Source organism: Streptomyces sp. NBC_00631 (genome assembly GCF_045206895.1).
GTDB lineage: Bacteria > Actinomycetota > Actinomycetes > Streptomycetales > Streptomycetaceae > Streptomyces.
The window spans coordinates 9591458-9647709 of sequence record NZ_CP107734.1 but is presented as its reverse complement, the minus strand read 5'-3'; the positions used below and the strand labels follow the sequence as shown (position 1 = coordinate 9647709).

Genomic DNA, 56252 nt, shown 5'->3' with positions numbered 1-56252 from the left:
GCCGGTGGCCAGCCAGGCGTCCTTCGGCCCCGAGGCGACCAGGCACTGGCCGCTCGCCGCGAAGCCCGCCTCGCCGGCCAGGGCGGCCGGCATGCCGTCCTCCGGGAGCACGCGCCACGAACGGCCGCCGTCGCTCGTCGACAGGATGCGGAACCTGCCGTCGACCGGGTCGCTCATGGCGAGGCCGTGGCGGCGGTCGAAGAAGGCCATGCAGTCGTAGAAGGCGGCGGGGTCGGTGTTGCGGAAGGACTCCGTCCAGGTCCGGCCGCCGTCGTCGGTGCGGTAGACCCGGGACGCCTCGCCCTCGCCGATGGCCAGCACCACCGCGCGGCGCGCGTCGAACGCCTCCACGTCCCGGAACTGGAGGTCGGCCGCGCCCGGCGGAGAGACGTTCTGCCAGCTCGTCCCGCCGTCCGTGGTGCGCAGCACGGTGCCGCCGGTACCGGCCAGCCAGGCGGTGTTCCGGTCGACGGCGGCCAGCCCCCGGAACCGCACGTCCGGAGTGCCGGTGTCCTTGACCGCCCAGTGCGGTGCCCGTGTCGTGGCCTGCGCGGAACCGGCGGTCAGCGCGGCCAGCGCCGCCGTGCACGCCACCCCCACCGCGGCCGCTCGGCCGGTACGCCGGGCTCGTTCCTTGCGTCGCGTGCTTCCCAAGCGCCTCATGGCGCGCGAAGCTAGCCGACCGCCACCGTGTCGTCCAGAGGGCCCTCCAGCCTCCTGCGGCAGGTAAGCCGCAGGTGTGAATAAGCCCGGTGACAGAGGTCACTCGCTCTTTCTGTGCACGGATCGGCCGCTTCCTTCGTCTCTTCCAGTGCCAGGTCTCACACGCCCGGAAATTCGTACCACCGTCACGAGGGAGCAAGGCGTTGTCCACCGTCATCGAGCAGCCCGTAGAGGCCCGCTTGGTCGCCGCGTCACCGCGCATGCCGAGCATTCCCGCCACCCTGCGCTACGACCGTGAGGACCCCTTCGCCGTGCGCATGGCCTTCCCGGCCCCGGCCACCCTGGAGGGGGTCGACGTCTGCTGGACGTTCTCCCGCGAACTGCTGGCAGCCGGGCTGCACGCTCCCGAGGGCAACGGGGACGTCCGGGTACGGCCGTACGGCTACGACCGGACCGTGCTGGAGTTCCACGCCCCCGAGGGCACCGCCGTCATCCATGTGCGCACGGGCGAGATACGCCGGTTCCTGGAGGCGACCGGCGACCTGGTCCCCACCGGTCTCGAACACCTCCAGCTCGACCTGGACCACGACCTGGCCGAACTGATGCGGGACGCCTGCTGACCCGGCACGTCCGGCAGCTCCCGGGCGGAGGCCGCCGCTCAATTGCGTTGACACCCCATGTGCCCCCTCCTAACGTTGACGACGCTTCTGTTGCCGTCGATCGGAGAAGGACGTTGCTCGTCTGAGGTTGTGAGACACCGCGTCACACCCATGAGGTGTGTCTGTGGCGTTCGACCTCGGCGTGTGAGCCGTCCTCCCGGCACAGGATCCCTCCCTGGCCCTCCCGGCTTCTGCCTCGCGGTGTCTCGACACGCGTTTGCCCCCTGACACCGCAAGCAACCGCGAGGCGCTCATGTCTGCTTCCATCACCGTCACGTCCCTGTCCTTCGCCTGGCCCGACGGCTCCCCCGTCTTCGACGGCCTGGACATCTCCTTCGGCCCCGGCCGCACCGGCCTGGTCGGCGTCAACGGATCAGGGAAGTCAACGCTCTTGAAGCTCGTCGCCGCGGAGCTGGCGCCGGCCGAGGGCACCGTGAAAGTGGCCGGCGAGGTCGGCCATCTCCCGCAGAACGTCACGCTCGACACCACGCTGCGCGTCGACGATGCGCTCGGCATCGCCGCCCGGCGGGCCGCGCTGCACGCCATCGAGGCGGGCGACGCGTCCGAGCGGCACTTCGAGACGCTCGGCGACGACTGGGACGTCGAGGAGCGCGCCCTGGTCACCCTCGGCGAACTCGGGCTCGGCCACATCGGCCTGGACCGGACCGTCGGCGAGGTGTCCGGAGGTGAGTCGGTGCTGCTGCGGCTGGCCGCGCTGCTCCTTCGACGGCCGGACGTGCTGCTGCTCGACGAACCCACCAACAACCTCGACCTGTACGCCCGCAGGCGGCTGTACGCGGCCGTCGCGTCCTTCCCGGGCGTGTTGATCGTGGTCAGCCACGACCGTGAACTCCTCGACCTGGTCGACCAGATCGCCGACCTGCGGGCCGGGGAGGTCACCTGGTACGGCGGCAACTTCTCGGCGTACGAGGAGGCCCTTGCAGTCGAACAGGAGGCGGCCGAGCGCATGGTGCGGGTCGCCGAGGCCGATGTGCGCAAGCAGAAGCGCGAACTCTCCGACGCCCAGGTCAAACTGGCCCGCCGCAAGCGGTACGGGCAGAAGATGTTCGAGCAGAAGCGCGAGCCGAAGATCGTCATGGGGGCGCGCAGGCGCGCGGCCCAGGAGTCCGCGGGCAAGCACCGCATCATGCACGAGGAACGCCTCGCCGAGGCCAGGGAACGCCTGGACGAGGCGGCGGAGGCGATACGGGACGACGACGAGATCCGCGTCGAACTGCCGTACACGGCCGTACCGCCGGGCCGGAACGTGCTGACGCTGGAGAACCTGGAACTCGCGCACGGCTCGCGGGTGAAGGGGATCCTCGATCTGCGCGGGCCCGAGCGGATCGCGCTGATCGGGCGCAACGGCGCGGGCAAGACGACGCTGCTGCGGACGATCGCCGGGGAGCTGCCGGCGGTCGCGGGCGAGGCACACGCGCACGTGCCGATGCGCTTTTTGCCGCAGCGGCTGGACGTCCTCGACGAGGAGCTGACCGTCGCCGAGAACGTGGCCCGGTTCGCGCCGGACGCCGGCAACAACCGGATCCGCGCCCGGCTGGCCCGCTTCCTGTTCCGGGGTGCCCGGGCCGACCAGAAGGCGGGGACGCTCTCCGGCGGCGAGCGCTTCCGGGCGACGCTGGCCGCGCTGCTGCTGGCCGAACCGGCCCCGCAGCTGCTGATGCTGGACGAGCCGACGAACAACCTCGACATGGCGAGCGTCCGGCAGCTCACCACGGCCCTGGAGTCGTACGCGGGCGCCCTGGTCGTCGCCAGTCACGACCTGCCGTTCCTGGAGTCGATCGGGATCACGCGGTGGTTGCTGATGGCGGACGGGGAGCTGACGGGCACGACACCGGACGAGGTGGCCGGTCTCGGTGAGGGCGCGGCCTGACGGCAGGGGTTTTGTCGACACGCGCCCGCCCTGCATGATGGCGGTCCGGCGCCCCACCACGGGCGCCGGACCGAACCCCGACCCCGGAGACCCGCCGTGCCCAGCAAGAAGGCCCTCATCCGCCGCCCCAGCCCGCGCCTCGCCGAAGGCCTGGTGACGCACATCGAGCGGGAGAAGGTCGACGTCGAGCTCGCCCAGGAGCAGTGGGAGGCGTACGCGGAGACCCTGCGCGCGCACGGCTGGGAGACCGTCGAGGTGGACCCGGAGGACGACTGCCCGGACTCGGTGTTCGTCGAGGACACGGTCGTCATGTACCGGAACGTGGCGCTGATCACCCGGCCCGGCGCCGAGTCCCGGCGCGAGGAGACGGCCGGCGTCGAGGAGGCGGTGGCCCGCCTCGGCTGCTCGGTGAACTGGGTCTGGGAGCCCGGCACCCTGGACGGCGGTGACGTCCTCAAGGTGGGCGACACCGTCTACGTCGGCCGCGGCGGGCGGACCAACGCGGCCGGTGTGCAGCAGCTGCGGGCCGCGTTCGAGCCGCTGGGCGCGCGCGTGGTCGCCGTACCGGTGAGCAAGGTGCTGCATCTGAAGTCCGCGGTCACCGCACTGCCCGACGGAACGATTCTGGGGCACATCCCGAACGTGGACCGGCCCTCGCTGTTCCCGGGGTTCCTCGCGGTGCCGGAGGACGCGGGCGCCCACGTGGTGCTGCTCGGCGGCGGCAAGCTGCTGATGTCGGCGAGCGCCCCGAAGACCGCGGAGCTGCTGACCGACCTCGGCCACGAGGTGGTCACGGTGGACATCTCCGAGTTCGAGAAGCTTGAAGGATGTGTGACGTGCCTCTCGGTGCGGCTGCGGGAGCTGTACGCCTGACGGGTGATCGATTCGCCTCTTCGGCCCCGGGACCTGCGAGTCCCGGGGCGGTTTGGCATGTCCCGATTCGCCTGTGCACTGGTCCTGATCAGCGATCTTTACAGCGCGCTTAACCTACGGCTTCGTAACCTACGGGTTCGTAGCCTACGATCTCGTAGGTTCCCGGCCCCGCTCGCCGGTTCTCTCCCGTGCGTTCCCCCTTGTTCGGCGTCCCCCTGGAGTTCTCGTGACGATCACTTCTCCCCACCTCGGCAGCTCGTCCGCCTGGACCGACGCGCGGCTGCTGTACGCCCTGGAGGAAGTGGTCGAGAAGGAACTGGACCGCCATCTGAAGGTCGCCAAGGACTGGATGCCGCACGAGTACGTGCCCTGGACCGACGCCCGTAACTTCCCCGGTTTCTTCGAGGACGGCCAGGCCTGGGAGAAGGAGCAGTCCAAGGTCACCGAGATCGGCCGGATCGCGCTGGTGGTGAACCTGCTCACCGAGGACAACCTGCCCAGCTACCACCACGAGATCGCCTCGCTGTTCGGCCGGGACGGCGCCTGGGGCACCTGGGTGCACCGCTGGACCGCCGAGGAGGGCCGGCACGGCATCGTGATGCGCGACTACCTGCTCGCCTCCCGCGCGGTCGACCCGGACAAGCTGGAGCAGTTCCGCATGTCCCACATGAGCGAGGGCTTCGAGTCGGACAACCGGCACTCGATGCTGCACTCGGTCGCCTACGTCGCCTTCCAGGAGCTCGCGACCCGCATCTCGCACCGCAACACCGGCCACCAGTCCGGCGACCCGGTCTGCGACCGCATGCTGGCCCGCATCGCGACCGACGAGAACCTGCACATGGTCTTCTACCGCAACCTCCTGAAGGCCGCGTTCGAGCTGGCTCCCGACCTGACCATGCAGGCGGTGCGGGACGTCGTGGTCGACTTCCGCATGCCCGGCCACGGCATCCCCGGTTTCGAGCGTGCCGCCGCCCAGATGGCGATCGGCGAGGTCTACAACCTGCGCATCCACCACGACGACGTGCTGCAGCCGGTGCTGCGCCACCTGAAGGTCCTGGAGATCGACGGTCTCGGTCCGGAGGGCCTGCAGGCGCAGGAGGAACTCGGCCTGTACATGGGCGGTCTGAACGCGGAGGCCTCGAAGTTCGACGAGAAGCTGGCCGCGCGCAAGGCACGGATGGCGGCGCGCGCCGGCGCGTGACGCCAGGACGGACGGGCGCCCGGATTCTCCGGTGCGCCCTGTCGGTGGCCTGCGGCATCATGCGCGCATGCATGCTGACACCACCTCCGGCCGGGCGGTCGGTTTCCTGCTGGACCTGATCGACTCCGCGGACGCCGACCGGGTACGCGCGCGCGTCGGACTGCCCCGGCCGGCGCCGGAGGACCTGCGGGAGGCCGGGCGCCGGATCCCCTGGGGGCTGCCGGCGCTGCCGTCCTCCGTGGTGCTGTGGATGCTCCAGGAGGACGATCCGGATCTCAACACCGTCGTCTGGCGGCTGCTCACCGACCGGGACACGGCGTTGCGACGGGCCGTCCTGGACGGCGTGCCCTTCGCCCCGGGACGGTTGCTCGCGGTGGAGGTCGATCCGGCCCTGCGCGACGGCCACGAGGCACCGCCGGTCCCGGAGCGGGTCGCCCGCCTCGGGCTGGTGCCGGCCCTGCGCGAGTCGGACTCCATGGCCGCCGCGCGGGAGGCCGCCTCCATGGTCTACCGGCGTGAGCACTGGCAGACGGTCGCCGAGGCGGACCGCGAGAACTCCCTGCCCGGGTACGTGCGCTGGGCCCTGTCCGTCCGCCCGGACTGCCCGCCCTCGCTGCGCGCCCAGTTCGGCACCCACCGCAAGTTCGACTTCCGCGTCCGCCGGGCCGGGATCCTGGCCGGGCCCGCCGCGTACGCCCTGGACCACGGACCGGCCCGGGACGTACTGCAGGTGCTCTCCCTGGGACATGTGCTGTTCCCGCGCCGCGCCGCCGAGGCCGAGGACGCGCTGCGCCCGCTGGTCCGGGACCACCTGGGCGACCGCGAGGAGGCCTGGGCGGTGCTCGCCCAGCTCCTCGGCACCTTCCACGGCACGACCGGGGAACTGGTCAGGACGGCGGGGGCGATCGCCTAGGCGGCCACCCGCTGCTTGTACCTGTCCGGGTAGCGCTCGGTGAACTTCACGGCCCAGACCAGCAGGGCGATGGGGACCACCCAGTTGAACCAGTCGCTGCCGGCCGGGATCCGGATGGCCAGCCAGGTGGACAGGGCCATCAGCGCGAAGACCGCGCCCCAGGCCGCGGTGAGCACCGTGTTGACGTGGTTGAAGACGGACGAGTCCCAGTACTCGCGCGGCACCGAGTGGCGGGCGTACTGCGCCGTGAAGGGATCGGACAGCAGGGAGCCGAGCGCCACGACGGCCACGACCGCGTTGGAGATGACCTGGGCGTACGTCTCCAGCCAGATCAGCTCGTGGCGGTCCAGGGCGAGGGCGAGGACGCAGAGCACGGCGAAGAACACGATGGCGACCATGTCCAGGACGAAGAACCGGCCCCGGAGCATGTCCTTGCCGGAGAGCACGACGGCGGCGATCAGCGCGGCCAGTGCCGCGTACTCCCAGGTGCTGGGGCTGGCCACGACGCCGAAGACGACCCACGGGGCGAAGGAGAAGAACACGCTCCCGGCGCCGACGGGCTTCTCGGCCCGGGCCCGGGTGGCGGGCCGCCGTTCGGTGTGTCCCATGGGAGCTCCTCCCCTCGCCACGTCGCTCTCCTACCAGCGTGCCGCGCGAGCGGGCCGCCCGCATGCCTGGCCGGTTGCCGGGGCGCGGGGCCACTCGCCGGCCCGGCGGTGTGCGACCCGGCCACACGGCTCCTGGCCGGGACAGATGACCTACCTGATCAGTGAGGACGAGCAGTTCGACCGCGAGATCCCGCTCGCCCTCGGCTCGGCTCGGCCCGGCGGCGGGGCGCCGACGTGGGCGGGGTCCTGGCCGCCGTCCCCGCGGCGGCGGGCGAAGACGGGGGGACCTGGTTCTCGGCCTGGTCCGGGCCGGCGGACGCGGTGCGCGCGCGGGCCGGCCGGAGCGCCACCGACGGCCGTGCGGTCAGGGCCCGCGCCGGGAGTCTGCGGGCCGCCGGGTACTGCGGCACCGCACCGGCCGCCGTGGACGCGTGTGCGGCCCCCGAGGCACCAGCGCGCGAGGTGTTCCCCCGGCACCGGGACTGCTTCGACGTTTCCTGTGAGCGGATGGGCCGCGCGCTCTTCGAACAGCGGGTCTTCGAGGGGGCGGGGCGGCCGGATTCGAACCGGCGTGTTCTGGTTCTGGAGACCGGTGCGCCTGCCTCTGCGCTACGGCCCCGCCCTTGGGGCAGATCGTAATGCCTTGGCCCGTTGTCAGTGCCGGCTGGTACCAATGGAGCACGGGGGAACTGCGGCGCGGGGGACGGCACATGGCGTACGGAGAGCGGGGGCGGGCACGCCCTGTGGTGGTCGACCTGGCCGACCGCAGGGCACTTGAGGCCTACCGCCCCGCGGATCCGGAGGTCGTGGCGCAGGCGCGGCGGCTGAAGGAGGCCGCGCTGCTGGACTTCGGGCTGACGGAGTCGGCGGTGGCCTCGTGGCTGTACTCGAAGTGCCCGCATCAGATCCCGACGACAGCGGTGGACACGGCAGCCGTGGTCGCCTCGGGCGACGGCACCTGTCTGCTGCTCTACAACCCGGACTTTTTCGTCGGTCTGGGCCTGGACGGCGTGAAGTTCGTGCTGTTCCACGAGGCCCGGCATCTGGTGCACCGCCACCTCCTCGCCGATCCCGAGCTGCGCGAGGACCCGGTGTTCACGCTCGCCGCCGAGGTCGCCATCAACCACGTGGCCCTGGCCCGCCTCGGCCGCACCGAGCTCCCCCTGCTGGACGGCCGGCCGACGGGCGTCGACCCGCGCGGGGTGTACGACGCCTACCGGAGGGACCTGACGGCCCACGGCCTGGAGCCGCTCGCGTACGAGGCGTTCATCGAGACGGACATGCGGATCTACGGCGAGCTGAAGCGCATGTGCGATCCGCCGGTCCCACCGGCGCTGTGCCCGCATCTGGTGGCCGGCCTGGTCCCCGCCGACCAGGAGACGGTCGACGCGGTGACCTCGTCCGCGCTGCTCAACTCCCTGCTGGCGGCCCGGCGCGGGCACGCGGGCGCGGAGCGCGAGCTGCTCGATCTGATGAACCGTACGCAGGAGGGTTCGGCACGGGCCGCGAAGCTCTGGGGGAAGCTGGGCGGGGGCATGCTGCGCGGCGAGACCACCCGCACCGGGACGGTCGACTGGTGGCAGCGCTGGCTGGTCGACGTGCTGGGCTCGCGGCTGCGCGACGGCGAGCGGCTGGTGTACCCGAAGAAGCGCGGCGCCCTGCTCGCCGCCCTCGGCCAGGACCCGATGCTCGCCCGGCGCGGCCCCGTGCGCGACAAGGTGCTCGTCATCGCCTACGACACCTCGGGCTCGATGCCGGACCAGGTGGTCGACTGGCTCACCCGGCTCGTCGGCCGGATCGACGGGGTGACGGCGCACTGGCTGTCCTTCGACGCCGTGGTGATGCCGTTCCGGCCCGGGGAGAGGGTGTACGGCGGGGGCGGCACCAGTTTCCAGGCGGTCGCGGACTATGTGGAGGGCCGTACCGAGGTGGCGGGCCGGCGCTGCGAGGTGACCCCGGACGCGGTCGTCGTCCTCACCGACGGGTACGCCCCGCCGATCACCCCGGCCGAGCCGGAGAAATGGATCTGGCTGATCACGCAGGGCGGCGACGACTGGCCCGAGACGCACACACCCGCGATGGACTGCCATCGCGTCACCACGGGATCGCGATAGATGACCACGGAGAAACGGCAGTCGACGACATCCCGGCTGGAGTCGTTCATCGACGCGATGATCGACCTGCGGCAGACCGGGCAGGTCTTCGGCGAGCACGGCATCGGCAAGACGGCGACGTTCTTCTCGCACCTGGCCCGCGCCCACCCGGACACCACGCTGGTGTACGTGCCGGCAGCGAACCTGACCCCGGACGACCTGCTGGTCAACGCGCCGGTCCGGGACCCGCGCACGGGCGAACTGGTGCTGCGCCAGCTGGTGATGAGCGGGCTCCGGCCGGGGCGGCCGTTCGTGCTGCTCATCGACGACTCGCTGCAGGCCGGCGACACGATCCAGTCGCAGCTCATGCAGGTGGCCTGCAACTGGTCGCTGGGCGAGCACGATCTGCGCGCCCTGGGCTGCGTCGGCGTGTTCCTCACCGACAACGAGTCACTGTCGGAGACCTCCGCACGCCGTGGCGACCTGGCGCTCCTGGACCGCATGGTGACCATGCGGATCACGGCGAACGACACGTCGTGGCGCCGGCACCTCGCGGCCAGGTACCGCCCCTGGGACCTGCGTCCGGTCTTCTCGCTGTGGGCGTCCCTCTCCCCCGCCCTGCGCGAACGGCTCTCCCCGCGCACCCTCGACCATGTGCTGGCCAACGCGCGCGAGGGCTTTCCGCTGCGCTGGGGCCTGCCGCTGGTCGACGGCGAGCGGCTGCGGCTGGCCGAGCGGGGCCCCGACGGACGGCCGGGGCAGGACCGCACGGCCGAGATCCTCGACCGGATCGCCGCGAGCCTGGGCGTGGCCAACCCGGCGACGGTCGCGGACCCGGTGCGGCAGGTGGTGCGGGCGGCGCTGCGCAACCGCTGGGCGGTACTGCTCCAGGGGCCGCCGGGCTGCGGCAAGACGGAGCTGGTCCGGGAGACCCTGCGCGAGGGGCTGGGCCGGGACGCCCTGTACTTCTCGCTGCCGGTGACGAACGTCGAGGACCTGTGCGCGCCGATTCCGTCGCCGGACGGCACGCTCGACAACCTCCTCGCCGCGCCCTTCACGGGTCCGGAGCCCAAGGCGATCGTGTGGGACGAGTACAACCGGCCCAAGGACAGGGCCGCGTTCGCCAAGCTGATGGAGGTCACCCAGGAGTGGTCGCTGGCGGGCCGCCGGATCGAGAACCTGCGGGCCCAGATAGCCGTGCAGAATCCGCCGTACCACCTCGGCCGCAAGCTGCTGGTGTCTCGGAACAACATCGCCCAGGCGACCCGGTTCACGGCGTCGCTCATGGTGGAGCCCGAGGACATCCCGGCCAACGAGTGGCTGCTCGCGCGGTACGGCCGGGACGCCGAGACGGTGCTGGAGTGGTGGAAGCACGACATCGACGACGAGGGCCGGGCCTGGATCACCAAGCGGACCCTGGAGCGGCTCGTCAGACTGCACCGCAAGGGGCTGCCGCTGGAGATGGCCACGGTCTACCTCGGTGACGGCGAGTACGCGCCGGTGCCGCTGACGGCCCTCGTCGACCGTTTCAAGGGCCGCCCGGTCACCGGTCTGCGGGAGCTGGCCCGGGACGTCGACGCCTGGGAGGCCCGGCTGCGGCGGGCCGCCGCGCACTCCGACGAGGGCGGTGACGACAGCGACGTGGTGCACCAGATCCTCGCCAACGCGGAGCTGTCCCAGCTGAAGAGAGAGCGGGCGGTGGTGGTCCGCCTGGTGGCGCTGCTCCCGGCCAAGCTGCGCGCGACCTACCTGGTGGGAGCCTCGGAGCGGCACCAGCGGTACTGGATGGAGGTCTTCGCGGACCTGCCCAGGGGCTGACGGTCAGGTCTGCGGCGGCGCGGTCCGGTGGACACTGCGTACGGCGGCCACGTCGGCGGGGACCGTGGGCGCCGGGATGTGGGCGCCGAGGTCGGCGAGGCGGCGCTTGACGCTCGCGGCGATGCCGGCGCCGAGGCGGTAGCGGGTGGCCGTGGTGGCGTGGGCCGCGTGGTCGAGGAGGCGGTGGGCCTCGCGGCTGCGCATCCCGGTGTGGGTCAGCACGAGGTGGGCGAGGCGGTGACCGGAGCCGGACAGGGCCCGGCCGATCGTGTCGGCGGCGGCCAGGTCCACCTGGTTGTCCCCCGCCGCGAGGACGGCAGCCGCGCGTACCCGCCCCAGGTCGAGCAGGGTCACTCCGGCGGCTGCCGCCGCCGTCACCAGGCGGGCGGCGGCCGACGGCCCGATGCCGTTGCTGGCGACGGAGAGCCGGGTGAGCCGCCCGTACGGCGCCCGGTCCAGGGCGTGGGCCAGTTCCAGCGCACCCGCGTCCCCCAGCCGGGCGGCGGACACGTACAGTTCGCCGAGCCCGCCGCCGGCGACGACAGCGGCCAGGGCCCGCGCTCCGGCCGCGCCCAGCGGGTTGCCGCCGGCGAAGAGCCGCTCGATCCGGCGCCCGTTGCCGGCCGCCGCCAGCAGCGCGTCGGCGAGTGCCGCCGCTCCGGCCGGGTCGAGACCGGTCTGGACGAGGTCGAGGGTGCGCAGGGAGCGGGCGGCTGCGACGAGTTCGGCGGCGGCCCGGCCGCCCGCGCCGCCCAGCGGGTTCCGCTTGAGCCAGACGCCGGTGACGACCTGCGGCGAGGCCCGCAACTGGTCGGCGATCCGGCAGGCGCCGCCCGCCGTGATGCCGTTGCAGCCGAGGTACAGGGTCTCCACCCCGGCGCCGGAACCGGCCACGGCTTCGGCGCCGTCGTCGCCGAGCGCGTCCGTGCCGAGCAGCAGGTGCCGTACCGCGGTGGGTCCTTCGCCGAGTGCCTCGGCGATCAGCGCGGCGCCCGTCGCGCCGACGCCCTGCTTGCACAGGTCGAGGCGGCCGTCCGGCAGGGCGGTGCCGGCGGTGAAGTCCAGCCGTTCCCCGGCCGGGCGGCCGGCGCGCAGCCAGTCGAGCAGCGGGGCGAGTTCGGCGGCCGGGCGCGGCACGACGTGCGGAACACCGGCGAAGGCCGCCTGCCGGGGGCACTCGGGGTCCTCGTTCACCACGCCGCCTCCCGGTAGTCCTTCAGGAACACCCCTGACACCGGGTCCCCGGCCTCACCGCGCACGATCGGGTCGTAGACCCGGGCCGCGCCGTCGACGACGTCGAGAGGGGTGCGAAACCCGGCGCCCGCCATGCGGGCCTTCTTGGGTGCCGGGTTCTCGTCGGTTATCCAGCCGGTGTCGACGGCGCACATGTGGACGCCCTGTTCCGCGAGTTCGGCGGCGCTGGTGCGGGTGAGCATGTTGAGGGCGGCCTTGGCCATGTTGGTGTGCGGGTGGCCCGCCATCTTGTTGCGGACGGCGAAACGGCCCTCGACGGCGGTCACGTTGACCACGTAGCGGCGCGGGTGCGGCGAGGCCAGCAGCAGCGGCAGCAGCCGGTCGCAGAGCAGCGCCGGGGCGAGGGCGTTGACGAGCTGGGTCTCCAGGACCTCGGCGGGGTCGAGGGCGCCGAGCCGGGCCGACCAGGAGTTCTCGGGCGACGGGTCGGGCAGCAGTCCGGCCTCGTCGGCCTCGCGCAGCGCGGCGGGCAGGGCCGCGGCCGAGCCTTCCAGCCGGCGCATCGGGGTGAAGCCGGGGGCCTGCCGGGCGCCCGGGGGCAGCGCGCCGGATTCGCCGGCGGCCAGCGGGGCGTAGGACTCGGGCGGTCTGCGCACGGTCTGGGCCGCGTTGTTGACGAGGATGTCCAGCGGCTGGCCCTCCTGCCGCAACTCCTCGCACAGGCCGAGCACCTGGCGGGGGTCACGCAGGTCGACGGCGAGGACGGTGAGCCGGTCCAGCCACTCGGCGCTGCCCGGTGCCGCCTCGAAGCGCCGCCGGGTGTCGCAGGGGAAACGTGAGGTGACGAGGAGTTCGGCGCCGTCGCGGAGCATCATCAGCGCCAGCTGGAAGCCGATCTTCACCCTGCCGCCGGTGAGCAGCACCCGGCGGCCACCGAGGTCGGTGCTCAGGGCACGGTGTGCGGTGTTGTCGGCGGCGCAGGCGGGGCAGAGCCGGTGGTAGAAGGTGTCGACCTGTCGATAGGGCGACTTGCAGACGTAACAGGTGCGCGGTTTGCGGAAGACGCCCCCGGCACCGGGGACGGCGAGGGGCGCGTCCTCGCGGCGGTCCAGGGCGCCGGTCGCGGTCGCGGCCATCACGGCGGCGTCGGCCGTCGACGTCTCCGCGCCGCGCGTCCTGCGGCGGCGCAGCCGTCCGTCGCGGGCGAAGGAGGCGGCGACCTGCTCGGCGCGCAGCCGCACCGGGTCGTCGGCGGGCAGCGCCCGCAGCTTCCCCACGGCCTGGTGGAAGGCCGCCAGTTCGGCCTCGTTGATCGTCTCGCTCATCCGTCCCCGCCCGTGTCCGCCGTAGCGTGGTCCCGGCCGGATTCGAACCGGCGTATCCGTCATGCCATGACGGCGAGTCTGCCTCTGCTCTACAGGACCCCACGCGGCCCGGACGACCGGATTCGAACCGGCGTGTCCGCCTGGGCAAGGCGGTGCGTCTGCCTCTGCGCTACGTCCGGCCGCGTCCCCGGATGGTAACCGGGACGGAGCGTGCGGCCGTACCGCGTTCACCGGGCGGGTGAGGGTTCAGCGGGACGCTCGGCGCAGTTCCAGGCGTTCCTTCTCGGACAGGCCGCCCCAGACGCCGAAGCGTTCGTCGTTGTCCAGCGCGTACTCCAGGCAGGCCGAACGCATCTCGCACATGCCGCAGATGCGCTTGGCCTCGCGCACCGAGCTGCCGGGCTCGGGAAAGAAGAAGTCCGCCCCGGTCTGCGCACACAACGCCTGCGCCTGCCAGGCCGGGACGGGCGTGCGGGGCGGGGTGATGGTGTCGAAGTGCATGGCCAGGATCGTGCCGGGCGGCGAAAAACGTTCGCTCAACGCCCGCTCAACGTGACCGCGACGGACCACCGCAGCCTCGATCATGCGCTCGCCCGCCACACCCGCGCACGGCGGCGCGCGGAACGGATCCGAAACTCGGCGATCGTGTCGGGTGACCCACGGTAACCGGTGCGCGGTGGGCGTGGTCGGGCAGCGATTGTCAGTGGGCGGTGGAAGACTCGGCGCAGCAGAGAACAGGACCCTTCCGAGGAGGGCGATGATGCTCACCACCCGTTTCGTCGACGGTGCTCCCAACTGGATCGACCTCGGCACGCCCGAGATCGACGGCGCCGTCTCCTTCTACCACGGTCTCTTCGGCTGGCAGTTCCAGTCGGCGGGTCCCGACGCCGGCGGTTACGGATTCTTCCAACTGGACGGCAGGACCGTCGCCGGCGGTATGCAGACCACCCCTGAGCAGGGTCCGCCGTCCTGGACGGTGTACTTCCGGAGTGAGGACGCGCAGGCCACCGCGAAGGCGGCCGAGCAGGCGCACGGCGGCGTCCTCGCCCAGCCGATGGACGTGCTGGGCCAGGGCCACCTGGCGATCCTCACCGACCAGGCGGGCGTGCCCTTCGGCATCTGGCAGCCGGCGCGCACCAAGGGCGTCGAGGTGGCGGGGGATCCGGGTTCGCTGTGCTGGGTGGAGCTGTACACCCCGGACATCGCGGCGGCGGCCGCCTTCTACCACCGGACGCTCGGTCTGGAGACCTCCGGCGTGCCTTTCCCCGGCGGCACCTACACCTGTCTCAACCCGGCCGGCGGCGACGAGGCGTCGATGTTCGGGGGCATGGTCCCGCTGGCCGAGGACCCGGCGGAGGCGCAGGCCGGCGCGTACTGGCTGCCGTACTTCGAGGTCGAGGACCCGGACGCGGTGGTCGAGAAGGCCCAGCAGACGGGCGGCAGGGTGCGGATGCCGGCGACCACGCTGGAGGGTGTGGGCCGGATGGCCAAGCTGGCAGACCCGTACGGCGCCCGCTTCGCGGTGATCAAGGGCGAACCGCAGCAGACCTGAGGAGCCCGGGGCGGGGGCAACCGCGGTCCGGTGAGGGCTGTTCGCGCCCGTGCGGCGCGTCAGCCGCACATCCCGGTCCGCTCAGGCGGTCGCGCGCCGTATCAGTGTCGTGGGCAGGACGACGCTGGCCGGCGCGCCCGTCACCGACTCGCCTCGGGTCAGCGTGGACAGCAGCAGCCGGGCCATCAACCGTCCCATCTCCTCGATGTCCTGACGGACCGTCGTCAGCGCCGGCTCGCTCTGTCCGGCGACGGGCAGCACGTCGTCGAAGCCGATCACGGCGACGTCCTCGGGCACCCGGCGGCCGCGCTCGCGCAGGACGCGCAGGGCGCCGACCGCGGTGAGGTCGTTGGCGGCGAACACGGCGTCCACGTCCGGGCAGCGGTCGAGGAGTTCGCCCATGGCGCGCTCGCCGCCGCCCGGGGTGAAGTCGCTGCCGACGACCAGCCGGGGGTCGCTCTCCCCCATGACGTCCCGGTATCCCTGGAGGCGGTCGGCCGCCGACGTCTGGTCCAGCGGCCCGGTGATGTGCGCGATCCGGGTCCGGCCGAGGCCGACGAGATGGCGTACCGCCTCCTCGGCACCGCCCCGGTTGTCGCAGTCGACGTACACGGCGCTGGACGAGCCGCCGCCCCAGCCTGGCCGGCCGCCGAACACGGTGGGGACTTTGGCGCCCTCGATCAGACCGGGCAGCGGGTCGTCGAGGTGGAGCGAGAAGACCAGCGCGCCGTCGACGTGGCCGCCGGCGAGATAGCGGGCCACCCGGGCATGGTCGTCCCGTCCCTCGGTGAGCAGCAGCACCAGCTGGTTGTCGTGGGCGGTCAGCTCCTTGCTGATGCCGCGCAGTTGGAGGGCGAAGAAGGGGTCGGTGAAGATCCTGGTCTCGGGTTCGGCGATGACGACGGCGACGGCGTCGTGCCGTTTGGTGACGAGGCTGCGGGCCGCCTGGTTGGGGACGTAGCCGAGTTCCTCGACCGCCCGCCGGACCCGCTCGACGAGGGGCTCGCGCACACCGTCCCCGCCGTTGACGACCCGCGACGCGGTGGCCCTGGAGACCCCGGCCCGCGCGGCCACGGCCTCCAGTGTGGGGCGCGACACTGCCTCGGACACCTCGGCCCTCCTCCCCGGCGGCTGGCGATCAGCATAGCCCCGGGCGCGGCAGGCGGTGAGAGCGCTCTCGCGGCCCTGCCGGCCGCCGACGGCCGCCGGGGCGCCTCCGAGTCCGGCCGTCAGGAGGACTGTTCGGGCCGGGCCCGGCTCGGCTGGACACGTTTGGGCTCGCCCGGCATCTTCGGGTACTCCGGCGGATAGGGCAGGTCACCGAGGCCGTGCTCGTGTTCGTCACGGCGGGCGAGTTCCAGGAGGGCGTCGAGGGAGTAGGCGTGGTCGTCCATGTCGGCGTGTACGTCGCCGACTTCGGCGAACCGGGCCGGCATGGTGACGAGGTCGAAGTCCTCCGGGCGGACGTCGTCTACCTCCTCCCAGCGCAGCGGCGCGGAGACGGGCGCGTGCGGACGGGGCCGCAGGGAGTAGGCGGAGGCGATGGTGCGGTCGCGGGCGGTCTGGTTGTAGTCGACGAAGATGCGCTCGCCGCGTTCCTCCTTCCACCACTTGATGGTGACCCGGTCCGGCATCCGGCGTTCCAGTTCGCGGCCCACGGCGATCGCCGCGCGCCGGACCTGGGTGAAGGTCCAACGGGGCGCGATGGGCACGAAGACGTGCAGGCCGCGGCCGCCGGAGGTCTTGGGCCAGCCCCGCAGTCCGCCGAACTCGTCCAGGACGGCCCGCAGTTCGTGGGCGGCGCGGACCGCGTCGTCGAAGTCGGTGCCGGGCTGCGGATCGAGGTCGAGGCGCAGTTCGTCGGGGCGGTCGACGTCGCCTCGGCGCACCGGCCACGGGTGGAAGGTGAGCGTGCCGTACTGCGCGGCCCACACGACCGCGGCCTCCTCGGTGGGGCACATCTCGTCGGCGGTACGGCCGCTGGGGAAGGTGATGTGGGCGGTGGGGATCCAGTCGGGCATGCCCTTGGGGGCGCGTTTCTGGTAGAACCACTCGCCCTCGATGCCGTCCGGGTAGCGCTGGAGGGTGGTGGGGCGGTCCCGCAGGGCGCGCAGGATGCCGGGGGCGACGGCCGCGTAGTAGCGGGCGACGTCCAGCTTGGTGAAACCACGCTCCGGGAAGAACACCTTGTCCGGGCTGGACAGCCGTACGCTCCGGCCGGCCACCTCCACCTCCACCGCATCACCCATGCGGCCACGGTAGGCGCCCCGCCCCCACCGCGCATATCGGCCCTACGGCCCTTGAGTCCGGGGCACGGACCAGGTGACGGCGGGCCTGCGCTGGACGTCGTAGACGATCCGGTCGGGGCGGCTGCCCCTGGGCACAGCGAACGTGATCTTTCCGCGGAGGCAGGTGCCGGGGCGTACTGCTTCGCCGGAGACGGGGTACACCGGGGCCGGTATGCCGTGCCCGGCGAGTCCCAGCGGCTTGACCGGGGTGCCGTTCCGGAGGCGGAGGGTCCAGGGGGACTGGGCGACGATGACGTTGGTGCTGTCGGCGTCGGCGCAGGTCCTGACCTCCAGGACGGCCCATTCGGCGTCGGGGGCGTCGGCGAGGTTCGTGGGGAGGTTCACGCCCTTGGCGGGCTGGGTGTAGCCGACGGCGGTGGTCGTGGCGCTGATGCGGCTGCCGTCGCCGTCGATGTCCTTCCAGTGCCGGCCGGAGCCGAGCGCGAGCGCCTTGGCGGCGGTCGGGGCCGTGGACGCCGTGCCGGGCGCCTTGCTCACGGCGGGGCCGCCGGTACAGGCCGTCGCGGTCCCGGCGAGCAGGATCAGGGCGGCGGTGACGGCGGTGCGGGTCCGCATGGATGTTCCCCCGTGGAGCTTGTCTACTGAAAGAGCATCATGCGGCCTGTGCGGACGCTGTGCGGACACCGTGTCCAGGTTGTGATCGACAAGCCGGCGCCGGCGGTGTGCCGTGCGGCGAGCGGACGCCGGGACCGCTCGTAGAGTCGGAGCCCGGTTCTACGCCTTCACAGATACCTGCAGGTCAGATGCGGTTTCAGCGGAACCACAAGAGATCATTTCTCACAATCATCTCTCAAGGTGAAGCGCCTCCCGGACGGCAAGGTGACGGCCGCCGCGGGCGGCTCGCATGCGATCCCCCTGTGACCAGGCAAAACGCCGCGTCGCCACCTGTTCACTGGCGCCGCGCCAGTGGCGGAACGCGCCGCTGCGGCTTGAGGGGCGTGAGATGGGTTTCTTCGCAAGGCTGGCGCCTCATGCGAGGACATTTCAATGCAGGAGGGCTGCGACGGACGCGGGGAGAAGATCCCGCAGACCGGTGATCCGAACGTGGGCGGCATGGGTCGCGGTGAACCGGTCGACGGACATGCTCGGTAAGCGGGTGGTGGCGAGCAATGGGAACGTCAGACCGCCGTGTCGGGCAGCTCGGGCAAGTCCCGTGCCGTTGCCAGACCGTCCTCAGGGCTGGGGTGGGGCCAGGACCGCGATCTCCCAGCCGAAGCCCACCACCAGTCGGCCGTCCGGGGAGACCTCCACCGCACGGACCGGCCCGGGGAACACCAACTGCCCGGCGGGCCGCCCGGAGGGCAGGTCCCATACGTGCACCATTCCGTCCTGGCTGCCGCTGACGGCGACCGGACGGCCGTCCACCACTCCCGTCGCCACCGCTCGCACCTCGTCGGTGTGGCCGGTGAGGGGTTCGCCGACCGGGCGGCCGGTGGTCAGGTCCCAGATCCGCACCGTGGTGTCCCAACTGCCGGTGACCGCGACCGGGCGGCCTTCCACCACCGCGGTCGCCACCATCACGCCCATCGCCTTCACCAGGCCGATGTGGCCGGTGAGGGGTTCGCCGACCGGGCGGCCGGTGGCCAGGTCCCACACCCGCACCGTGGTGTCCCAACTACCGGTGACCGCGACCGGGCGGCCTTCCACCACCGCGGTGGCCACCGAGCTCACCAGGCCGTAGTGGCCGGTGAGGGGTTCGCCGACCGGGCGGCCGGTGGACAGGTCCCACACCCACACCGTCCCGTCCATGCCGCCGGCGGCGATCACCGGAGTTCCCTCGACCGCCCCGGTCGCCAGCGACCACACCGGGCCGGTGTGGCCGACGAGGGGCTCCCCGACGGGTCGGCCCGTGGACAGGTCCCACACCCGCACCGCCCCCTCCCAGCTGCTGGTGAGGACGACCGGACGGCCGTCCAGCACGGCGGTGGCCACCGACACCGACGGGTGCGAGTGGGCGATGACGGGTTCGGCGGCGGGTCGGCCGGTGGCCAGGTCCCACACCCGCACCGTCCCGTCCCGGCTGCCGCTGATCGCGACCGGGCGACCCTCCACCACTGCGGTCGCCACGGCTCGCACCTCACCGGTGTGTCCGGTGCGGGGCTCACCGACCGGGCGGCCGGGTGACAGGTCCCACACCCGCACTTCTCCGTCCTCGTTGCCGCCGGTGACGGCGACCGGACGGCCGTCCACCACCCCGGTCGCCACCGCCCACACCCCGTCGACATGGCCGGCGAGGGGTTCGCCGACCAGTCGGCCGGTGGACAGGTCCCACACCCGCACCATCCCGTCCCGGCTGCCGCCGACCGCGACCGGGCGGTCCTGCACCGACCCCGTCGCCAGCGCGTAGACCCCTTCGGCGGCGCCGGTGAGGGGTGCTCCGACGGGCCGGCCGGTCATCAGGTCCCACCTCCGCACCGTCTCGTCCCGGCTGCCGCTGACGGCGAGCGGGCGGCCGTCCACCGCCGTGGTCGCCAGGGCCCACACCCCTTCGGTGTGTCCGGCGAGCGGTTCGCCGACCGGACGGCCTGCGGCCAGGTCCCACACCTGCACCGTCCCGTCCCAGTTGCCGGCGACGGCGACCGGGCGACTGTCCACGACCTCCGTCGCCAGCGCCTCCACCGGGCCGTTGTGGCCGGTGAGCGGCTTGCCGACGGGCTGACCGGTCGTCAGGTCCCACACCCGTACTGTCCCGTCCCGGCTGCCGCTCACGCCGAGCGGGCGGCCGTCCAGCACCGCCGTCGCCACCGCTGTGACGACTTCGGTGTGGCCGGTGAGGGGGTGGCCGACGGGTCGGCCGGTGGGCAGGTCCCAGACCCGCACGGCGCCGTCCCGGCAGCCGCCGACGACAACCGGGCGGCCGTCCACCACCCCCGTCGCCACGGCACAGACCTCGCCGTCGTAGCCGGTGAGAGGTTCGCCGACCGGGCGGCCGGAGGCCAGGTCCCACACCCGCACCGTGCGGTCCTCGCTGCTGAAGGTGACGGCGACCGAGCGGCCGTCCACCATCCCCGTCGCCACCCCGCGCACCCGCTCTGCGTGGCCGATCAGGGCCTGCCGGAACCGGCGGTCGACCGTGCTGCCGGTGGCCCAGTCCACCCCCCATCGCCGGTCGGCACCGCCGTCGACGGGCACGGCGGTGATCCGCGCCGACAGGCCCAGGTCCCCGTAGCGGGCGGCGTCCAGCGCCAGCATCTGCCGACGCACCCCCGCACTCGCATGCCGGTGCAGATGAGCCGATGCCCGGTACACCGCCCCCTCCAACCGCCCTGCGGACCAGGGGGCCGTCGCCAGCAGTTCCAGCACCGCCTCCGGGTCGGCGTTCACCAGGACCACCGGATCGGGCAACTCCCCCTCCACACCAGCAGGTCCAGCGTCGGCACTGTCGACGCCCAGCTCATCGGACAGGCCCGGCCCGGCCACGCGCTTGCGGCGCAGGAGGAGATGCGCGGGTCGCCACAGGGCGCAGGCCAGGCCGAGCCCGAGTGGGATCTGCAGGAACCGTTGGACCACCGGAGGGCCGGGAGGGCCACCCCGCTCGGCCGGGGCCAGCCCCTGCGGGTCGACAGCCACTGTGTAGATGCCGCCGACCGCCCAGTGCCACTCGACGAAGGTGCCGCCCGGTATCGGAGCCTGCGGGGGACCGTCGAGGACGGACACGGTGTAGAAGTCGTAGCTCCCACTACTCATGCCGTCCTCGGACTCCTGGATCTGCAGGACCCTGACGTGTTCGGTGCGCCCGTGCCGGTGCAGCGCCTGCTGGCCCAGCTCGGACCGCTGCAGGACCAGCATGCCCGGGAGGCACAGCACACCCAGGACCCACCGGAAGCCCACACGCGGAAGGCAGCAGAAGAGCAGGAGCACCAGCACGCACAGAAAGTCCACCCATGGGGCGCCCCCGAAGAAGGAGGTACGCGCGATCAGGCGCATGACCGCCCACAGCCCGCACGCTCCCCCGACGCTTGCCGCAACCGGACCCAATCGCCGGACCAACGTCCTCGCAGTGGAGGGCTGTTGACCCGAGCCGCACCGCACGCCGCCCTCTTCGCCCGCCCCCATGGCCGTCTCCGTCCTCGACGTGCCCCTCCGTGGTCCGCGGCAGCCGCCGCACGAGGCATCTCCCGCACACGGTATGGATTGTTCAACGATCCTACAAGAGGGCATTCTTCTGGCTGGCACCACAGTGCCGCTGCCGGTATCCCTTGAGCAGGCCCAGTAGTCCTAGCTCGGACACCAGCCGCAAAGGAGCGTTCAGGGTTTCGTGACCGCGGTCTTCTTGGGCCGGCGGGGCAGGGTCTTCGCGCGGTCGAGGTGCCCGTACACCGTCGAGCGGGGCACGCTGAACATGTCAGTGATCTGCTGGACGGTCTTTCCCCGCTCGTCGTAGAGCCGTTGGGCAAGCGCGGCCTGGTCCTCGGTGAGCTTCAGCCAGCGCCTTCCGACACGGCCGCGGGCCCGCGCGGAGGCGAGCCCGTCGTTCGTATTCGCCACGATCAGCTCCCGCTGGAGCTCGGCCAGTACGGACAGCATGCCGAACATCGCGCGGCCCTCCATGGTGGCGGTGTCGATGCCCTGCTCGATGACGTGCAGGCCGATCCCGCGTTCGCGCAGCTCGGCGCCGAGGGTGACCAGGTGCAGGACGGAGCGGGAAAGCCGGTCGAGCCGGGTCACCTGCAACATGGGGTGCCGGTAAGAACTCTGTCACCGATCTCGCTGGCTATTTCGTGCCCAGCGGTGCTGACGGCTCGTTCATTGGGGCAGCAGCGGCCGTCTTGGCGTTCCCGGTCGCGGGTGGGGTGTGGCATGTCGATGCGGCCGAGGCCGTGGCCGAAGGTGCCTGAGCTGACCGTGCAGGTGGCGCGGGCGGTGGCAGCACGGGGCCCGTATCCGTTGGCGATGCGGGTCCGTGACGAGCTGGGCGAGTTATTCACGGACGCCGAGTTCGCCGAGGCGTTCGGATCCAGAGGTCGGCCGGGCTGGTCACCGGGCCAACTGGCGCTGGTGACGACGCACAGTGACCGAGGCCGGGGCGGAGGTGAAGCGGCGGGAGAGCAAAGACCTCCCGCCCGGCAGACTGCGGCTGGCCTCTCCGTACGACGCTGACGCGCGCTACGGCCTCAAACAGGGCTCCTGGTGGACCGGCTACAACCTGTGTTCATCTTGAACGCGCAGGTCACGGGGTGGCATGGGTGAGTGAGGTCATGCTCGTGCTGGTCGGCGGCTGTCTGCGGTGAAGATCGTCGGCCAGCGGGGATCTCGTGCCAGTCGAGGACCATCAGCGCGCGGACGAGCCAGGTTGCCCACTTCTCGCGTTCTCGACGACCGCCTGCACGTCGTCACTTCCGTCCAGGCCGATCAGGCAGGTCTCCACGCCCACGCCGTGTTCGGCGAACTTGGCCAGTCCCGCCTCGATCGCCGTGGCGACCGGTTCGGGATCGCACGGCCCCGGCACCCGGTAGGGATCGAGCCCGATGACGAGGACGCGGGGTTCAGCCGTGGTGTCCATGTGCGGACGATGCTCGCTCAGCCAGGGTAGCCGCGGCGACCTGAGTCTGGCCTTGTTCGACTCGGGCCTCCTGCCCCGCCCTGCGCTTTCCAGGGCGGGGCCCCCGAACTGTTCTCCTCCGTGTCAGGCCGGCTGCCAGGAGAGGATCGCCCGGTACGGCGACTCGATGCCGCCCGCCGCGATGACGCTCGACGGAACCTGGGCCGTCCCGGTGATGGCGTGATTGTCCTTGATCAGAACCCTCTTGTTGTCGTAGTCGGACGGACCGTTCGGCCAGTAGTTGCCCTCGATGTCCGTGGGGTCGTACGTTCCGTCGCCCGCCGTGTAGTTCACGTGCTTGCTGCCCCACGGCGAGACGTTGATGTTCCACACCGCGTTACCGAGGATCGAGACGTACGTGGCGCCGTTGTCCGTGTACAGGACGTGGCCGCCCGAGGTGTTGAGCTGGTCGTGGACGACGTTGCCGACGACCTTCTCACCGTTCGTCATCGAGGTGCCGGTGATCCCGTTCGTGTAGACGGCACCCCCGTCACCGAGCAGCGACATGTGGTCGTGGATCAGGTTGTACGAGATCGTGTTGCTGTTCGAGTAGTTGGGCTGTGCGGGCAGGCTCACCTTGTCGGGCCAGCCGCCCCAGCCGATGGAGATGGCCGTGTAGGGCACGTGATCGATCTGGTTGTGGGTGATGGTCGATGTCTCGATGTATCCGGCGTCTATGGCGACCCCGCCGTGGTATTCGGCGGCTGTGTCGTAGAAGTGGCTGTCTTTGACGGTGATCCCGCTGGTGTGCTGTGCCGAACTGCTGGGCTGGGGGATGTCCACGCCGCCCAGGTCGAGACCGTTGCCGGAGATGTCGGTGAACACGCAGGCGGTGACGGTGTCGTTCTGCGAGCCGTTGCCGAGGTCCAGTCCGGCCGCGCCGAGATGGACGAAGTAGTCGTGGTCGAAGTGGATGCTCTTGTCGTAGGTGAACCGCACCGCGCCGGGCATCTTCGTCCAGTTGCCGTACGGGCAGGTGCCGCCTGACACGAACGTGCACAGTCCCTGGGTGGCATAGCCCGTGGTACCGGTGACCTGGTACGTCGCCTGGATTTCGGAGAAGCCCGTGCCGGTGTTGGAGGTCGTGTAGTTCGCGTAGCTGAACTGGATGCCCTGGAAGCCGATGTGGCTGGGTTCGTCCGAGGCCTTTCCGGAGGTCGCCACCAGAGTGTCCAGCGAGGGCGCCTCGACGTCCGCGGTGGTCAGGTTCTCCCCCGAGCGCGGGATGTAGTAGAACCGGTGCTCGGTCTTGTCGAGGTAGAACTCACCCGGCTTGTCGAGGAGTTCGTAGGCGTTCTCCACCGCCGTCGGCGCCTCGGTGATCGACTTGCGGCCGACCAGGTTGTAGGTGCGGCCCGAGTCGTCGGTCCGCATGACCCGCTGGGTGGAGTTGTTCCAGCAGGGCTGGGCCATGGTGATGGCGGTGCTGGTGACCGAGGCGACCGGACAACGCGGCTCGGTCCACAGTCCGAGCCCGCCCCGGTAGACGAACTCGATGGCCGACCGGTTGCGCCAGCCGGCCATCGGGTCGCCGGACGCCGTGGTGTATCCGGTTGCCGTCTGGGTCACGGACACGGGCAGCGAACCCGTGGCGCGCTGGGCGCGTAGGCCGTTCACGTACAGCTGGCGGGTGTCCAGGCTGCTGGGGGCCGGGGCGGACCAGATGCTGCTGTCGGTGCTGGTCCGCGTCCAGCCGGTGACCTGGACGCCGCCGCTGATGACCGGGGCCTGTCCGGATGCCGCCTTCCACCAGACGGTACCGGCCGTGCCGCCACCCGAGTCCGCGGAGCTGAAAGTGAGCGTCTTGGCCAGCCGGTAGACACCTCCGGCCAAGGTCACGGTGATCGGACCGGACGTCGACTTGTCGATCGAACGGACCGCGGTCTGCGCCTTGGTGAGTGTACGGAAGGGGGCGTCGGCGCTGGTGCCCGGGTTGCTGTCGTTGCCGCTGGGCGAGACGAAGTAGGTGACCGCCGTCGCGGCGTGCGCGGGTGAAGCGAGCGCTCCGAAGGGCAGGAGTGCGCAGAAGAAGGCCGCAAGGACTCGATAAGACCCGATGAATAAGAAGAGTGGTCTGGCGGGTCTCGCGGCATGCATCTGTTCTCTTGTCAAAAACATGCAGGAAAGGTAGAGGCAGGGCGGTGAGAGGTCAATGACCGCGGCGTAGATACATCGGATCAATGCCGGGTTCCGTCGCCGGCCTACTGACATCTGCGCCGCCGACGGAACCGCCGGGCCCAATCCCCGTACGCGGGAGGGACGTTCAGGCGGTGAACTCGTGGGTGCCGGAGCCCACCCGGTAGACCGCGCAGCCGTCCTCCCGGCGCAGGAACGTGCCATGGGTGTGGGTGACCGCCCCCGGATCGGACGCCGGGATCCAGACCTCGGCGGTCGTGTTCGGCGGCACCTCGCAGGTCAGAATGAAGCGGCCGGACCGCAACCGCCACCGGGTGGAGACAGGCCCGTAGACCGAGGTCGGACTGCATCCGACCTGCGCTCTCCGGACTGTACGGACGATTCGGCGGCCCTCTGGACGCCGGGTAAATTAGGAGCATGGATCTGCCGGTGATGCCGCCCGTGAAGCCGATGCTCGCCAAGCCGGTGGCGACGATCCCGCCGGGCATGCAGTACGAGGCGAAGTGGGACGGCTTCCGCGCGATCGTGTTCCGGGACGGCGCCGAGGTGGAGCTGGGCAGCCGGACCGGGAAGCCGTTGACCCGGTACTTCCCCGAGCTGGTGGCGGCGCTGAGGGAACGGGTGCCCGAGCGGTGCGTGCTGGACGGGGAGATCGTCATCGCACGGGAGGGCCGGCTCGACTTCGACGCGCTGACCGAGCGGATCCATCCGGCGGACTCCAGGGTGCGCACACTGGCGGAGCGGACACCCGCCTCCTTCGTCGCCTTCGACCTGCTGGCGCTGGCCGACGAGGCACTGCTCGACGTCCCGCTGACCGACCGCCGCGCGCTGCTCACGAGGGCACTGGACGGCGTCACCCCGCCCGTGCATCTGGCGCCGGCCACGACCGATGTCGAGGTGGCCCGGCAGTGGTTCGAACAGTACGAGGGGGCCGGCCTCGACGGGGTCATCGCCAAGCCGCTCGCCCTGCGCTACCGGCAGGACGAGCGCGCCATGTTCAAGGTCAAGCACGAGCGGACGGCCGACGTCGTGGTCGCCGGCTACCGCCTCCACAAGAGCGGCCCGGTGGTGGGCTCGCTGCTGCTGGGCCTGTACGACGACCGGGGCGCCCTCCAGCACGTGGGTGTGTCGGCCGCGTTCCCGATGAGGCGGCGGGCCGAGCTGATCGAGGAACTGGAGCCGCTGCGCATGGCGGACGTCTCCGGCCACCCGTGGGCGGCCTGGGCGGAGGAGGCCGCCCATGAGTCGGCCCGGCTGCCCGGCGCGCCGAGCCGCTGGTCGGGCAAGAAGGACCTGTCCTGGGTGCCGCTGCGGCCGGAGCGGGTGGCCGAGGTGGCGTACGACCACATGGAGAACGGGGCCCGCTTCCGGCACACGGCGCGCTTCCGCCGCTGGCGCCCGGACCGCGCACCGGAGAGCTGCACCTACGCCCAGCTGGAGGAGCCGGTGCGCTACGACCTCACCGAGATCCTGGGGTCCTGACGCCGCGGCTACGGCTTCAGGAGGACCTTCACCGCGCCGTCCTGCTTGTGCTGGAACATGTCGTACGCGTGCGGGGCCTCGGACAGCGGCAGCCGGTGGGTGGCGAAGTCATCGACGCCGAGCGGGTCCTCGTCCGTCAGATACGGCATGACCTTGTCGGTCCAGCTGCGGACGTTGGCCTGGCCCATGCGCAGCTGGATCTGCTTGTCGAACAGGGTGAGCATCGGCAGGGGGTCGGCCATGCCGCCGTACACGCCGCTCAGGGAGATCGTGCCGCCCCGGCGGACCAGGTCGATCGCCATGTGGAGGGCGGCGAGCCGGTCGACGGCGAAGCGTTCCGCCAGGGGGGCGGCGATCTTGCGGGGCAGCATTCCGGTCGCGGCCTGCGCCATCTTCGCGGCGGCGCTCCCGTGCGCCTCGGTGCCGACGGCGTCGATCACGGCGTCCGGGCCCCGGCCGCCGGTCTCGTCGTGGATCGCGTGGACCAGTGCCTTCTCGTCGTCGAAGGCCCGCAGGTCGTACGTCTCGGCACCCCGGCCGGCAGCCCGCTCCAGCCGCTCGGGCACCAGGTCGATGCCGAACACCCGCTCCGCCCCGCGTGCCCTGGCGATCCGGCAGGCCATGTCGCCGATCGGCCCGAGGCCGAGGACGGCCACGGTGCCGCCGGGCGGGACCGCGGCGTACTCGACGGCCTGCCAGGCGGTGGGGAGCACGTCGGAGAGGTAGACGAAACGGTCGTCGGACGGACCCTCGGGCACCTTGATGGGGCCGAAGTGCGCCTGCGGGACGCGCAGGTACTCGGCCTGGGCACCGGGGACCGCACCGTAGAGCCGGGTGTAGCCGAACAGGGCGGCGCCCATGCCCTCGCCGGTGACCTGGGTGGTCTCGCACTGGGTCATCAGCCCCGTGGAGCACATGAAGCAGTGCCCGCACGCGATCTGGAAGGGCACCACAACGCGGTCGCCCGGCCGCAGGTCGGGCACCTCGGAACCGGTCTCCTCGACGATGCCCATGGGTTCGTGGCCGAGGATGTCACCCGGGGTCATGAACGGCGTGAGCACCTCGTACAGGTGCAGGTCCGAGCCGCACAGGCCGGTCGAGGTGATGCGGATGACGGCGTCCGTGGGCTGTTCGATGCGGGGATCGGGCACGTCGTCCACCCGTACGTCCCGTCGGCCCTGCCAGGTGACTGCCTTCATGACTCGCGCTCCCTGTGTCGCGTGCGCGCCGGTCCTGGCCGCGCGTTCGAAATGGCGGCCCGGGCCGGGTACCCGAGTGGTCCCCGCCCGAACCGCACACGCCAGCACGCCCCGGCCGGGTATGGCCACCGATGAACCGATGAGCACACAATCAAGGGGCAGGCGGGGTGGACGAACGGGGTGACAGCGGTGGGTGTGCGACACGGGGCGCCGACGCGCCGGACCGTGCTGGCGGCAGCGCTGGCGGCCACGACGACGTCCGCCCTGGCGGCGGGCTGCACGCGGCACGGCACGACGGACGACGGCCGCGCACCGCAGGGCACCCCCACACCGAGCGGGACGCATGCCACCGGCTCCGTACTGGCCGTGAAGATCGACAACGTGGCCGCGGCCCGCCCCCAGACCGGGCTGGACTCGGCGGACGTGGTGTACGCGGAGCAGGTGGAGGGCGGCCTCAGCCGGCTGATGGCGGTGTACGCCACCCAGCTCCCCGAGGTCATCGGCCCCGTCCGCAGCGCCCGCGAGTCCGACCTGGAACTGCTGCGCCAGTTCGACCGGCCGACGCTGGCCTTCTCCGGCGCCCAGAAGAAGCTGCTTCCCCTGATCGGCCGGGCACCGCTGCGGGCGGAGTCCCCCGAGCAGGCGTCCGGGGCCTACTACCGGGGCAGCGGCAGACCGGCCCCGCACAACCTCTACCTCCGCCCGGCCAAGGTGATGGACGGGGTGCCCGGCAAGGCCGCGCTCACCACCGGGTTCCGCTACGGCCCGGCCCCGGCCGGCGGCACGGTCACCGCCGCACGCACCGTGCGCTACCCGGCGGCCCGCTTCACCTTCACCTGGTCCGCCGGCCGCAATCGCTGGCTGGTGTCGATGGACGGCACCCCGGACCGGACGACGGCCGGGAAACGGCTGGCGGCCGCGACGGTCGTGGTGCAGTACGTCGAGGTGACCACGTCCCGGTATCACGACGTGCTCGGCAACCCCACTCCGTACACCGAGACGGTCGGGTCGGGAAAGGCCGACGTGCTGCGGGACGGGCAGTCGTTCGAGACCACCTGGTCGCGGCCCGCCGCCACGGACGGTACGACCTTCACGGGAGCCGACGGCAGACCGGTGAACCTCGCCGACGGACCGGTGTGGGTGGTCTTCGCGAAGGCCTAGGCCGTGGGAGGACCTAGACCCTGGCGACGACGGCCTCAGGGGGATTGCGCAGGCCCTCCGCCGCGTCCGAGACCCGGCGGATCAGATCGAAGAACTGGGTCTGCTCCTCGGCCGACAGCGGGGCCAGGAAGACCTGGTTCATCCGGGCGGTGCGCACGGCGAGCTTGCGGTGGGTGCGCAGACCGTCGTCGGTGAGGCGCAGCAGGTAGCGGCGCCCGTCCTGCGGGTCGCGCACCTTGTCGAGGAGCCCGCGCCGGCTCAGCCGGCTGATGACCTCGGCGATGGTCGACCGGTCCAGGCCCACCCGCTCCCCCACGGTCCGCTGGTCCAGTCCCGGCTCGGCGACGAGCGCGTTCAGCACGGCGAACTGCGGCGAGGTGATCTCCTCCGAGACCATCGTGTTCCACAGCAGGTAGTGGGCCTGCTGAAGCCGCCGGGCCAGGTGCCCGGGGTGGGTGGTGAGGTCCACCGCGGCCATGTGCGCTCCCGTGGTCCGAATTCGTTGGTGCACTGAACGATACCCGCGGCCATCGGTCCTGTCTGTACACCCGTCTGCCATCGTTCCAGGTCTTGACTGGTGCCTACGCCAGTGGCAGCGTGGCAGACGTCTCGCTGAAATACTCAGTGCCCTGATTAATTCGCGGAGAGATGAGGCTTCACGGATGGACAAGGTGGTCGCCACGGCCGCGGAGGCGGTGGCCGATGTGCCGCAGGGCGCGTCGCTGGCGGTGGGCGGGTTCGGGCTCAGCGGTGTGCCGAACGTGCTGATCGGGGCGTTGTACGAGCGGGGTGTGGGTGGCCTGAGCGTCGTCTCGAACAACTGCGGTGCGATGGAGACGGGTCTTGCGGTGCTGCTGGCCGCCGGGCGGATCGGCCGGGTGACGGGGTCCTACATCGGGGGGAACAAGGAGTTCGCGCGGCAGTACCTGGCGGGTGAGCTGGAGGTGGAGCTGATCCCGCAGGGCACGCTCGCGGAGCGGCTGCGGGCCGGCGGTGCCGGGATCCCCGCGTTCTACACCCCCGCGGGGGTGGGCACGCAGGTGGCGGACGGCGGGCTGCCCTGGCGCTACGACGGCTCGGGCGGCGTGACCTTGGCCTCACCGGCCAAGGAGGTGCGGGAGTTCGACGGCACCGAGTACGTCCTGGAGCGCGGGATCCGTACCGACTTCGCGCTGGTGCGGGCGGCGAAGGGCGACCGGCACGGGAACCTGGTCTTCAACAAGTCCACCCGCAACTTCAACCCGCTCGCGGCGATGGCCGGGAAGGTCACGATCGCCGAGGTGGAGGAGCTGGTGGAGCCCGGCGAGATCGATCCGGACGCGGTGCATCTGCCGGGGATCTTCGTGCAGCGAGTGGTGGCCCTCACCCCGGAGCAGGCGGCGGACAAGAAGATCGAGCAGCGGACGGTGAGCAGCTGATGGCCTGGACGCGCCAGGAGATGGCCGCGCGGGCCGCCCGCGAGCTGCGGGACGGCCAGTACGTGAACCTCGGGATCGGGCTGCCGACGCTGATCCCGAACTACCTGCCCGAGGGGGTGGAGGTGGTCCTGGAGTCGGAGAACGGCATTCTGGGCACCGGCCCCTACCCGGGCGAGGACGCCGTCGACCCGGACCTGATCAATGCCGGGAAGGAGACCGTCACGGTCCTGCCCGGCGCCTCCTTCTTCGACTCGGCGCTGTCGTTCTCGATGATCCGCGGCGGCCACATCGACGTCGCCGTGCTCGGTGCGATGCAGGTGTCCGAGAAGGGCGATCTCGCCAACTGGGCGATCCCGGGCAAGCTGGTGACCGGGATCGGCGGGGCGATGGACCTCGTGCACGGCGCGCGCACGGTCATCGTCGTGATGACCCACACCGCGAAGGACGGCTCCCCGAAGATCCTGAGCGAGTGCGCGCTGCCGCTGACCGGGAAGGCGTGCGTCGACCGGATCATCACCGACCTCGGCGTGATCGACGTGACCGATGGCGGGCTGGTGCTGGTGGAGACGGCACCCGGGGTCGGTGCCGAGGAGATCGTCGCCAAGACCGATGCCAAGCTCACCGTCCCGGAGGATCTGTTGTGAACACGGTGTACATCGTCGACGCGGTGCGCACGCCGATCGGCCGTTACAACGGCGGCCTGGCGTCGGTGCGCCCGGACGACCTGGCCGCGCACGCCATCCGTGAACTCCTCGCCCGCACGCCCGGCCTGGATCCGGCCCGGATCGAGGACGTGTACTTCGGCAACGCCAACGGCGCCGGCGAGGAGAACCGCAACGTCGGCCGGATGGCCGCGCTGCTGGCGGGTCTGCCGACGTCCGTGCCGGGCGTCACGGTCAACCGGCTGTGCGCCTCGGGGCTGGAGGCGGTCATCCAGGCCGCGCGTGCCATCGCCGTCGGGGACGCCTCCATCGCCGTGGCGGGCGGTGTCGAGTCCATGACCCGGGCGCCGTACGTGCTGCCCAAGAACGACCGGCCGTTCCCCGCCGGGCACGCCGAGCTGTACTCGACCACGCTGGGCTGGCGCATGGTCAACCCGAAGATGGACCCGCAGTGGACCATCCCGCTGGGCGAGAGCGCGGAACGCATCGCCGACAAGCACAAGATCAGCCGGGAGCAGCAGGACGAGTTCGCCCTCGCCTCCCATCAGAAGGCCACCGCCGCGCGGGAACAGGGGCTGTTCGAGGCCGAGTCGGCGCCGGTGTCCCTTCCGCAGCGCAAGGGCGAGCCGGTGGTGTTCGGTGCGGACGAATGCGTGCGTACGGATGCTTCCCTCGCCGCGATGGCCAAGCTCAAACCGTCCTTCCGCAGCGAGGGCGGGACGGTGACCGCGGGGAACGCGTCGCCGCTCAACGACGGTGCGGCGGCGTTGCTGCTGACCGACGAGGAGGGGCTGCGGTCGCTCGGGCGGGAGCCGCTGGCCCGCGTCAGCGCGACGGGCGTCTCCGCGATCGACCCGGACTACTTCGGGCTCGCCCCCGTCGAGGCGGTGACGCGTGCGCTGGGCAAGGCCGGCAAGACCTTCGCCGACCTCGATGTGCTGGAACTGAACGAGGCGTTCGCGGCGCAGGTGCTCGGGTGTGTGGCCGAGTGGCCGGAGTTCGACCCGGCGATCCTCAATCCGCAGGGCGGGGCGATCGCCCTCGGGCACCCGCTGGGAGCTTCGGGAGCCCGGCTCGCCGGGACCGTGGCGCATCAGCTTGCACGGCGTGGCAGCGGTACCGGGGTTGCCAGCCTCTGTATCGGCGTCGGCCAAGGGCTCGCGCTTGTTCTTGAGCGGTAGACGGGCCGTGCGCACCTGCGGGTGCGTTGTGGCTCGTCGCGCAGTTCCCCGCGCCCCTTACGGGGCGCTCACACCTAGGACTTTCTATGACACTCACCCAAGCTGACATCGACCTCGAAATCGCTGCCGAGCACGCCGCCTATGAGAAGCGGGTGGCCGAAGGCGCCGCCGTCGAGCACCACCCCCGCCGGGACTACACCCCCTACCGGTCGTCCGTGCTGCGGCATCCGAAGCAGCCCCTGGTCGCCATCGACACGGCCAAGGACCCGGAGCTGGTGGAGCTGCACTCGCCCGCGTTCGGGGAGCGGGACATCACCGGGATAGACAATGACCTGACCCGGCAGCACAGCGGTGAGCCGGTCGGTGAGCGGATCACCGTGTCCGGGCGGCTGCTGGACCGCGACGGGCGGCCGGTCCGGGGGCAGCTGATCGAGATCTGGCAGGCCAACTCGGCGGGCCGCTACGCGCACCAGCGCGAACAGCACGACGCCCCGCTGGACCCGAACTTCACGGGTGTCGGCCGGACGATCACCGACGCCGACGGCGGCTACCACTTCACCACCATCCAGCCGGGCCCCTACCCCTGGCGCAACCACCTCAACGCGTGGCGTCCGGCGCACATCCACTTCTCGATGTTCGGTACGGCGTTCACGCAGCGGCTGGTGACGCAGATGTACTTCCCGAGCGACCCGCTGTTCCCGTATGACCCGATCATCCAGTCGGTGACGGACGACGCGGCCCGGCAGCGGCTGGTCGCGACCTACGACCACAGCCTGTCCGTGCCGGAGTTCTCGATGGGTTACCACTGGGACATCGTGCTGGACGGCCCCGCCGCCACCTGGCTCGAAGAAGGACGCTGACCTGCCATGACGAAGATCGACACAAGCAGCCCGGAGAACGTGCTGCCCACCCCGTCGCACACGGTCGGCCCGTTCTACGGGTACGCGCTGCCGTTCCGCGGCGGCGAGGAGATCGCACCCCTCGGGCACCCGGACACGATCACGGTCCACGGATACGTCCTCGACGGTGCGGGCGACCCGCTGCCCGACGCGCTCCTGGAGCTGTGGGGCGCCGACCCGGACGGGAACGTGTCCACGACCGACGGTTCGATCCGCCGCGACCCTGCGACCGGTGACTACCTCGGCCGCAACGGCGTGGAGTTCACCGGCTGGGGCCGGATCCAGACGGACACCAACGGGCACTGGTACGCGCGGACGCTGCGGCCCGGCGTCCGTGGCGCCGGCGCGCCCCACCTCAGCGTGTGCGTGTTCGCGCGCGGGCTGCTGGTGCACCTGTACACCAGGATCTACCTGCCGGGCGACGACGCGGCGCTCGCCGCCGACCCGCTGCTCACCCGGGTGGGCGAGCGACGCGACACGCTGATCGCCGCCGAGGAGGGTCCGGGGACCTACCGTTTCGACATCCGCCTTCAGGGCGAGGGCGAGACGGTCTTCCTGGAGTTCCAGTGAGTTCAGTGGAGTACGGCGGTGCCGACGCCGGGCTGCTCGGTCCCGGGTGGTCCGGTTCCGCCGCCGCGGCCGCGACCGGCGACAGCGCCTGGCTGCGGGCGCTCCTTGACGCGGAGACGGCCCTCACCCGTGCCCAGGCCGCCCTGGGGCTGGCGCCGTCCGAGGCGGCGACGGCCGTGACCGAGGCGGCCGACCCCGGACGCTACGACGTCGGCGCCCTCGCGGAGCGCGGCCGCGGCGGCGGCAACCCGGTCATCCCGCTGGTCGCCGATCTGACCAAGGCGGTCGGCGCGGAGTACGGGCCGTACGTGCACCGGGGTGCGACCAGCCAGGACATCATGGACACGGCGACCATGCTGGTCGCCGCCCGCACCCTGGACCTGCTGCTCGCCGACCTCGGCGGCACCGCAGGGGCCTTGGCCAGGCTGGCCGCCGAGTACCGTGACACGCCGATGCCGGGCCGCACGCTCACCCAGCACGCCGTACCGACGGCCTTCGGGCTGAAGGCGGCCGGCTGGCGCTCGCTGGTCCTCGACGCCCGGGACCGCGTGATGCGGGTCCGGACGTCGCTGCCCGCCCAACTCGGTGGCGCGGCAGGCACGCTGGCCGCCTTCGGAGCGTACGGCGCGGAGCACGCCGAGGAGCTACCGGCGGCGTACGCGCGTGAACTCGGCCTGGCAGCCCCGCTGTTGCCCTGGCACACGCTGCGGACGCCGATCGCCGACCTCGCCGGATGCCTCGCCTTCACGGCAGGGGCGCTGGGCAAGCTCGCCGCGGACGTGCTGACCTTGTCCCGTACCGAGATCGGCGAGGTGTCCGAGGGCAGCGGGGGCGGCTCGTCGGCGATGCCGCACAAGGCCAACCCCGTGCGAGCGACGCTGATCGCGGCGGCCGCCCGGCGGGCTCCGCAGTGCGCGGCCGTCCTGTACGGCTCGATGGCCGCTGAGGACGAGCGGCCGGCCGGTGCCTGGCACGCCGAGTGGGAGCCGTTGCGGGATCTGCTGCGGACCGTCGGCGGCGCGGCGCGGGACGCGGCGGAGCTGGCGGAAGGGCTGCGGGTGCACCCGGAGGCGATGCGCCGCCACCTCGGCCTCACCAACGGACTGATCGTCTCGGAGCGGCTCTCCGCCGAGCTGGCCCCCGTGCTCGGCCGGGCCCGCGCCAAGGAGCTGCTCACCGAGCTGGCCCGCCGCACCCACACCGAGCACCGAACGCTGCGTGAACTCCTGGCCGAGGAACCCGACTTGAAGGAAGTCGATCTCGACAGCCTGACCGATCCCGCCCGTTACACCGGCTCCGCCGGTGTGCTCACCGACCGTGCTCTGGAGCGACGTTGACCGAGTCCCTTCTCAACCACCGCGTCGAGGGCCCCGCTTCGGCTCCCCCGCTGCTCCTCGGGCCGTCGCTCGGCACCTCGTACGCCCTGTGGGACGCCGTGGCGCCCGAACTGTCGATCACTCACCGTGTCGTGCGCTGGAATCTGCCGGGGCACGGCGGTTCGGCGCCCGGCCCGGTCAAGGCCGGGGCGACCGTCGGTGACCTCGCCGCCCTGGTGCTCGCGCTCGCCGACGCGCTCGGCATCGAGCGGTTCGCGTACGCGGGGGTGTCGCTGGGCGGTGCCGTGGGGCTGCACCTGGCCGTCCACCACCCGGACCGGCTGGAGAACCTGGCGGTGATCTGCTCCTCGGCCCACTTCGGCGGCTCCAGGCCGTGGGAGGAGCGGGCCGAGCGGGTGCGCCGGGAGGGCCTGGAGTGGCTCGCGGAGAACGCCCCCAGCCGCTGGTTCACGCCCGGTTTCACCGTACCGCGGCTGGTCGAGGACCAGCGGACGGCCGACCCGGAGGCGTACGCCGCCTGCTGCGACGCACTGGCCGCCTTCGACCTGCGCGACCGGCTCGGCGAGATCGCCGTCCGCACCCTGCTGATCGCCGGCCGCCAGGACCCCGCGACCCCGCCGCCGCATCTGCGGGAGATCGCCGACACCGTGCCGGCGTCCACGCTGGTCGAACTGCCGGGCGCCGCTCATCTGGCTCCCGCGCAGTGCCCCGAGGCCGTCCTCACCGCGCTCCGCTCCCACCTCGACGGGGGCGCCAGGCTCGGCATGGCCGTACGCCGTGACGTGCTCGGCGACGCGCACGTCGACCGCGCACAGGCCCGGCAGACCCCCTTCACGGCCCGCTTCCAGGACTTCATCTCGCGCTACGCCTGGGGCGAGATCTGGACCGACCCCACCCTCTCCCGCCGCGAACGCAGCATGATCACCCTCACCGCTCTGGTCGCCCACGGCCACTACGACGAGCTGGCCATGCATGTGCGGGCGGCCCGGCGCAACGGGCTGACTCCGGACGAGATCGGCGCGGTGCTGCTGCAGACGGCCGTGTACTGCGGGGTCCCGGCCGCGAACTCCGCGTTCGCGACGGCACAGCGGGTGCTGGCGGAAGAGGAAGGGTGACACTGCCGGGGACAGGCACAGGAGGGGGCGCTGTGCCTACGGTGGGAGCATGTCGACCATCCTGATCACGGGTGCCACCTCCGGGCTCGGCCGATACGTCGCCTTCGCACTGGTCCGCTCGGGACATGTCGTCCTCGCGCACGGCCGCGACCCCGGCCGTACCGAGCGGCTGGTCGAGGAGCTGCGCACCGAGGGCGACGCCGAGGCGTTCGTCGCGGACCTGGCCTCGCTGGCCCAGGTCCGCGAACTGGGCGCGCGGGTCGCCGACGCCCACCCCGACCTGGACGTACTGATCAACAACGCGGGCGTCGGCGCCGGCTCCCCCGGCTCGGGCCGCGAACTGAGCAGCGACGGCCACGAGCTGCGCTTGGCCGTCAACTACCTTGCTCCGGTTGCCCTCACCCGCGCCCTTCTGCCGGTCCTGCGCGCCAACACCCCGGCCCGCATCGTCAACGTCGGCTCGGCGGGCCAGGAACCTCTGGACTTCGACGATCCCGAGTTCACCCGCGGCTACCAGGGGTTCGCGGCCTACTGCCGGGCGAAGTTCGCCCTGGCCGCCCACACCTTCGCCCTGGCGGAGGAGCTGGCGGGCACCGGCGTGTCGGTGAACGTCCTGCACCCGGCCACCTTCATGGACACCGCGATGGTGCGGGAGGGCGGAGTGGCCCCGTGGAGCACGGTGGCGGACGGCGCCCCGGGGGTACTGGCCCTGGCGACGCAGGACTTGAGTACAGGGCGCTACTTCGACGGTACGAGTCCGGCACGAGCGCACGAAGCGACGTACGACCGAGAGGTACAGAAACGCCTGTCAGCGGTAACTGATCAACTCCTCGCTCTGTAGCGCCCCGTAGGGGGCGCGGGGCTGTATTGACATGCGGCTGCCGCCGCGTGGGCGCGACCAGCCACAGACGGCCTGCACCCGTCAGCGCAGCCCCCGCCCCGTATCCAAAACCTCCCGAGCCTGAGCAACCAACCCGTCCGCCCCACACGACCGGGCCAACGCCAGCCCCCTGTTCAACTCGGCCACCGACCGCGCGGCGATCCCGTACTCCACCCGAGCCGCCGCATGCTCGTACTGGCAAGGCGACGCCTCCAGATACGCCACCGCCTGCGAAGCCAGCCGCACCTGCCGCTGCCCGGTCTCCAGCGCGGCAGCGCACCGCAGCGCCTCGCCGATCGCCGTGTCCGTGCCGAACCGCTCGGCCTGCCGTCGCGCGTCGCTCGCCAGTCGCGCCGCCCGCGCCGGGTCCTCGTTCGCGAGGGCCCGGGCGAGGTCGAGCGCCCAGGGCACGACCACGGGGTTGAAGTGGCCGCGGGCGGCGGCCGCCTTCTCCGCCGCCTCCAGTTCGTTCACGGCCTCTTTCGCGCGGCCGACGGCGAGCAGCAGCCGGCCGCGCACCGACCGCGGGTCCGGCATGACGATGGTGGACGGGTACGGCGGTGCGAAGCCGTACTGTTCGGCGGTCTCCCAGGCCTGCTGGACATGGCCGCGGGCGAGTAGCGTGTCGACGAGGTTGCAGGTGGCGGTCCAGTACAGGGGCAGCCGGCGGCCGACCCGCTCGGCGATCCGCAGGGACTCCCGCAGCGAGGTCTCCGCGTCCCGCAGCCGGCCGCGCCGGCGATGGCCGAGGCCGACGTAGGCATGGGCGAGGGCGAGGTGGCCGCCGCTCCAGCCGGAGGACTCGTAGGCGCGCAGAGCCTCGTTGTACAGGCTCTCCGCGCGGTCGAGGCGGTCGGTGTAGACGTAGGAGTTGGCGAGCATCAGCAGGAGTTCGATGCCCCACTCGGTGTCCGTCCAGCCGAGGCCGGGCGCGAGCCGGCCGTTGACGAGGGCGCGGTCGCACAGCTCGACGACCTCCTCGGCGCTCTCGCCCTGGATGAGCAGGTCGAAGCCGCGCAGCATCAGCAGGGCGCGCTCGGAGTTGTCGCGGCCGGTGCAGGTGGCGGCGAGGTCGGCGAGCCGTTCGGAGCGGCGCGGGGAGACGGCCTCTCCGGCGATGCCCTCCCACATGAACTGGACGGCCTGGAGCCGGAGTCTCGCGGGTCCTTCGTCGTGCCGCGCGGCCTCCGCCTCGACCGTGCGGACGGCTTCCTCCAGCTGGTCGTTGTGGAGAAGGGCCTGGGAGAGCCGGAAGACGGCGTCGACGCGTTCGGGGCCGGCGAGGCCGGGCATGCCGAGGGCGCTCTGCAGGTGGCCGATGGTGACGGCGGGCTTGGTGAGGAGGGTGGCGCAGCCCAGTTCGTAGAGCACGCGCGCGTGGACCTCGGGGAGGGGCGGTTCGAGCAGGGCGCGTTCGAGGCAGCGGCGGGCCGCGTCCGGGGCGCCTACGGCGAGGTGTTCCTTGGCCGCGTCGCGCAGCTGTTCGACGAGTTCCTCGTCGTCGTCCGGGTGGACCTTCAGCAGATGGCGGGAGGCCTCGGCTATCCCGCGGCCGTCGTCGATGACGATCTGGGCGGCGATGCCGTGCATGGCGGTGCACATCGCGGGCGGGATGGAGTTGTAGACGGCGGTGGCGATCAGCGGGTGGACGAACTCCAGGTCGCCCGCGTGGGACCGGTAGCCGGCCGGGTCGGGCGCGGTGAGGATACGGGCGCTGCGCAGCAGTTCGGCGCAGCGCTCGGCGTCGTCCACGGCCATGCTGGCGAGCTGGGCGACGAGGTCGACGGAGATGCCGGTGCCGAGAATGGCGGCGGCCCAGGCGAACCGGGTGGCGTCGACACCGAGGCCTTCGAGGCGGGTGACGAGTCCGCCGCCGCGGGCCGACCGGTTGAGGGCGCGCAGTTCGCCGGCCCGGGCCTCGACGGGTTCGACCTCGCTGTCCTGGACCTTGGCGAGGAGTTCGACGGTCTCGTAGGGGTTGCCGCCGGTGACGGCCCAGACCTCGCGGCAGAACGGGGCGTCGGCGTGCTCGCCGAGGGTGGCGCGGGTCAGGCCCGCGGTGGCGTCCGGGGTGAGGGCGCTGATGGTGCGGACGGGGCGGCCGGCCGCGGCGGCCACGGCGTCGAGGTAGCGGGCGCTGTCGCCGGCGACCTCGCCGGGGCGGCGCGCCACCAGGACCAGCACGGACAGGTCGTCGAGGCGTTCGACGAAGGCGGCGAGCCAGGCCAGGGTCTCCTGGTCGGCCCAGTGCGCGTCGTCGATCAGCAGGACCAGCGGCCAGTCGCGTTTGGCGAGCCGGCGGACGGCCGCGACCAGGCCGTCGCAGACGCCCTGCGGGTCGGCCTGACGGTCGCCGGGGTCCGTGATCCCGAGGGCGGGCCCCGCGATGTCGTACCAGTCGCCGAGGTACTCCCGGGCCTCCTCGGGCAGCAGGGAGACCAGGGCGGGCTGGAGCAGCTGCCGTACCACGTGGAAGGGCACACTGCGCAGGGTCTCGACGCCGCGGGTGGACCAGACGGTGCAGCCCCGGCGTTCGGCGATGCGGCGGGTCTCGGCCAGCAGCGCGGTCTTGCCGAGCCCGGCCTCGCCCCGCACCACCAGCAGGTTTCCCGAGGTGGACCGGTCGGCGCACAGGACGTCGAGCGCCTCGGTGACGGCGGCGACCTCCTCCTCGCGCTCCCAGAGGGGAGCCGAGGCGCCTCCTGGGGGCTGCTCCTCCGTCATCCCGTTACCTCCCCAAGTCGCCCGAACGACGTACAGACCACGAGCGTAGCCGTCCGGTTGGCTGTCCGGAGGCGGGTCCGGACAGCTGTGGCCGTGACGGGTGAAAGCGGGTGCACCCGGGCGACGCGGAACGGCCCCGACCTGCCGCTGTGCAGCGAACGGACCGTCAACGGGCAGGAACATGAAGCTGACTTTCGAAGATCGGGCGGCGCGCGAGCGGAACCGGCCCCTCCGGGCCCTGGCCGCGGGCTCGGTCGGCAATTTCATCGAGTGGTACGAGTTCGGTGTCTACGGCTATGTCGCGACCGTCGTCGCCGAGCGGTTCTTCACCCCGGCGGGCGGCGGCGCGGCCGAGGGGCTGGTGCGCACCTACGCCTCGTTCGGGCTGGCGTTCTTCTTCCGTCCGCTGGGCGCGGCCCTGTTCGGCCGGCTGGCGGACCGGCTCGGCCGACGGCCGGTGCTGATCCTGGTGGTGGCGCTGATGACGGGTGCGACGGCGCTGATCGGCGTGCTGCCGACATACGCGCAGGCGGGTGCGCTCGCGCCGTGGCTGCTGACGTTTCTGAGGGCGGTTCAGGGGCTGTCGGCGGGCGGGGAGTTCGGGGGCGCGGTGGCGATGCTGACCGAGTTCGCGCCACCGGGGCGCCGGGGGCTGTACGGGGCGTGGCAGTCGTTCACCGTGGCGTTGGGTCTGCTGGGCGGTGCGGGGGTGGCGGTGGGGCTGTCGGGCATTCTGACGTCCGAGCAGTTCGGTTCCTGGGGCTGGCGGTTGCCGTTCCTGCTGGCGTTGCCGCTGGGTGCGCTGGCGCTGTGGCTGCGGATCGGGCTGGACGAGACACCGGAGTTCCGGGAGCCGGCCGGGGGCGCCGTGCGGGTGCCGGTCCGGGCGATCGCGCTGGCCGCCGCCCGGGTGATGGGCTGGTCGGCGGCCGGATACACCTTCCTGGTGGTGCTGCCGTCGTACCTCCAGACCGCGCTGCACACCGGTTTCCGCGAGGCCCTGCTGGCCACCGTGGTGGCGAATGTGGGGTTCGCGGCGGCGATCCTGCCCGCGGGGCTGCTCAGCGACCGGGTGGGGCGGCGGCCGGTGATGCTGACCGGCGCCGGGCTCGTGGTGCTGCTGGCGCTGCCCCTGCTCGGCCTCCTCCAGGACCAGGGGACGTCGGCGGCCGTGAAGGGCGCGGCGCTGTGCGGCGCGGGTGCGGTGGTGGGGCTGATGGCCGGCCCCGGGCCCGCGCTGCTGGCCGAGATGTTCCCGGCGCGGGCCCGCTGCACGGGCCTGGGACTCGCCTACGCGCTGTCCAATGCCGTGTTCTCGGGCTGTGCGGGCCTCATCATCACGGAGGCGGTGCGGCGCACCGGGAACCTCGACGTCCCCGGTTACTACGCGGCGGCGACCTGCGCGGTCAGCGTGCTCGCGCTGCTGGGGTCGCCGAAGACGAAGGCGGGTTGAGACATTGCTGGTGATCGGCCTGATGTCCGGGACGTCGTACGACGCGGTGGACGCGGCGGCGGCCGAGCTGCGGCTGCTGGACGGCACGCTGCTGCTGAAGCCGCTGGGAATGGTGAGCACGCCGTACGACGAGGAGTTGCGCGAGGCGCTCGCGCGGGCGCTGCCGCCGGTCGCCGTGCCGCTGGCGCGGGTGTGCCTGCTGGACACCCGGATCGGGCAGGCGTTCGCGGCGGCCGCGGTCCGGGCCGACCGCGAACTGTGCGGTGGGCGTGGGGAGTTGGTGGCCTCGCACGGGCAGACGGTCTACCACTGGGTGACGGACGGGCGGGTGCTCGGCACCCTCCAGCTCGGGCAGCCGGCGTGGATCGCGGAGGCGACGGGGCTGCCGGTGGTCTCCGACTTCCGGCCGCGGGACGTGGCGGCCGGGGGCCAGGGGGCTCCCCTGGTGAGCCTGGTCGACCTGCTGTGGCTGCGTGGCCGGCCGGGGACGCCGGTGGCGCTGAACCTCGGCGGCATCGCCAACCTGACGGCCCCCGACGGCACGGCCTTCGACACCGGGCCCGGGTGCGCGCTGCTGGACGCGGCGGTGCGGGAGTTCACCGGCGGGCGGCTGGCGTACGACGTGGACGGGGCGCTCGCGGCCCGCGGCCGTCCGGATGAGCTGCTGCTCGAAGAGCTGCTGGCGGAGCCGTACTACGCGCTGCCCGCGCCGAAGACGACCGGCAAGGAGCTGTTCCATGCCGGGTACTGGCGGGCGCCCGCGGGCCTGCCGGCCGAGGACGCGCTGGCGACCCTCACCCGGCTGACCGCCCGGACGGTGGCGGACGCGGTGCGGGGCGTGGCGGCGACGGAGGTGATCGCGTCGGGCGGCGGCACCCGCAACCCCGTGCTGATGCGGATGCTGGGCGACCTGCTCCCGCGGATCCCGGTGCGCGTCTCCGACGAACTCGGGCTGCCCGCGGCGGCCAAGGAGGCGTACGCCTTCGCGGTCCTCGGCTTCCTCACCGCGCACGGCCTCGCGGGCACGGCCCCGACCGCCACCGGCGCCCGCCACCCGAGCATCCTCGGCTCCCTGACCCCGGGCCGGAACGGCCTGCGCCTCCCGCCGCCGGCACCGGGGCCGCCGGTGCGGCTGCGGATCGAATGAGGCGTGCCGGACCGCCTCCTGCGGACCGCGCCGGATCGCGTGCCGGCCACGTTTCGCATCATCTCGTCCGAACATCGCCGGATCCTCTCATCCGACTTTCACCGATGCCTCATACGGTGGGGGCATGACGCAGGTGACTCCTCCCGGGTGGTATCCCGATCCCGGGCAGACAAGTGACGGTCCGGCCACCGAACGCTGGTGGGACGGCAAGGCCTGGACGGAGCAGACCCGGCCCGCCGGGTCGGCCGCCGGCTGGGGTCCCCCGCCGCAGCCGCCGGCCGACGGGGCCGAGCAGACCTTCCCGGCCGAGGGGGGCGACCCGGCACACCCGGCGCAGCCGGCTTACCCGGCAGGCGGGGCCTACCCCGCGTACCCGGGATATCCGGGGTATCCGGCACCGCCGGCCCCTGCCAAGCGCGGGCTGCACACCGGTGTCGCCGTAGGCGTGGCCGTGGCGGTGCTCGCCGCCATCGGGGTGAGCGCGTGGGCGCTCACCGGCAACGGCGGCGACAGCGGCGGCCAGCAGGCCTCGCAGCAGGGCTCGGGCGGCCAGGGCGGGTTCGGCCAGGGCGGCCCCGAGGGGCAGAACGGCGGTCAGGGCTTCCCGTTCGGCGGGTCCGGCGGCGGTTCGGGTTCCGGCGGCACCGGCGGGGGCGCCTCGCCGTCTCCGAACGAGTCCGAGGCGCCGAAGGTCAAGGGCGGCGGCACGGTCTCGGACTCGATCAACGCCATCAGCATCCCGGTGCCGGACGGCTGGACCGGGCAGGCTCTGAGCTACGGCGCCAACGTCAGCTCCGACGACTCCTACAAGTGCCCGGGCGACACCTCGCAGACCTGCACCGCCGGCGGTGCCTACTCGGCGCCCGCCGTGGTGCTGGGCACCAAGGGCGACACGGCCGAGGAGGTCGCGAAGGCGGACATCTCGGCCAACGCCACGGAGTCGTACGGCGGCAAGACCTACGGCTCGATCACCTCGCACCAGGTGCTGGCCTCCAAGGCGGTCACCGTGGCCGGGCAGAAGGGATACCTGGTCCGCTGGAAGGCGATCACCAGCAAGGGCGCCGACGGCTACGTCGAGTCGCTGGCCTTCCCGTCGCCCGCCAACGCCCAGCAGATCGTCGTGATCCGGTTCGGTGTCGACGTCGGCCAGAAGGAGTCGGTCATCGACACGATCACCAGCGGCATCAAGGTGTCCTCGGGCAGCGGCAGCGGGCAGAACACCTGACCGTCCGCGGACAGTGATCGGCCGGGTGGAGCGCCCCTCCGCTCAAAGGGGCACCCCACCCGGCCGGGGGGTGCGCGCCGCCCCCGTCCCCACGGTGCGGCGCGAGCAGGTCACCGTCCAGTCATCCCGTGGACGGCGGCCTGGGTCCTAGGTCAGTCCGAGTGCGGGCAGCGCGACGGCCTCCACGAAGCGGACGAGATAGTCGGCGTCGGCGTACTCGCCGGTGAGCACGGGCCGTACCCGCAGGACGCCGAACATCATGGCGGGCACGTAGTCCAGCGCGGGGTGCCCCTCGGGGACCTCGCCGCGTGCGACACCGCGGTGCAGGATCTCCTGGAGCGCGGCGATCTCGGGTTCGACGAGTGCCTCGCGCAGCGCCTGCGCCAGTTCCTCGTCCGAGTGCACCGCGTGGCCGAGCGCCGAGAGCAGCTTGGTGTCCTTGCGCGACCAGTCGCCCGCCACCCGCGCCACCTCACGCAGGTCCCCGGCGAGTGATCCGGTGTCGACGCCTGCGAAGCGCACCTCGCGGTTGGCCCGCAGCGCGGCCGCGACGAACTGCGGTTTCGTCTTCCACTGCCGGTAGAGGGTGGACTTGCTGCAGCGGGTGCTGGCGGCGATCCCCTCCATGGAGACGGAGTCGTAGCCGCACTCACGGATCTGTTCGAGCACGGCGTCGAAGAACTCCCGCTCACGCTCCGGCGAGATCTTGGAGCGGCGCGAGGATGCGACCGTCTCCGGTCCGTCCGCGGCCTGCGACGTCATGTGCTCTTCTCCTCACTCCTCGGAAACCTACAACCAGTGTGGCCTACGTCTATCGATACGCCACTGTACCGGTACACGACCGTATCGGTACAGTGGCGTATCGGTACGCTTCCGTATCGAAGAGTCCGGGCCACCGCCCGGGACTCGCACAGCACCACCGTCAGTGAGGGGGCCTGGGATGAGATCCCAGTCCGAGCCGGCAGCAGCGGAGCCGGGCGCGATAGCCCGGCCGCCGCTCGTCCGTGAGTTCCTGCTCGTCGCAGGGCTCTTCCTCGTCTACAAGCTCGGGCGCCAACTGGCCACCGGCCATACCGCCGAGGCCCTGCACAACGCCCGCCGCGTCTGGGACCTGGAACGGACGCTGCACCTGCCCTCGGAGGTCGACGTGCAGTCCGCACTGCTGCACGGCGACGCCCTCGTCCACCTGGCCAACACCTACTACGCCACGGTTCATTTCCCGGCCACCCTGGCCTTCCTGGTCTGGCTCTACCTGCGGCGGCCCGCGCACTACGTCTGGGCCCGCCGGGTCCTCGCCGCGGTGACCGCGGCCGCCCTGGTGCTGCCCTTCACCTTCCCGCTGGCGCCGCCCCGGATGCTGGCCGCGACCGGCCTCGTCGACACCGCCCGCGTCTACGGCCCCTCCGTCTACGGCCCGCCCTCCAGCGACCACCTGTCCAACCAGTTCGCGGCGATGCCCTCGCTGCACTTCGGCTGGGCCCTGATGGTGGCGATCGGCCTGATCGTCGCCACCCGCCCACCCGTCTCCCACCACCACCCCGAACGAGGCGCTACGCGCCGCAGTATTCGACCGAGCTGGCGCTGGCTCTGGCTGCTGCACCCCGCGATCACCCTCCTCGTGATCGTCGGCACCGCCAACCACTACTGGCTGGACGCGATCGTCGCCACCGCGATGCTCGGCACCGCCCTCGCCCTGATCCGCCCCCAGACTTCGTCCGGGGGGACCCCCACCTCGCTTCGCTCGCCGCACCGCACGGCCACCACGGCCGGGCGCGGCACCCGGCACCTCGGCTCCGAGGAGCCCGCGCTGGTGGGGGCGGGCCGATGAGCACCACGACCCTTGTCGCCGTCGCGCTGTCGCTGGTCTCGGCCGTGGCCTACGCGGCCGCCGCCGTCGCCCAGGAACGGCTCGCGTCGAAGTCCTCCGCCACCGGCCTGCTGCGGCTGCTCGGCAGCGGCGCCTGGTGGGCGGCGGTGGGCCTGAACGCCGGCGCCGCCCTGCTGCACGTCGTCGCCCTCAAGTACGGCCCGCTCACCCTCGTACAGCCCCTGGGCGCGCTCACCCTGGTCGCGGCCGTGCCGATGGGCGCGCGTGCGGCCGGCCGCCGGGTCACCGCGACGGAGTGGCGAGGCACCGCCCTGACCCTGCTCGGCCTCGGCGCCCTCCTGATCACGGCCTCGGGCCCGGCACCGCACCAGGTGCTGAGCCTCACCGAGGCCCTCGCCGTCGCCGGTACGACGGCCGCGCTGATCGGTGTCCTCTCCCGCCCCGGCACCCGCCCGGGCCTCCGCCACGCCACCGCGTCCGGTTTCGCCTCGGGCGTCGCCTCCGCCCTCACCCAGACGGTGACGGTGGCGGCGACGGACCACTCGGGGCCGGCCCTGAGCGTCAAGGTGATCGTGGTGGCCCTGCTGGTGGCCGCGTTCGCGGTCGGCGGCCTGCTGCTCTCCCAGATCGCCTACCGCGGCGGCCTGGGCGCCCCGCTGGCCATGGTCACCCTCTCCAACCCACTGGCTGCGGCGGTCATCGGCCTGACCCTGCTGGGCCAGGGACTCCAGGGCGGGGTCCGGGGCATCCTGCTCGCCCTGACGGGCGCGGGCCTGGCGTCGTGGGGCGTGGTCCTGCTGACCCGGGTGACACCGCCGACACCGGTCGTCGAACTGGACGACGAACACCCGGTGGCCGCAGTCCTGGCCCTGGACCCGACCCTGCTCCCCCGGCAGCCGACGGAACCGAAAAAACTGACGACCCTCTGAACACCCCGTCCACTGGGCGCCCCAAAGGGGCGCGGGGCGGTATCGGTTGTGCGGCTGCCGCCGCGTATGCGCGACCAGCCACAGACAACCCGCGGCCGCCACACAACCGTTCCCCGCACCCCCTCAGGCGCACGTCTCACACCGTGATGATCGCCGGGTCGCTCACCCCGGGCTCCCCGTTCTCCACATGCCCGGCGAACCGCCGCAAAAAGCTCGCGTCGGCCTCGGACGTGACCGTCAGGTCGTACCACCGCTCGCTGTGGTTGAGGTGCACGACGTGCGTCACGGTGGCCCCGGCCCGCACCGTGAACGTGCGGCCCCGGCCGCCGTACCCGTCGGCCACCTGCAGCTTCACCGTGCCGCTGCCCTTGTTGGTGAGGGTCAGCTCGATGTCGTCACCGTGCGGCCGGGCGGTGACCTCGGGTCCCGCCACCTTGCCGGGGCCCTGGAAGGTGCGCAGGAAGCCGTTCGGCCCGTGCACGGTCAGGTCGTACGAGCCGCCCGAGTACACCGAGTTCCAGGCGTCGGAGACGGACTTGCCGGCCCCGGTGGTGTAGCTCCAGGGGCCGTCGGTGCGGTTGTCGGACGTCACCAGGAAGGCGGCACCGGCCTGCGCGCCCGACGCGAAGGTGAGCGTGAGCTTCCCGGTCGCCGCGTCCAGCGAACCGTCCACCACCGGGGCGTACCTGAGCGGCCGGGTGGGCCGCGAGCCGCGCTCCTGCCTGGGCAGGGAGGGGTTGGCGGGCGGGGTGGGCACGTAGTCGGGGTGGCGGTTCCCGTCCGGCGGCTGGTAGCCGTCGGTGGACGGCAGCGCGACCGGCTTGGTGTCCTTGCGGGAGAAGTCGAACGCCGAGGTCAGGTCGCCGCTGACGGTGCGCCGCCAGGGCGAGATGTTGGGCTCGTGGACGCCGAAGCGGGCCTCCATGAACCGGATGATCGAGGTGTGGTCGAGCGTCTCGGAGCAGACGTAACCGCCCTTGCTCCACGGGGAGACGACGAGCATCGGGACGCGCTGGCCGAGGCCGTAGGCGCCGGCGGCGTGGCTCGCGTCGCCCTTGAAGAGGTCCAGGCTCGGGTCGACCGTGGACTTGCCCTGTGCGGCGGAGGCCGGCGGGAAGGGCGGGATCAGGTGGTCGAAGAAGCCGTCGTTCTCGTCGTACGTGACGAACACGGCCGTCTTCGCCCACACCTCGGGGTCCGCGGTGAGCGCGTCGAGGACCTGGGAGACGTACCAGGCGCCGTAGTTGGCGGGCCAGTTGGGGTGCTCGGTGAAGGCCTCGGGGGCGACCACCCAGGAGATCTGCGGCAGCTTGCCGGCCTTGACGTCGGCCTTCAGCTGGTCGAAGAAGCCCTCGCCCTTGGTCGCGTCGGTGCCGGTGCGGGCCTTGTCGTACAGCGGGTCGCCGGGCTGGGCGTTCTGGTACTGCTTGAAGTAGAGCAGCGAGTTGTCGCCGTAGTTGCCGCGGTAGGCGTCCTGGATCCAGCCCCAGCCACCGGCCGCGTCCAGGCCGTCGCCGACGTCCTGGTAGATCTTCCAGGAGACACCGGCCTTCTCCAGGCGCTCCGGGTACGTCGTCCAGCTGTAGCCGGCCTCGTCGTTGCCGAGGACCGGGCCGCCGCCCTGGCCGTCGTTGCCCGTGTGCCCCGTCCACATGTAGTAGCGGTTCGGGTCGGTGGAGCCCATGAACGAGCAGTGGTAGGCGTCGCAGATGGTGAAGGCGTCGGCGAGCGCGTAGTGGAACGGGATGTCGTCCCGGTTCAGGTACGCCATGGTCGTGGTGCCCTTGGCCGGTACCCACTTGTCGTACTTGCCGCCGTCGACGGCGGTGTGCGTGTCACTCCAGCCGTGCGGGAGGTCCTGGATGAAGGCGAGGCCGAGGTCGTCGGCGTCCGGGTGGAAGGGCAGGATGTCCTTCGTGCCGTCCGACTGCTTCCACACGGACCTGTTGTTCTGGGTGACCGGACGCGGGTCACCGAAGCCGCGGACGCCTCTGAGGGTGCCGAAGTAGTGGTCGAACGAACGGTTCTCCTGCATCAGGACGACGATGTGCTCGACATCCTCGATCGACCCCGCGCGGTGGTTCGCGGGCAGCGCGGCGGCGCGCTGGATGCTGCTGGACAGCGCGGTGAACGCCGTGGTGGCGCCCGCGAGTTGGAGGAATCGGCGCCGGTTGACTTCGGGCATGGGTGAGCGACCTCTCATCCTGACGCACGGGATGGCCGGAACAGGGCGGATTGTGCGCGGTGCGAGTGTTCCAAGGGCATCGAACGTCAGGGAAGGGTCAGGTGGCGCGGATGTGAAAGTCGGCGGTACGCGAGGTAGGTAATCGGTAAGCGGGAGAAGGCCGGCCACGGCGGGGGCGGTGACCGCGGCCGGCGCGGTGCCTCAGCTGATGAAGGAGCCCGCGGCGCAGGCGCTCGCCGTCACCCACTGGTGGGACAGGATGTTGTCGTTCATGTTGTTGCCGTCGGTGAAGTGGTCGCGGGTGAGGTCGTCCACGTAGAGCTCGCCCGGCTTGAGGCAGCCGTAGCCGCCTGAGTAGTTGGCGTAGTAGTAGAAGGCCACGACGTCCTTGCCGCCGACGTAACCGCTGTTCATCACGGAGGAGGCGGCGTTGCCGGCGCTGCCCTGGAAACCGCCGGAGCTGTCGGACCAGTTGGAGTCGTTGCCCGCGCTGACACCGAGCAGGCCGCCCGCGCAGTCCCAGTCCTTCCAGGCCCGCACGTTGCCGTCGCGGCCCGGCCACGCCGCGTTGCAGCCGGCGGAGGCGTGGGCGTTGGCGGGTACGGCGAAGCCGACGGCGGCAACGGCCAGCGTGGTGAGGGCGAGGGTCATTTTGCGCATGATGAATCCCGTTCTGCCTCGTCGGAGGCGGTCGGTGTGGGGAAAGGACCGCGGCGGGCGCCGCGGAGTCATGGGGTCGCGGCAGGTGTCAGGTGCGGGCGGGCACGATCCGCTCGGCGCGCTCCAGCGCCCTGAGGCGCACCTGCCGGTAGGCGTCCAGCCGGGCGCCGTACTCGCCGTCCAGCTGGGCCAGCCAGTGGGCCTCACGGTCCTGGCCCACGGACTTGAGGGAGACCTCGCGGGCGCAGGTGGCGTCGGCGACCGCGATCCGGGTCTCGGCGGCGAAGCTCCTGGCCTCCTCGGCCCGGGTCTGGACCGCGGGGTGCTCCCGGGTGGCCCGCCGGGCCGTGTCCGGGTCCGGGTAGGGATGGCCGGCCTGCTTCATGCAGGCGGACCACGCGTGCACGGCGGCGGTGAACCGCTGGTCGTGCAGGAGCTTGCCGACGTAGAGCGGGCGCAGGTTGCTCGCCGTGGTGTCGAGCCGGAACCAGGTTTGCGGATCGCCGTACAGCCGCCGCTCCGCCTCGCCGTCGCAGCCGCCGGTCTGCTTGCTGACCTGGCCTCCGCCCGGGACGTCGGTGCGTAGCAGTTCGGCCTGCCGGCCGCCGTCGAGAGCGGTGTCGTACGCGGCCTTGCGGGTGGTCGTGAGGCCCTCGCGGTAGGCGCTGTTGGGGTTGCGCAGCCGGGCGCGGTCCTCCTTCGCCGTGATCCGGCTGCCGTATCCGTAGGTACGGGCCCAGCGCACGTCGTCCTGGACGTAGCCGAGCGGCCTGCTCTCGGCCAGGCTCAGCGGGCGGTCCGTCCAGTAGCGGAACCCGTGGCGGGCCATGCACCGGGCGACCAGACGCTGCTCGGCGTCCGAGACCCGCAGGTCCTCCGCGTAGGTGAGGTCGCGGACCCGGTGCGCGGCCGCGGGAGCCGAGCCGTCGCCGGACGTCCGGGAGCAGCCGGTGAGAGCGAGCGCGGCCACGGCGGCGACGGCGCTCAGCTGCGCGGCCCTTCGGCGGAAGGCGGTGCGCTTCATCGGACGGCTCCCTGTGCGTACGGCGAACGGCTCGGTGCTTACGGGCCGTTGACGGCGCCGGCGGGGCGTTCGTATGACATGCGGCCGTGGGGAGTTCCGGGTGCGCCGGAGCCGGCGGCGGACCCGGGTGCGCGGTCATACGAGAGCCGGCCGGCGCCCGTCTCCCGCACAGGGGGCGCTAGGGCCACCCACAGAAACCAGCCAACTGCGGCAGGAGGGAGAGCGGTTCCCCCAGGGCCGACGGGCCCATGTCCCGTTCGGCACACCGGGCGTCGCGGCGGTTCCGTCCGACCGGTCGGACGGATTGGTTCCGGACACGACGGCCCGGCTGTCGGCCTGCCCGGACGGTGGCCGCCGATATCGTTGTCCGCATTCGCGGGGCGGCGATCGGGGACCGATGTTCGAAGTACGTCTGCTCGGCCCGGTGGAGGTCTGGGAGGGGGGCAGGCGGGCCCCGCTCGGCGGCGCACGGCCACTGGCCGTCCTCGCCGCTCTCGTCGTCCACCTGGGCGAGGTGATCTCCACCGAGCGTCTGGTGGACTACGTCTGGGACGAGGAGGCGCCGGCCACCGCGGGCGCCCTGGTCGCCACCCATGTCTCCGCCGTACGCCGGGCCCTGGCCCGGGTCGGCACGGCCGAGGTGATCCGCACCCGGCCGCCGGGCTATGTCGCCGACCTCGCCGCGGACCGGGTTGACGCCCGCCGCTTCGAGGAACTCCTCGCGGCCGGGCGCTCCCTGGGGCGCACGGAGGAGGCCGCCGACGTGCTCGCCGAGGCGCTGGGGCTGTGGCGGGGCCGGGAGGCGCTGGAGGGACTCGGCCCCTCGTTCGCCCGGATCGAGGCGGCCCGGCTCGCGGAGCTGCGGCTGGTGGCGCAGGAGGAGTCCTTCGGGCTGGCGCTGGACCTGGACCGCGCGGACGGTGCCATCGCGCCGCTGCTCGCCCATGTGGCCGCGCATCCGCTGCGGGAGCGGCCCCGCGGCCAGCTGATGACCGCCCTGTTCCGCACCGGCCGGGTCTCCGACGCGCTGCGCGTCTACCAGCAGGGCCGCGCGGTGCTCCGCGACGAGCTGGGCATCGACCCGGGACCGGAGCTGCGGGCGGTGCACCAGGCCGTCCTCACCCATGACACCGCCGTGCTGGGCACCGGGCGGGTCACCCGGCCGGTGCCCGCTCCCCGCAGCGGGCGGCCGCGCCCCGCGCCCTCCCATCTCCCGCCGGACATCGCCGACTTCGTGGGCCGGGCGGACCAGGTCGAGTGGGCGACCGAGCTGGTGCGGGGCGTCGGCGACCCCGGCCGGACCGCACCGCCGATCGGGGTGATCTCCGGGCGCTCCGGCATCGGCAAGACGGCCCTCGCCGTGCACGTCGGCCACCGCACCGCCGACCTCTTCCCGGACGGCCGGCTCTTCGTGGACCTGCGGGCCGCCGACACCACCCCGCTGGAACCCGCCGACGCGCTGGCCCGGCTGCTGCGGGCGATGGGTGTCGACCCCGACACGCTGCCCTCCGGCGTCGAGGAGCTGACCGGCCTGTACCGCACCCACATCGGGCACCGGCGGACCCTGATCGTCCTGGACAACGCGGCAGGTGAGGCGCACCTGCGGCCCCTGCTCCCGCCCGGTCCCGGTTCGGCGGTGCTGATCACCAGCCGCCGCCGGCTGGTGGCGCTGGAGGGCGCCGCCCATCTGGACCTCGCCGTCCCGGACGAGGCGGAGGCGCTCGACCTGCTCCGCCGGGTGGCCGGTGCGGGGCGGACCGGGGCGGAGCCGGAGCGGGCCGCCGAGATCGTCGCCCTGTGCGGGCGGCTGCCGCTCGCGGTCCGCATCGCCGGTGCCCGCCTCGCCGCCCGCCCGCACTGGGCGCCCGGCCGGCTTGCCGGACGGCTGCGCGACGAGCGTCGCCGGCTCAACGAACTCAGTGCCGGGGACCTGGAGTTGCGCACCAGCCTGGAGCTCGGCTACGCCGACCTCGACCCGCAGGAGCGCCGGGCCCTGCGCCGTCTCGCCCTGCTGGACCTGCCCGACTTCGCGGCCTGGATCGCCGCTCCCCTGCTCGGCATAGGGACCGAGGAGGCCGAGGAGGCCGTCGAGCGGCTGGTGGACTGCCACTTCATCGACGTGATCGGCGTGGACGGCACCGGCCTCGCCCGCTACCGCATCCACGACCTCGCCCGGGAACACGCCCGTGAGCGCTGTCTCGTCGAGGAACGCGCCGAGGAGCGCGCGGCCGCTGTGCTGCGGCTGGCCGCGAGCTGGCTGGACCTCGCCCGGAAGGCGGCCGCCCGGGGCCCCGGCGGCGCGGCCCGTCACTTCCCCGAACCCGCCGCCGTCCGCCCGCTCGACCCGGAGACCGAGGAGGCGGTCCTCGCCCGGCCCGCGGCCTGGTTCGCCGCCGAGCAGGCCGGGCTGCTGGCCGCCGTGACGCACTGCGCCGACCACGGCATGGCCCGCACCGCCCGTGATCTCGCCGGGGCGCTGATCGCGAGTTCGGCCGCGTTGTACAACCAGTTCGACGCCTGGTCCCGGGCGCACACGGCGGCCATGGCCGCGGTGCGGCGCGGCGGGGACGTGGAGGGCGAGGCCTGGCTGCTCGCCGGGCTCGGCCGACTCCGCTACGAGCAGGACCGGTTCGAGGACTCGTACGCCTACTTCGCGGACGCGCTGCGGCTGTTCGGGGAGCGGGTGCCGGACGGGGCGGCCGTCGCCCTCGCCGGGATGGGCACCGCCCGCCGCGAACAGGCCCGCTACACCGAGGCGTTGGAGCTGCTGGAGGCCGCGCTGGAACGGTACGGCGACACGGGCGACGTCGGCGGCCGGGCAGGTGTGCTGTACGGCATCGGCTATGTGCACCGTGAGCAGGGACGCGGCCCGCGGGCCCGGGAGGCGCTGTCCGGGGCCCTCGCGCTGTACCGGGCCGCGGTCGACCTGCACGGCGAGGGGCTCACGCTGCGCTCGCTGGCCCTGTGCGACCGGGCCGAGGGACGGTACGCCGACGCCGAACGGCTGCTCCGCGACGCGCTGCGGGCCTTCACCGGCCTGCACGACACCTTCGGCGTGATGTACACCGAACAGGCCCTGGCCAAGGTGGAGTTGCGCACCGGTCGGACGGCCCAGGCGGGAGAACGGCTGGCGCGCTGCCTGGCGGTGGCCCGGGAGCGCCAGGACCGGTTCGGCGAGGCGCTGGTGCTGCGCACCCTCGGAGAGCTGCGGCTGGCGGCCGGGGACGGCGACGCGGCCCGGGAGCCGCTGGAGCTGGCGGTGGCCCTCTGGACGGAGTTGGGGCTGCCGCTGTGGCGCGCCCGCACGATGTGGGACCTGGCAGGGGTGTGGTCGGCGGACGGCGCGACAGAACGGGCGCGGGCCGCGCGGGCCGAGGCGCTGGAGGTGTTCCGGTCGCTGGGCGGCCGCGAGGCACGGGAGCGGGCGGACCACGAGGTGCCGTGACCGGGTCCCGGCCACGCGGGCACAGGGAGCCGCATGACGGCCGCGGAGGCCCTGGTGACGCGCTTGCAGGGAAGCTGCAGAGCAATTGCAGGGGCCCCGGGCACGCTGTTCTGCGTGACGGACATCATCACGCTCTCCGACTCCCGGGTCGCCGAGGTCACCGAGCAGGAGTGCGGTGAACCACTGGTCGACCTCCGGGCCACACCCGGCCTGCGGATCGACCGCCGCCAGGCCGACGCCGACGGCAGCTACGCCCACCTGCGCCTCGGGGCGCTGCGCCGGCTGCTCCAGGCGCAGTCGCTGCTGCCGGACGGGATCCGGTTCCTGGTGGTCGAGGGGTACCGGCCGCCCGGGCTGCAGCGCCGCTACTTCGAGCAGTACGCGACGACCCTGCGCACGGCTCACCCCGACGCCGGCCCGGACCGGATCCGGGAGCTGGCCAGCGCCTACATCTCCCCGCCGGAGGTGGCCCCGCACGTGAGCGGCGGGGCGGTGGACCTGACCCTGTGCACCGCCGACGGCATCGAACTGCCGCTGGGCACGGAGGTCAACGCCACCCCGGAGGAGAGCGCGGGCGCCTGCCGTACCGGGGCGTCGAACGTCGGCGCCGAGGCGCGCGCCAACCGGGCGGTGATGAGCCGGGCGCTGACCACGGCCGGCTTCGTCAACTACCCCACCGAGTGGTGGCACTGGTCCTACGGCGACCGGTACTGGGCCCTGCTGAGCGGGGCACCGGCCGCCCGCTACGGGCCCGCCGAGGCGCCGGTCCGGTCCGCGTGACCGGCCGACCGGACCCTTCTCACGCACGATCACGACCGACCGACGGGGGACGAGCATGGAAAGTCACGGCGGCACGTGTCCGCAGGACCCGCGCGGCGATGCGGACGACGTCTTCGGGTCCATGAGCCCGGGAGAGTCCATGAGCCCGGGAGACTTCGACGCCTCCTTCACCGCCGACATGCCCAGACTGCGCAGACGGCTGCTCGCCCTGACCGGCAATCCGCACGACGCGGACGACCTCCTCCAGGAGACGTACCTGCGGCTGTCCCGGCGGGCCCGGGCCCGGAACCTGACGCCCCAGCAGCATCCGTACGCCTACACCTGCGCGGTCGCGCTGAACCTGCTGCGCGACTCCTGGCTGCACCCCTCCCGCCGGGAGCGCACCACCGACCGGCTGCCCGAGGCCGGCTGGGACGGCGGCCTCGGCACGTACGAGGCCTCGGCCTCCGCCCTCGCGCTGCTGAGCGTGCTCTCGCCGAAGGAGGCGGCCGCGGTGATCCTCGTCGACCTGGAGGGGCTCACCCACGACACGGCCGGGGCACGGCTCGGCGCCCATCGCGGCACCGTCCAGCGCAACCGGATGCGGGCGCTGGCCAAGATGCGCGCGGCGCTGGCCGGCTGAGCTCCGGGTGCCGCGTCCCCACGGGGGTGGGACGCGGCACCCGGTGGATCCGCCCGACCCCCGCACCGGGCTTCACGTCGACGAAGGATGCACACCTTGAACCTCACCACGCCTGCCAGGACACTCGCGGCGGTCGCGGCCCTCGCGATGGCTCCGCTGCTGCCCGTCACCGCGCACGCCGCCGCCCAGGACACCGCGTGCGGGGTGCTGGACTCCGGCGCCTCGGCCACGGCGCAGGCCGCCGTCGATGCGGCCTGCTCCCAGATCGGCGTCTGGTACAGCTGGGGCGGCGGCCACGGCGCCACGCCCGGGCCGACGTACGGCTACTACGACGGCTCCGACCCGGACAGCCTGCACGACAACGAGCGCAAGGGCTTCGACTGTTCGGGCCTGATGCGGTACGCGTACTACCGGGCGACCGGCAAGGACCTGCTCAACGGCACCGCCGACGACCAGTTCCACAGCCCGCAGGCCGCGGCCCGCTTCTCGGCGGGCCAGGGCACCGCTCCCCTGGTCCCCGGTGACCTGATGTTCTGGGGCAGCGGGCACGTCCACCATGTCGCCATGTACCTGGGCGCGGGGCAGATGGTCGAGGCGTACGAGTCGGGCACCCACATCCGGGTGACCCCGGTCCGTACGGGCGGCGACTACGCGGGCGCGATCCGCGTCAACCCGTCGGGTACGCCGGTGCCGCCGCCGGCCGACGGCGGCACGACGTTCGAGACGTGGGGCACGGGCGTGCGCACGCACTCCACGCCGAGCGTCGGTTCCTCCGTCGTGGACACCTTCGCCGGGCCGACCCAGGTCTCCGTGCAGTGTCAGGAACACGCGGAGACGGTGACCGCCGAGGGCTACACCAACGACATCTGGTCCAAGCTGGCCGACGGTTCCTGGCTGACCAACATCTACATCAAGGGGCCGGCCGAGCTGCCCGGCATCCCGGACTGCGGCGGCGACAGCGCGCCGCCGCCGAGCGGGGGCAGCACGGCCTTCCAGACCTGGGGCACGGGCGTGCGGACGCACAGCGAGCCCAACGTGAACGCCGGTGTCGTGGACTACTTCCCGCAGCCGACGACGGTCAACGTGGTCTGCCAGGCGCACGCCCAGACGGTCACCGCCGACGGCTACACCAACGACGCCTGGTCCAGGCTGACCAACGGGGCGTGGCTGACGAACATCTACCTCAAGGGCCCGGCCTGGCTGCCGGGTGTGGCCACCTGCTGACCGCGCCCCGCCTGCCCGTGCTGTGCGCCCGGCCCCGTTCGGCGGCCGGGCGCACCCGGGTGTCGGCGGTTCACACCTCGGCCGGGAAGCGTTCCCAGACGCGGTGCTCGCCCAGCAGGGCGATGACCTGTCGCAGCGTCGCCGTGCCGCTGTCGGCCACGACCACGCCGGCCGCGTCGGCGGGCACACCGGCCGCTTCCAGTGCGGCCTCGGCACCCTTCCAGCCGCCGATCGCCTTGCCGTGCCGGAAGGTCTCGTTCAGCAGCAGCCCCACCCGCGGGTCGTGGGTGGGCCCGTGCCCGTTCGCCGTGCCCGCCTTGGCGTC

48 protein-coding genes and 3 tRNA genes (2 of these 51 running past the window's edge) are annotated in these 56252 nt (G+C 72.6%); 27 read left to right on the top strand and 24 right to left on the bottom strand.

The features are described 5' to 3' along the window. Positions 1-663, bottom strand: partial view of a WD40/YVTN/BNR-like repeat-containing protein gene (locus tag OHB00_RS43715; protein ID WP_406443505.1) — the 5' portion only. 441 nt of this gene lie to the left of the window's left edge; the window shows 663 of its 1104 coding nt (coding positions 1-663); the start codon lies at positions 661-663; the stop codon falls past the left edge of the window. Positions 664-866: 203 nt separating this feature from the next. On the opposite strand from OHB00_RS43715, the gene OHB00_RS43710 reads away from it, so the two are divergent. From OHB00_RS43710 to OHB00_RS43690, 5 genes are all read left to right on the top strand, one after another. Beyond that, complete coding sequence (locus OHB00_RS43710) at positions 867-1283, top strand: SsgA family sporulation/cell division regulator (protein WP_406443504.1); 417 nt, start codon at positions 867-869, stop codon at positions 1281-1283. Positions 1284-1575: 292 nt separating this feature from the next. Then, positions 1576-3213: an ABC-F family ATP-binding cassette domain-containing protein gene (locus OHB00_RS43705; RefSeq protein WP_406443502.1), complete on the top strand. Its 1638-nt coding sequence runs from the start codon at positions 1576-1578 to the stop codon at positions 3211-3213. Between the two features lie 96 nt (positions 3214-3309). Next, on the top strand, positions 3310-4086 hold the full coding sequence (ddaH, locus tag OHB00_RS43700) for a dimethylargininase (RefSeq protein ID WP_406443500.1): 777 nt from the start codon (positions 3310-3312) through the stop codon (positions 4084-4086). 226 nt (positions 4087-4312) lie between these two features. After that, on the top strand, positions 4313-5287 hold the full coding sequence (locus OHB00_RS43695; protein WP_406443499.1) for an acyl-ACP desaturase: 975 nt from the start codon (positions 4313-4315) through the stop codon (positions 5285-5287). A gap of 67 nt (positions 5288-5354) precedes the next feature. Continuing rightward, a complete protein-coding gene (locus OHB00_RS43690) occupies positions 5355-6200 on the top strand; it encodes a hypothetical protein (RefSeq protein ID WP_406443497.1) in 846 nt (281 codons plus the stop codon). Here OHB00_RS43690 and OHB00_RS43685 read toward each other — a convergent pair. Beyond that, a complete protein-coding gene (locus OHB00_RS43685; RefSeq protein WP_406443496.1) occupies positions 6197-6808 on the bottom strand; it encodes a hypothetical protein in 612 nt (203 codons plus the stop codon). The two genes, OHB00_RS43690 and OHB00_RS43685, sit on opposite strands and share 4 nt — an antisense overlap. A 545-nt stretch (positions 6809-7353) precedes the next feature. Beyond that, positions 7354-7429, bottom strand: a tRNA-Trp gene (locus tag OHB00_RS43680). A gap of 89 nt (positions 7430-7518) precedes the next feature. Between OHB00_RS43680 and OHB00_RS43675 the strand changes: the two genes are divergently transcribed. Both OHB00_RS43675 and OHB00_RS43670 read left to right on the top strand, forming a co-directional pair. Beyond that, positions 7519-8922 (top strand): DUF2201 family putative metallopeptidase, encoded by a 1404-nt coding sequence (locus OHB00_RS43675; RefSeq protein ID WP_406443494.1) that lies wholly within the window; start codon positions 7519-7521, stop codon positions 8920-8922. After that, positions 8923-10719 carry an AAA family ATPase gene (locus tag OHB00_RS43670; RefSeq protein WP_406443493.1) on the top strand — a complete coding sequence of 599 codons (1797 nt, stop codon included), beginning with the start codon at positions 8923-8925 and terminating at the stop codon, positions 10717-10719. It begins immediately after the preceding gene. Positions 10720-10722: 3 nt separating this feature from the next. Here the strand turns inward: OHB00_RS43670 and OHB00_RS43665 are convergent, their stop codons facing one another. The 5 genes from OHB00_RS43665 to OHB00_RS43645 form a co-directional block, all read right to left on the bottom strand. Then, positions 10723-11916 (bottom strand): ribonuclease inhibitor, encoded by a 1194-nt coding sequence (locus OHB00_RS43665; RefSeq protein WP_406443491.1) that lies wholly within the window; start codon positions 11914-11916, stop codon positions 10723-10725. After that, positions 11910-13238, bottom strand: coding sequence for an SDR family oxidoreductase (locus OHB00_RS43660; protein WP_406443490.1), 1329 nt, complete (start codon positions 13236-13238; stop codon positions 11910-11912). Before OHB00_RS43660 ends, OHB00_RS43665 begins: the two co-directional genes overlap by 7 nt. A gap of 27 nt (positions 13239-13265) precedes the next feature. Next, a tRNA-Ala gene (locus OHB00_RS43655) sits at positions 13266-13337 on the bottom strand. Between the two features lie 8 nt (positions 13338-13345). Further along, positions 13346-13417: transfer RNA gene (locus tag OHB00_RS43650), tRNA-Gly, on the bottom strand. A gap of 67 nt (positions 13418-13484) precedes the next feature. Continuing rightward, on the bottom strand, positions 13485-13739 hold the full coding sequence (locus OHB00_RS43645) for a WhiB family transcriptional regulator (RefSeq protein ID WP_174856072.1): 255 nt from the start codon (positions 13737-13739) through the stop codon (positions 13485-13487). 259 nt (positions 13740-13998) lie between these two features. On the opposite strand from OHB00_RS43645, the gene OHB00_RS43640 reads away from it, so the two are divergent. Further along, positions 13999-14790, top strand: a complete 792-nt coding sequence (locus OHB00_RS43640) for a VOC family protein (RefSeq protein ID WP_406446254.1) — start codon at positions 13999-14001, stop codon at positions 14788-14790. A gap of 81 nt (positions 14791-14871) precedes the next feature. Here the strand turns inward: OHB00_RS43640 and OHB00_RS43635 are convergent, their stop codons facing one another. The 8 genes from OHB00_RS43635 to OHB00_RS43600 all read right to left on the bottom strand — a co-directional run bounded on the left by OHB00_RS43635 (position 14872) and on the right by OHB00_RS43600 (position 25159). Continuing rightward, positions 14872-15900 carry a LacI family DNA-binding transcriptional regulator gene (locus OHB00_RS43635; protein ID WP_406443488.1) on the bottom strand — a complete coding sequence of 343 codons (1029 nt, stop codon included), beginning with the start codon at positions 15898-15900 and terminating at the stop codon, positions 14872-14874. A gap of 119 nt (positions 15901-16019) precedes the next feature. Continuing rightward, on the bottom strand, positions 16020-17039 hold the full coding sequence (gene ligD / locus OHB00_RS43630; RefSeq protein ID WP_406443487.1) for a non-homologous end-joining DNA ligase: 1020 nt from the start codon (positions 17037-17039) through the stop codon (positions 16020-16022). Positions 17040-17081: 42 nt separating this feature from the next. After that, complete coding sequence (locus OHB00_RS43625) at positions 17082-17654, bottom strand: hypothetical protein (protein ID WP_406443486.1); 573 nt, start codon at positions 17652-17654, stop codon at positions 17082-17084. A 618-nt stretch (positions 17655-18272) separates the two neighbouring features. Further along, a complete protein-coding gene (locus tag OHB00_RS43620; protein ID WP_406443484.1) occupies positions 18273-21026 on the bottom strand; it encodes a WD40 repeat domain-containing protein in 2754 nt (917 codons plus the stop codon). Between the two features lie 321 nt (positions 21027-21347). Then, complete coding sequence (locus tag OHB00_RS43615; RefSeq protein ID WP_406443482.1) at positions 21348-21776, bottom strand: recombinase family protein; 429 nt, start codon at positions 21774-21776, stop codon at positions 21348-21350. Positions 21777-22371: 595 nt separating this feature from the next. Next, positions 22372-22602 (bottom strand): hypothetical protein, encoded by a 231-nt coding sequence (locus OHB00_RS43610; RefSeq protein ID WP_406443480.1) that lies wholly within the window; start codon positions 22600-22602, stop codon positions 22372-22374. Between the two features lie 123 nt (positions 22603-22725). After that, positions 22726-24738 (bottom strand): right-handed parallel beta-helix repeat-containing protein, encoded by a 2013-nt coding sequence (locus OHB00_RS43605; RefSeq protein ID WP_406443479.1) that lies wholly within the window; start codon positions 24736-24738, stop codon positions 22726-22728. Between the two features lie 166 nt (positions 24739-24904). After that, on the bottom strand, positions 24905-25159 hold the full coding sequence (locus OHB00_RS43600; protein ID WP_406446252.1) for an alpha-L-rhamnosidase C-terminal domain-containing protein: 255 nt from the start codon (positions 25157-25159) through the stop codon (positions 24905-24907). Positions 25160-25194: 35 nt separating this feature from the next. On the opposite strand from OHB00_RS43600, the gene OHB00_RS43595 reads away from it, so the two are divergent. Next, positions 25195-26259 carry an ATP-dependent DNA ligase gene (locus OHB00_RS43595; RefSeq protein ID WP_406443478.1) on the top strand — a complete coding sequence of 355 codons (1065 nt, stop codon included), beginning with the start codon at positions 25195-25197 and terminating at the stop codon, positions 26257-26259. A gap of 8 nt (positions 26260-26267) precedes the next feature. Here OHB00_RS43595 and OHB00_RS43590 read toward each other — a convergent pair whose 3' ends face one another. Next, positions 26268-27458, bottom strand: a complete 1191-nt coding sequence (locus tag OHB00_RS43590) for a zinc-dependent alcohol dehydrogenase (protein WP_406443477.1) — start codon at positions 27456-27458, stop codon at positions 26268-26270. Positions 27459-27653: 195 nt separating this feature from the next. Between OHB00_RS43590 and OHB00_RS43585 the strand changes: the two genes are divergently transcribed. Next, entirely contained in the window at positions 27654-28619 is a 966-nt protein-coding gene (locus OHB00_RS43585) for a DUF3048 domain-containing protein (protein ID WP_406446250.1), read from the top strand. Between the two features lie 13 nt (positions 28620-28632). Here the strand turns inward: OHB00_RS43585 and OHB00_RS43580 are convergent, their stop codons facing one another. Beyond that, a complete protein-coding gene (locus OHB00_RS43580) occupies positions 28633-29097 on the bottom strand; it encodes a MarR family winged helix-turn-helix transcriptional regulator (protein WP_406443475.1) in 465 nt (154 codons plus the stop codon). A 184-nt stretch (positions 29098-29281) separates the two neighbouring features. Between OHB00_RS43580 and OHB00_RS43575 the strand changes: the two genes are divergently transcribed. From OHB00_RS43575 to OHB00_RS43540, 8 genes are all read left to right on the top strand, one after another. Further along, positions 29282-30037 carry a CoA transferase subunit A gene (locus OHB00_RS43575; protein ID WP_406443474.1) on the top strand — a complete coding sequence of 252 codons (756 nt, stop codon included), beginning with the start codon at positions 29282-29284 and terminating at the stop codon, positions 30035-30037. Beyond that, positions 30037-30681, top strand: coding sequence for a CoA transferase subunit B (locus OHB00_RS43570; RefSeq protein WP_406443473.1), 645 nt, complete (start codon positions 30037-30039; stop codon positions 30679-30681). Before OHB00_RS43575 ends, OHB00_RS43570 begins: the two co-directional genes overlap by 1 nt. After that, positions 30678-31880, top strand: a complete 1203-nt coding sequence (locus OHB00_RS43565; protein ID WP_406443471.1) for a thiolase family protein — start codon at positions 30678-30680, stop codon at positions 31878-31880. Before OHB00_RS43570 ends, OHB00_RS43565 begins: the two co-directional genes overlap by 4 nt. Before the next feature lie 86 nt (positions 31881-31966). After that, positions 31967-32740: a protocatechuate 3,4-dioxygenase subunit beta gene (gene pcaH, locus OHB00_RS43560; RefSeq protein WP_406443469.1), complete on the top strand. Its 774-nt coding sequence runs from the start codon at positions 31967-31969 to the stop codon at positions 32738-32740. A gap of 6 nt (positions 32741-32746) precedes the next feature. Further along, positions 32747-33349, top strand: coding sequence for a protocatechuate 3,4-dioxygenase subunit alpha (gene pcaG, locus OHB00_RS43555; protein WP_406443467.1), 603 nt, complete (start codon positions 32747-32749; stop codon positions 33347-33349). Positions 33350-33354: 5 nt separating this feature from the next. Then, positions 33355-34686 (top strand): 3-carboxy-cis,cis-muconate cycloisomerase, encoded by a 1332-nt coding sequence (gene pcaB, locus OHB00_RS43550; RefSeq protein WP_406446248.1) that lies wholly within the window; start codon positions 33355-33357, stop codon positions 34684-34686. Next, entirely contained in the window at positions 34683-35801 is a 1119-nt protein-coding gene (gene pcaD / locus OHB00_RS43545; protein ID WP_406443465.1) for a 3-oxoadipate enol-lactonase, read from the top strand. Before pcaB ends, pcaD begins: the two co-directional genes overlap by 4 nt. A 49-nt stretch (positions 35802-35850) precedes the next feature. Then, complete coding sequence (locus tag OHB00_RS43540; protein WP_406443464.1) at positions 35851-36642, top strand: SDR family NAD(P)-dependent oxidoreductase; 792 nt, start codon at positions 35851-35853, stop codon at positions 36640-36642. Between the two features lie 81 nt (positions 36643-36723). On the opposite strand, the gene OHB00_RS43535 is transcribed toward OHB00_RS43540, so the two are convergent. After that, on the bottom strand, positions 36724-39405 hold the full coding sequence (locus OHB00_RS43535) for an ATP-binding protein (protein WP_406443462.1): 2682 nt from the start codon (positions 39403-39405) through the stop codon (positions 36724-36726). A gap of 181 nt (positions 39406-39586) precedes the next feature. On the opposite strand from OHB00_RS43535, the gene OHB00_RS43530 reads away from it, so the two are divergent. From OHB00_RS43530 to OHB00_RS43520, 3 genes are all read left to right on the top strand, one after another. Then, entirely contained in the window at positions 39587-40858 is a 1272-nt protein-coding gene (locus OHB00_RS43530) for an MFS transporter (protein ID WP_406443460.1), read from the top strand. Positions 40859-40862: 4 nt separating this feature from the next. Further along, positions 40863-42005 (top strand): anhydro-N-acetylmuramic acid kinase, encoded by a 1143-nt coding sequence (locus tag OHB00_RS43525; RefSeq protein ID WP_406443458.1) that lies wholly within the window; start codon positions 40863-40865, stop codon positions 42003-42005. A 124-nt stretch (positions 42006-42129) separates the two neighbouring features. Beyond that, positions 42130-43230, top strand: coding sequence for a DUF2510 domain-containing protein (locus OHB00_RS43520; RefSeq protein ID WP_406443456.1), 1101 nt, complete (start codon positions 42130-42132; stop codon positions 43228-43230). Between the two features lie 147 nt (positions 43231-43377). Here OHB00_RS43520 and OHB00_RS43515 read toward each other — a convergent pair whose 3' ends face one another. Continuing rightward, positions 43378-43992 (bottom strand): TetR/AcrR family transcriptional regulator, encoded by a 615-nt coding sequence (locus OHB00_RS43515; protein ID WP_406443454.1) that lies wholly within the window; start codon positions 43990-43992, stop codon positions 43378-43380. Between the two features lie 178 nt (positions 43993-44170). Between OHB00_RS43515 and OHB00_RS43510 the strand changes: the two genes are divergently transcribed. Continuing rightward, positions 44171-45058: a phosphatase PAP2 family protein gene (locus OHB00_RS43510; RefSeq protein ID WP_406443452.1), complete on the top strand. Its 888-nt coding sequence runs from the start codon at positions 44171-44173 to the stop codon at positions 45056-45058. Then, entirely contained in the window at positions 45055-45987 is a 933-nt protein-coding gene (locus OHB00_RS43505; protein WP_406443451.1) for a hypothetical protein, read from the top strand. The genes OHB00_RS43510 and OHB00_RS43505 overlap by 4 nt, the downstream gene beginning before the upstream one ends. 136 nt (positions 45988-46123) lie before the next feature. Here the strand turns inward: OHB00_RS43505 and OHB00_RS43500 are convergent, their stop codons facing one another. The 3 genes from OHB00_RS43500 to OHB00_RS43490 form a co-directional block, all read right to left on the bottom strand. Continuing rightward, a complete protein-coding gene (locus OHB00_RS43500; protein WP_406443450.1) occupies positions 46124-48172 on the bottom strand; it encodes a phosphocholine-specific phospholipase C in 2049 nt (682 codons plus the stop codon). Positions 48173-48373: 201 nt separating this feature from the next. Continuing rightward, the gene (locus OHB00_RS43495) at positions 48374-48832 is read right to left on the bottom strand and encodes a hypothetical protein (protein ID WP_406443448.1); all 459 of its coding nucleotides are present in this window, start codon (positions 48830-48832) and stop codon (positions 48374-48376) included. An 88-nt stretch (positions 48833-48920) separates the two neighbouring features. Further along, positions 48921-49856: a hypothetical protein gene (locus OHB00_RS43490; protein WP_406443446.1), complete on the bottom strand. Its 936-nt coding sequence runs from the start codon at positions 49854-49856 to the stop codon at positions 48921-48923. 397 nt (positions 49857-50253) lie between these two features. Here OHB00_RS43490 and OHB00_RS43485 point away from each other — a divergent pair, with 397 nt between their 5' ends. From OHB00_RS43485 to OHB00_RS43470, 4 genes are all read left to right on the top strand, one after another. Next, the gene (locus tag OHB00_RS43485; RefSeq protein ID WP_406443445.1) at positions 50254-53301 is read left to right on the top strand and encodes a BTAD domain-containing putative transcriptional regulator; all 3048 of its coding nucleotides are present in this window, start codon (positions 50254-50256) and stop codon (positions 53299-53301) included. Between the two features lie 114 nt (positions 53302-53415). Further along, complete coding sequence (locus tag OHB00_RS43480) at positions 53416-54081, top strand: M15 family metallopeptidase (RefSeq protein ID WP_406443443.1); 666 nt, start codon at positions 53416-53418, stop codon at positions 54079-54081. A 121-nt stretch (positions 54082-54202) separates the two neighbouring features. Beyond that, positions 54203-54703 carry an RNA polymerase sigma factor gene (locus OHB00_RS43475; RefSeq protein WP_406446246.1) on the top strand — a complete coding sequence of 167 codons (501 nt, stop codon included), beginning with the start codon at positions 54203-54205 and terminating at the stop codon, positions 54701-54703. A gap of 147 nt (positions 54704-54850) precedes the next feature. After that, the gene (locus OHB00_RS43470; protein ID WP_406446244.1) at positions 54851-55927 is read left to right on the top strand and encodes an NlpC/P60 family protein; all 1077 of its coding nucleotides are present in this window, start codon (positions 54851-54853) and stop codon (positions 55925-55927) included. Between the two features lie 70 nt (positions 55928-55997). Here the strand turns inward: OHB00_RS43470 and OHB00_RS43465 are convergent, their stop codons facing one another. Then, on the bottom strand, positions 55998-56252 hold the end of the coding sequence (locus OHB00_RS43465) for a catalase (protein WP_406443442.1). Its footprint extends 2052 nt past the window's final position; only the last 255 of its 2307 coding nucleotides appear in the window; the start codon falls outside the window, past its right edge — the gene reads right to left on this strand; its stop codon occupies positions 55998-56000.

What these genes read in the sequence shown, in the direction of transcription:
- ligD (WP_406443487.1), bottom strand. Translation starts at nt 17,039, where the DNA reads ATGGGTGATGCGGTGGAGGTGGAGGTGGCCGGCCGGAGCGTACGGCTG.
- OHB00_RS43490 (WP_406443446.1), bottom strand. Translation starts at nt 49,856, where the DNA reads ATGAAGCGCACCGCCTTCCGCCGAAGGGCCGCGCAGCTGAGCGCCGTC.
- OHB00_RS43500 (WP_406443450.1), bottom strand. Translation starts at nt 48,172, where the DNA reads ATGCCCGAAGTCAACCGGCGCCGATTCCTCCAACTCGCGGGCGCCACC.
- OHB00_RS43580 (WP_406443475.1), bottom strand. Translation starts at nt 29,097, where the DNA reads ATGGCCGCGGTGGACCTCACCACCCACCCCGGGCACCTGGCCCGGCGG.
- OHB00_RS43485 (WP_406443445.1), top strand. Translation starts at nt 50,254, where the DNA reads ATGTTCGAAGTACGTCTGCTCGGCCCGGTGGAGGTCTGGGAGGGGGGC.
- OHB00_RS43510 (WP_406443452.1), top strand. Translation starts at nt 44,171, where the DNA reads ATGAGATCCCAGTCCGAGCCGGCAGCAGCGGAGCCGGGCGCGATAGCC.
- OHB00_RS43520 (WP_406443456.1), top strand. Translation starts at nt 42,130, where the DNA reads ATGACGCAGGTGACTCCTCCCGGGTGGTATCCCGATCCCGGGCAGACA.
- OHB00_RS43615 (WP_406443482.1), bottom strand. Translation starts at nt 21,776, where the DNA reads ATGTTGCAGGTGACCCGGCTCGACCGGCTTTCCCGCTCCGTCCTGCAC.
- OHB00_RS43605 (WP_406443479.1), bottom strand. Translation starts at nt 24,738, where the DNA reads ATGCATGCCGCGAGACCCGCCAGACCACTCTTCTTATTCATCGGGTCT.
- OHB00_RS43515 (WP_406443454.1), bottom strand. Translation starts at nt 43,992, where the DNA reads ATGACGTCGCAGGCCGCGGACGGACCGGAGACGGTCGCATCCTCGCGC.
- OHB00_RS43625 (WP_406443486.1), bottom strand. Translation starts at nt 17,654, where the DNA reads ATGCGGACCCGCACCGCCGTCACCGCCGCCCTGATCCTGCTCGCCGGG.
- OHB00_RS43570 (WP_406443473.1), top strand. Translation starts at nt 30,037, where the DNA reads ATGGCCTGGACGCGCCAGGAGATGGCCGCGCGGGCCGCCCGCGAGCTG.
- OHB00_RS43505 (WP_406443451.1), top strand. Translation starts at nt 45,055, where the DNA reads ATGAGCACCACGACCCTTGTCGCCGTCGCGCTGTCGCTGGTCTCGGCC.
- OHB00_RS43690 (WP_406443497.1), top strand. Translation starts at nt 5,355, where the DNA reads ATGCATGCTGACACCACCTCCGGCCGGGCGGTCGGTTTCCTGCTGGAC.
- OHB00_RS43475 (WP_406446246.1), top strand. Translation starts at nt 54,203, where the DNA reads ATGAGCCCGGGAGAGTCCATGAGCCCGGGAGACTTCGACGCCTCCTTC.
- OHB00_RS43640 (WP_406446254.1), top strand. Translation starts at nt 13,999, where the DNA reads ATGCTCACCACCCGTTTCGTCGACGGTGCTCCCAACTGGATCGACCTC.
- OHB00_RS43685 (WP_406443496.1), bottom strand. Translation starts at nt 6,808, where the DNA reads ATGGGACACACCGAACGGCGGCCCGCCACCCGGGCCCGGGCCGAGAAG.
- OHB00_RS43645 (WP_174856072.1), bottom strand. Translation starts at nt 13,739, where the DNA reads ATGCACTTCGACACCATCACCCCGCCCCGCACGCCCGTCCCGGCCTGG.
- OHB00_RS43670 (WP_406443493.1), top strand. Translation starts at nt 8,923, where the DNA reads ATGACCACGGAGAAACGGCAGTCGACGACATCCCGGCTGGAGTCGTTC.
- OHB00_RS43575 (WP_406443474.1), top strand. Translation starts at nt 29,282, where the DNA reads ATGGACAAGGTGGTCGCCACGGCCGCGGAGGCGGTGGCCGATGTGCCG.
- OHB00_RS43540 (WP_406443464.1), top strand. Translation starts at nt 35,851, where the DNA reads ATGTCGACCATCCTGATCACGGGTGCCACCTCCGGGCTCGGCCGATAC.
- OHB00_RS43675 (WP_406443494.1), top strand. Translation starts at nt 7,519, where the DNA reads ATGGCGTACGGAGAGCGGGGGCGGGCACGCCCTGTGGTGGTCGACCTG.
- pcaG (WP_406443467.1), top strand. Translation starts at nt 32,747, where the DNA reads ATGACGAAGATCGACACAAGCAGCCCGGAGAACGTGCTGCCCACCCCG.
- OHB00_RS43610 (WP_406443480.1), bottom strand. Translation starts at nt 22,602, where the DNA reads ATGGACACCACGGCTGAACCCCGCGTCCTCGTCATCGGGCTCGATCCC.
- OHB00_RS43595 (WP_406443478.1), top strand. Translation starts at nt 25,195, where the DNA reads ATGGATCTGCCGGTGATGCCGCCCGTGAAGCCGATGCTCGCCAAGCCG.
- OHB00_RS43495 (WP_406443448.1), bottom strand. Translation starts at nt 48,832, where the DNA reads ATGCGCAAAATGACCCTCGCCCTCACCACGCTGGCCGTTGCCGCCGTC.
- OHB00_RS43620 (WP_406443484.1), bottom strand. Translation starts at nt 21,026, where the DNA reads ATGCGCCTGATCGCGCGTACCTCCTTCTTCGGGGGCGCCCCATGGGTG.
- OHB00_RS43705 (WP_406443502.1), top strand. Translation starts at nt 1,576, where the DNA reads ATGTCTGCTTCCATCACCGTCACGTCCCTGTCCTTCGCCTGGCCCGAC.
- OHB00_RS43590 (WP_406443477.1), bottom strand. Translation starts at nt 27,458, where the DNA reads ATGAAGGCAGTCACCTGGCAGGGCCGACGGGACGTACGGGTGGACGAC.
- OHB00_RS43535 (WP_406443462.1), bottom strand. Translation starts at nt 39,405, where the DNA reads ATGACGGAGGAGCAGCCCCCAGGAGGCGCCTCGGCTCCCCTCTGGGAG.
- OHB00_RS43530 (WP_406443460.1), top strand. Translation starts at nt 39,587, where the DNA reads ATGAAGCTGACTTTCGAAGATCGGGCGGCGCGCGAGCGGAACCGGCCC.
- OHB00_RS43660 (WP_406443490.1), bottom strand. Translation starts at nt 13,238, where the DNA reads ATGAGCGAGACGATCAACGAGGCCGAACTGGCGGCCTTCCACCAGGCC.
- pcaH (WP_406443469.1), top strand. Translation starts at nt 31,967, where the DNA reads ATGACACTCACCCAAGCTGACATCGACCTCGAAATCGCTGCCGAGCAC.
- OHB00_RS43470 (WP_406446244.1), top strand. Translation starts at nt 54,851, where the DNA reads ATGGCTCCGCTGCTGCCCGTCACCGCGCACGCCGCCGCCCAGGACACC.